This is a genomic window from Sulfuricurvum sp. (assembly GCF_028710345.1).
Classification (GTDB): Bacteria; Campylobacterota; Campylobacteria; order Campylobacterales; family Sulfurimonadaceae; genus Sulfuricurvum.
The window spans coordinates 1-40,494 of the sequence record NZ_JAQTUH010000013.1 but is presented as its reverse complement, the minus strand read 5'-3'; the positions used below and the strand labels follow the sequence as shown (position 1 = coordinate 40,494).

Genomic DNA, 40,494 nt, shown 5'->3' with positions numbered 1-40,494 from the left:
AAAGGCAGTACATGATCGATATCACTTGTCTTAGGAGTGAGAACCTTACCTGACCAAACACATTCCATCCCATCTTCTAAAATGGAACGTATATCACTTGTATCTCGTTCAATCGCTAAATCATCATTTGAGAGGCGATCAATGATATGCATCGCTTCACGGGCTTGATCATTGAGTGTATCGGTTTTTTCTTTCCATTTTAAAGCTATCGTTGATGTACCGTAGAGATTCTGCCCCAGATATCGAAATAGGTTGTAATGGGTTTCGCTGATCGAAAAATAACCAAAATGCTGAGTGAGAAATAGAATCGTACAACTCTCATTAGGTGCCAGTTTTATATATCCATATTTTGTAATATCAGGTTGAAAAATCTCATAATGTTCTTTACCAATAAACTGCATTGGCATCGTAGTTATCGTCTTTGCGAGTTCCTGTGCAAGGGTTAGAAAAGCTTTTGCAATTACGGAAGATTGATTTGTATTTTTGAAAGCCGATTGCATCGCTTTATAGGCTTGTTCCCATGGATCATTGCGATTGAGATGCAGCAGATTGAAGACCTCATCATAAGCTTCTTCGATCGGCTTGTTGAGGATTTTGGAGGTATTGCTATGCTGTTGGCGGATCCCTTTAAAAACGAAAGTGAAATAATCAAACATCCACCGCTCAATGATCAACCCAAGAGGAATATATGCACGGGAATCTTCAACACGTATTAGGTGGTCATACCGCTGTGAAGCGTCAATGACACTTTTGAGCAATACGTATTTGTAAGTACTGGAGGTTTTGTCATTTTCGACAATAAAGCTGATTTGTTTTAGCGCCTCTACATCGATCATCGTTTGAATACCACCGTAGCCCACTCTATAGAATCACGTCCCAATGAATCATTGGTACATATTGATTCGATCACTGTAAATCCTGAATCACTGAATTCCTGAATCACTTCTTGCAGTTCCAGCGGCTCAAAATGGCGTCCATCATCACTTTCACGACAACCAAGTGAAAAGCTTAATATAATCAGTCCGTCCTGTTTCAACAATGATTGGATGAACTCTATTGCCTTTGAACGTTCAGCAGCCTTTAAATGCATCCATACAGCAATAGAGATTACTGCGTCAAATGAGGTTAACCATTCAAATGGAAGATCATTGGATATGAATGAGCCCACTTCAAAATGTTCACGAATATCAGGAAAGCGATGTTGGGCTTGAACAACAAATACTTCTACTGGGTCCATTCCATATATCTCAAATCCTTGAGAGTTCAAAAAAGCCAGATCACGCCCCGATCCAAAACCGATATCGATTATTTTACTTTTGAATGGGATGTGATGAGTTAGCAATTGATGAAGATCTGACATATCTGCAGTGTCGTAACGTTTGATAAGATCATACGAGTTGTTTTCGTAAAATTGCTGCGTCTGAGAACTCATTTGGATCCCCAATCAATTTCATAGCTGGTACTCCGCCCACCAGCACCATGACTGACAATAAATCCTTTTTTCAACAGATCACTAAGATCACGGCTCGCGGTTACTCGACTGCAATCGCACAGTGAAGCATATTTACGAGCATTCATTCCACCTTTAAATCCCTCTTGTCCGGCATCCAAAAGACGATTCAGTACTTTCTTCTGACGTGAATTAAGATCGGTGTGGATATGTACCTGCCAAAAACGGGTCTTTGCAACTATCTTTTCGATAATTTTATGAGCATTCTTTTGTGCGGTAAGAATCATTTCTAAAAACCATCCTATCCACACCGTGATATCCATTGCACCAGTCGTCGTCTGTTCCAAAACATCATAATAGCTTCGTCGATTATCATTTATCGATGCACTCATCGAGTATAGACGCACAGCACTATTTTCTGCTCGACTAAGCATCATATCCGATAATGCACGTGCAATACGTCCGTTACCGTCATCCATAGGGTGAATGATGACGAACCATAGGTGTACTATTGCAGCGCGTACATAGCCATTTTCATCATTTGGGCTATCGATAAAATTAAAAAAATGTTTCATCTCATCTTCGACAATTTCACGCGGCGGTGCTACGTAATGGATTTTTTCTTTTCCGATGCGTCCCGAAACAACTTGCATCGGCTCATCTCCACGATACAAAGCGACGTTGATTTTATGCATACCGGAATAACCGCTTGGAAAAAGTGCAGCGTGCCAGGAAAATAATCGTTCATCATCAAATGGCTGTATAGCATTTCGGGACGCATCGAGGAGGATATCGATTAGTCCATCGGTTTTGACGGTAGAGCGGTCTTGTGTTTCATACGAAATACCAAGCTTTTTAAAGATAGAGGATCGGACAGAATCGCGAGAGAGAATTTCGCCTTCGATCTCAGAAGTATTCACGGCATCGAGTGCAAGTGTTTCGCTTTGCATCTCAAGCAGATGTTCTTCGTTCAATCCTTTGCAAATGCCATCAAGCAGTCCTTGCTGATAGCAAATCTCTTGCAGTAAGGATTGATATAGAGTTAGGTCGTAGGTAAAATGTGGCCAGTCACTATTCTGCCAAATATAAGTTTGATACGCTTGCATGGTTTAATTGTATCATATAATGATATGATTAATACCTTTATTCGTATCATTTTGAAAAGGAATTACAAGTAAACTAGCGCCTACTTACCACTTGATTTGCAGATTTATATTTTTATCGATAAGAATAGATTCGAGATCATCGATTGAATACAATCCCCTTAATGTATCAACAAAGTTATTTAAAGAGATCAGACCAGTTTTTTCAAATCGTGCATAGGTACTGAATTTCATACCGATATGATCAGCGAATTGCTTTTGAGTCATACCTAACTTTTTACGCTTTATTTTGGCACGGGAAGCCAATTCTTTGACTATCTCTTTGGTGCTTGAAAGATCAAATGCCAACATGCTCATCCAATAAACAATATATTAACGATATTCTAGTCTTATTTATTAAAATCGTCAATATATTAACCTAAATAGTGTTCCGTCACTGAACATCTGAAGTGTTTCATTTCCCATGAGACTCCTTGGAGCGCTTCTTCATAGGAATACCCTGCCTTTTGATATTCACGAACCCTACGTTGCGCATAAGTCCAACGAAATCCATGACTAGATTCGCACGAAACTCCATGCTTTTTACATACATTCCGAATTTCTTCCGTATATGCTTTATAATTGATTTTGAATTTACCATCCATTTTGATAATAGCCTCAACTTTTTGATATGTTTCAATATTAACTAAAATATCCCCTATTTTGCCACCTTTTTCTTTTGTTTCTATCACTCCTACTTCTTTTCCGATAATGTTATCAATCCTGTAACCATGTAATTGCTCAGCCTTAATCAGACATATTCCTTCGGCTCTCGAACCGCCCTGGACCTGTATGGATGCCCCTATAGTATGCAAAGGGTTCGTCATTGAAGCAATAAGAGCGTAAGGATTTGTATAAACTCGATTGCGATATCCGTCATATACCCAATTCAATGATTTAGCCATCGTTAAGTGTAACTGCCTGATTTGAAAGTCATAGTGTTTTTCCACACCATATTTTTGAAGTGTATAACGCTTTAAAGCTATTTCAAGTTTTCCAAGGGCAGCTGAAATTTTTGCAAGATACTGTTTTGATGGGTAATATTCGATTTTATAAAGCATATATGCTTCGATATGTTCGGCAGTAATTTGTTCAAAATCTTTAATGCAATAAAATTCTTTCATCCAGTGTCCCGCGTTGTTCAAAACGGATCGATATGTCTCCATGGTCTTAAAACTAGATACACATAGGAAATTTGAGTGAGTTGGATTGACCCGATCTTCTTTTTTAGTTCCTTCAACAAATATAACTTTGACTAGTTCAGCTGTTTGCCAATCCACAGATCCTCTCATAGTGTTATTCCATTTTAAATTCGTTTATTCCCATCTCAAGCATGGGTTCGATGTTGAGTCAATATATCTTTTGATTTTAATCCTAAAAGCGGAAACGGATTTTTGGTAGGTTTTACGAATCTCTTCGACGCATATAGCGCTACACGGTTTTTACTAGTCCGGTAACTTGTTTTGATTTTGAATAGTCCGAAAAGCTCAGTTCAAAAGCTGAAGCGACTCGACGCTTTGGGTTGAAGAGGAAGCTACTCTTGTGTAAATATTGAAAGGAAAAGTTTAACGCTGATTTTGTAAAGTTCAACCCGCAATAATAACAAAAACAGGGTTGTGCTGTATTATTTACCCCCGTTTCCTTCAGCGATTGAAGATTATATAAATTGTCCTAAAATAGGTAGTTAAATATTAAATTTTACACTTATTAATAATCAGAGAGTTTACAGAAAAATTTACAGAAGGTTTCCAAAAGAGTTTACACTCTTCTGAATTGGAATATGATAGCTTTTAGTAAAAATTGTTTTGCTTACTTTTAAAGAGTAGCTTTTTTGCCTGCTTTACTTGTAAATCAGCGACAAGATTAACCGCCTCCCCCGTTAAAGAGGATGGAGCAAAAATCTTTCTATGTTTTTCCCTAATGATCCATCGAATTAAAAAAAGTGGCCACCGATTGTAAAACAGTCGACCAGCTTCATAATACAGATCTTTCGAACTATCAAACAAAATATAAGTTTTAATATCCTCTATCATCTTTGGTGATAAGACTATATTCGGGAATTTTTCAAATTCTTTCAGGATCATGTTAATGATCTTGTCTGGATTTGGTTTTTGTGAAAATTTCATTTTTCATCCTCTTTATTGTTTTTTCGTTCTTGCCGATCCAAAATTGACTTCAATCTTTGAATCTGCTTTTCATTTTTAAAACGTGTATCTGATAATTTTCGTATCTCTATTAACAACGCTTTAATTTCTACCGTTTGGTATACTATCTTATTAAAATCATCGGAATGTTGTTTATAAATATTTGCCATTACATTTTCCAAATTGCTATACATGCTATCGCTCATTCTGTCAAAATGATCGTTGTAGCGATCTAAAAACTCATCTAACAACTTTATCATTGCTTTTTCTAGCATATGATATTTCATAATCAAATAGCCCGTGACAATTATGGCTATACTTAGAATAAATGCTAACCATTCCATTTATTGTCCTTTTTTGATGGTTTGATAAAATTGGCCTATTTTTGTATGAGATACTGAAAAGCGATGATAGGTTTTCAAATATTCAGAAACTTGACGATACGAATACTGCTTCTCTTCAATGAGTGTCTTCACTATGCCCTGCAAATTCAAAAGCTTTTCTAATTTTAAATTTTTTCGTGATTTACGAAGTTGATTAGCACGTGTATCACCAATTTTTCTTAAAAATCCAAAATTTCCTGATCGACTTTTACGATTCGGTATATGCGTTTGAGCTAGCATTTCTTTAACCGCTATATAGAAAGCAATTAATTCAATCAGAAGCGGATCTTCTACCCTTCCTTCCGCCTTGATTTTATAAAAATGATTTTTTTTCATTTTAAACACTTCATATACAATAAGTATGTTCTGTTTTGAAAGCCACCTAATGGCTTTTAACCGGTCGTTTGAGCCCATTACGGTTTCCAGTGCGATGGTATTATCTAATTCATTCAAATCCATAGTTTTTTCTCCAAATCTAAACGCGCTACCGACAACCGACAAATTGTATTCTATTACGATGCTATCAACCTTATAGATGTCGGTAAGGTTGCTTTACGAATTACCGACGAAACTGACACTGTCAGATATTGTCGGTTGCCTATAATTACTTCAAGAATCCATATAAAGCCCGTATTTAAAAGCTTTTATACTTATTTGTCGGTGTCGGTTTTAACCTTAGAATATCTGGTTGGTCCTTCTCTTTGAGCCCATTTTTGCTCAATAAGGTCATCTAAAATAGCTGTGACTTCAGCGGTACTAGCAGGGCTTACATTTCTAACAAGATTTCTCAGACCTAAAGCTTCCCCTTTTAAAAGCTGATTTTTAATACGAGTTTCAAGACCACTCTTTTTTTGCTTATCGTGAGCGTATATCATCACTTCTTTAAAGTGTTTTTGATGTAAATAATTCAACATTTGAACAGCTCGTTCCATCGCATCTTTATTGATTTCAGTTATATTCGGCGAAGCATTTTCAATATTGATACAAACCTGCATAAGCATGGCAATTCGTTGAACTATAGTTAGAAGTCGGATTTCAAAGCCTGCCGTATCATCAAAAATTTCGTATTTTTGACGAAATCGTGTATTAATCGATTTATGAAATTGTTCATATACATTTGTGGCTTCAACACCCAAATAATACGATTTTTCAGATGCGTACTCATGAAAAGTACGTGCGAAATATTCTATGGATTCAGCGTCATATTTTGATAATTCTTGGCGCAAAGGAATATCTTTGATCTCGCCAAAAATGACCAAAAACCGGTTCAACATACCGTCGCTAATCATATCTCTCATATCAGATTGTGTCAGGTTTGAAGGTCCTATTGTACTTGCGGCATATAAACCCATACCTTGCACTATCAAATGCTTCGAACGCTTACTATCTTTGAGTTTTCGAGCGATTAAAACCCCTGAATCAAAGATTTGCATTAGCCCTCTCAGCAAGCTTGCTTTGACCGTATCATTTTTTGAGGCTCTATAAAACTTCCCATATTCATCTAAAAAAAAGTGCGGCGCACTTTTGGCGGAAATGGATTGTTCAAAGCCCTCAGCTGAAGCAGCATCTAAAAATACATCAGGGAAAACAAAATCTTTTGATTTTTTTTCTTCTTGTATATAAAAATCGTCCAACCAAAACAGCATGTATTTTCTTACTGTATTTGCCAATACAGATTTTCCCATACCGGATCTTGCGAAATAAGCAAAGAAAAGAATAATAGGACGGCCTTTAGCATCCTTGGATTGGCTAACAGTTGCGCCGTCGCACAATGAAGGAAGTGCGCATAACGTGCTAACAACGATACTATCCAAGCTTGCTTGGATAATCCCATCAAATTTTTTGACAGTTTCATACAAATCTCTTGTTAAAATATTGCTCCAAAATAAATCATGATATACTTCTTCTGTTTTTTCGACAGAATTTTCATATGAAGAGGTAGCCCCAACTGTCTCTTCATACTTCATGATCTACTCCTCCACTCTCCATTCATTAATGCAATGATTTCACTTTCCTTCCACGCACTTACGCCTGGTGATGGATTAACCTGTTTCGGAAACAACCCTTTTTTCATATTTTCATAAATTGTAGATTTGGAAATGCGTGTAAGATATAGCACTTCCTTTAATCTTAACAATCGTTCTTGCTGACTCATTTGAATACCTTTATAGGAAATTGAATCAAATTGGATTAATATAAACCAATTTGGACAACCAAATTTTTACAAAAAAAACAGTCATTTAAATTCATACTTTTTTGGTTTTAAAACCAAAAATACTTATGTTACAATCATGAGCAGATAGCTTTTAAAAGGAATACAATAATGGCAAAAAAAGAGTTATTAGTAACGTATTTGCAAGAAATTTTTGAATTTTCAGATAAATCGAGAGGCAATATTAAGAAAAAAATTAATGGTAAATTACCTACTAAAAAATATGAAAAGTTTTTTTTGTCACTTAGTGAAAATGATTTAAAAAATATTCTTGACTTTTTGAATCAAAAAAACAATGGTGTCACATTGAAATTGAAAAGAGATCCAGTAGGCAATGTCAACTCAAATACTAAAATCACAGAAACCGTATATGAAAGCAAATCGTATGGCAATTTACAGTTTAATATTACGTATCCTAGAAACAAATTGGCAGAAATTAATAAGCGGATAGCCAGTCAATACAATATAGAAAAAGTTAAAAATATGTTTGAGGAAATTGGACATGATAAATATGATGAAGAGATGACAGGAAAATTTTTACGACAACATCAGTTTAAATGCATAGATGCGTTTAAATCATTTTATAGCGGGAGTACTTCAATCGCATTAAAAAATGAAATTGAATATTTACAAAAAAATAATTTACATAATACAATAGTTATAGATTACGAAAAGGTAGCATTCCACTTATATGGCATTACTCAAATAATCTACGCATGCATGACTGAATTTTTTCCTGATCTTGATACACTATCTCTTACTTCAATAGATGAGGCTTACTTGAGATGCAAAAAATATATTCGGAATCATTATTTTGGATTATTAGACTCACATACAACTTATGCCCCATATACAAGCAATATGCCGGAGCAATACTTTTTTGACTACTACAATAATGAGTTACTAAATGCAATAAAAAAGCGTTCTTGATGGAAGCCTTTATTTTGGCATAATGAGTTTAGATATGATTTTTTGGATTTCTAAGCTAAGTCAGTCTGAAACGTATAAGGATCTTTTACAGTCTCAACTGTTTTTCGTGCTACATAGAATATTTTTAAATTATGAATACACATAATTATTCTTCATATCTATTTATTTTCCATTATTAATTATGTCTTTGCAGTATTTTTGTCTATATTTCAATTTTATGTTATATAATCATGCAAATACAAAATTATTGAGACACCATGGCAAAACGTATCGTCCCTACCTCTCCCCCACCACGCAACGGTCCGATCGATCCAAAACTCTTAGCCCAATTCATTCGTTCCAAACGGACCAATCTTGGACTGACCATACATGAAGCTGCCTTGCTTTGCAATGTCAGTCTCTCGACCATATCAAAAATAGAAACGGCAAGCGGTAGCGTGATGTTTGATAAAGTACTGGAAGTGTGCGACAAACTGGGTATTAAGCTGTATGTACAAATAGGTGATGATGTATGAAGCTCAATCTTTTCTCTGCCCATACCAAGATCGGCGAGCTCTCCTACAATCCAAGCGATGAAACATTTTCGTTTAGCTATGAGGAAGCATGGATAGAAAACGGCTTTGTGCTATCGCCGCACATTCGTTTCGATACCTTCCCCTCCTCCTCTACTCTCAAAAAATTCTTTGCCAATTTGTTGCCGGAGGGGAGAGGTCTGGAAGATCTCAGTCGCTATTTTCAGATCTCAAAATCTAATATCTTCGGGTTGATTGAAAAACTATCTTTCGATACGGCAGGAGCTCTTTTTTTTAGCACATACGATCATATTGATCAGCAGACTAAGCTACGACCAGTTGCGCTAGAGGAATTGCAAGAGAGAATTATCCAGCGCCGAACACAAAGTATCACCGTATGGGATGGCAGACCACGCCTGAGTTTGGCAGGAATACAGGACAAACTCCCTATTCTTTTTCATGAGGGACAATTCGGGTTTGGCGAAGGGGATTTGTGCTCGACACATATTTTAAAATTCGATACCCAAAACGAACACTATACGGTTTTAAATGAATACCTATCGATGCAACTAGCATATGCTTCAGGAATACAGACTGCCGAAGTAGAACTGCTCAGGTTTAATGACGAAGCGGTATTATCGGTCAAACGGTTCGATCGCCGCTATATCTCTAAAACTTCAGTTGAACGGCTCCACATCGTCGATGGGTGTCAAATGCTCGACCTCTCCCCTAGCGAAAAGTATGAACGCCCTTACGGTTCTCAAAGAGACGTTCAGCATTATCGCTCGGAAGCCAATTTTAAAAACCTCTTTGCACTGGCCGATAGATGTTCCGTCCCCGCGCTTGCGATACAACAGATGATTCGATGGACACTTTTCAATCTTATCATCGGCAACTATGATGCTCATGCCAAAAACATCTCCTTTTTCATTACAAAGTCCAAAATCGATCTCGCGCCATTTTATGATTTGCTCAACGTTTCACTCTATCCTCAATTCGCGCAGGATTACTCGATGGCATTTGGAGATACGTTCGAACCGGACAATCTCACCACTTACGATCTCGCAGAGTTTTGTCATAAGTGTACGATTAAACCCAAGCTGCTCGTTCAGGAGTTCCGTAAAATTGCTAAAGCATTAAATTCTACTCTCTCGTCCGATACCTTCCCTTCACTGTCGATCAATGAAGAGGAAAAATCTTTCGTTTTTGCCTATACCGAATCGGTATCAACGTCACTCAAAAGTATCGAACGCATCATCGATGATCTCATCGAGGTGTATCAAAACCATTTTTCATAAGTGTTGATACTCGCCTCTAAAAATCAGAATCGCAACTACAGTACACTAAAAGTGTAAGAGTCTTAAAATCGCACGCATCTGCGTTGAATATTTTCTATAGTTTTTTCAAGGGTCCTTTCCCCTAGCACTTCATACTATTTCATACTGTCATATTTATAAAACATTCCGATAACTTTTGGTTATCATAATATTTCTCGTTTAGTTCCTTTTTTCTCTTTGGAACTTAGCGGTTTTGATCAATAATGATATTTACACATATATGGGGGTATTTGATGGAAGAGATGTTTGCTTTACAAGAACGAATTGAGCAATTAGAGCATAATCATAAATCCTTTGTCGAAATCGGTGCAAGGATCTTTATTGGTATTCTTGCTACCGGAATGATCATCGATTATACCCACAACTATTCTCTCTGGTTCCTCATATTATTGTTGAGTATTGCACTGATCGCTACGATTGTGATTGCTGTCAAACAAGATATGCAAAGAGATCGCTATTGTGAAGAACTTGGACAACTTCAAACCATAGTTCCTAAAGAAGGTATCTAATGGACTTTATGTCACTCTTATTCATCTTCGTGAGTGTCACGCTGTTTTTGACAACAGAGGTATTTTGGTACATACAAAAGCTCTATAAGATTGCTGTTCTTTTTGCTGCATTACAACTTGCATCGGCCTGCCTTGCAATTGAGTATTTTCAAATAAATCTACAGCAGCTTCCATTGGTGATGTTGGGCTATTTTGCCATTGCTGTGTTCAGTGCAAATTACCGTATGCGTAGACGTATCAAAAAAGTGTTATCGAAACAAGAGGTATAAAAGAAGCTATTTATGGGTAAAAAAGACTATCTACTTTGGATTAAGAACCATCAGAAAATCAAACAGATGCATGATCAGTATCTATCACATTTGAAAGAGATTTAAGCATGTTCTGGAATCTATTTATCCGTCCCAAATGTCGAACTTCCAATAAAGTTGATGTCTGCGTTACTGCATTCGAATCCTACGATGAATCCTTTGTCCGGAATCTCTTTTACAAACGCCATGTCGGGCTGGAGATCATAACAACTTCAGAGCATGTCACTCGTGAACTTGCATACAAACAGATTTATGATTTAGGCTCAGTGATTCAAAGTCATTTCGAATTTTATGAATCCTCGATGATGTGTCGTGAATGCAAAATCAATCCAGTTGGATCGATGGGTGATGGAACGCTTTGTTACTTCTGCCATGCAGAAGAGGAATATGAACGCAGTATTAAGCATCAGGACAACAATAAATAGTCATGCCATATCTGTTTGTCTTCTTAATGATTATAATCGCTGTAGGTGCTTTTACGGCTCATGAAATAACAGTAGGTATTTTGGCGTTGGGGTTATTGATGTTCGGTGTGTTTATCTATCGATTTCAAAGCCACCCCGCTATGCAAGAGTGGCTTGAGAAGCATTTTTAAGAGTTATTTTTCGTAAGAACGCATAACAAGTCGTTCTTTTTTAGTCATTGTAACTTCATAAACTGGTTTTAATGTATCCCCTAAACGTTTACAGTCCATGTTATATCCTAAATAACTGCCTATTCCAGTGCCACGAACTTTACACATATCGACTACTCGCCGAAATTCCATCTCCACTTTATAATCGGATGGAAAAATCTTTTCAAACGACTCTCCTAAATATTCCGTCGGTTTTCCCTGACACTGTTTGAAATTCATAATCCATTCCGGTGCATTTGCACTCAGTGTCAAAAAATTATGTGTGTATTGCTGTCCGGAAGATTTGCTTACCGCTACAAGCTGGCAGCCTTGATCATTTTCACCAAGATATATCCCCTCTAGTATATTGCCGCCTTGACGCGAAAGAACCGTATCTTTTATTTTGAAAACTTTTGATGCCAAATCGTTTTCAACAGCGGATGGCTTTTTCGAAATTTTCATCTGTTCATCGGTATTCGAAGGTGCATCATTGTTTTGAGCACTCTCTTGTAGCTTTTTACGTGTCACCATGGTTTTATATGATTCCAATTTATCCAACACTGGAACATCCATAACGTATTCTTTTTTTAATATTGGATAGCCGGTACTGCTAAATGTTGCACTAAGTTCAAACAATGCTTTTCCTTCTTGCCCAGGAACAACACACCAATGATTGCCTTGAGTAAATAAAGAATGTAAAACCTTGTTCATTCTGCCTTCAAGATACGTTTCAGCACTCACTGGCTTCTTATCGGTTTCGATGTTACTGATCACGTATTTTCCATTATTTGTCAAACAATATCCATACGCATTAAAAAAATTACTACTACTTTCTCCGGCTACCAACACATCTGTCAACGGTTTTTTATCGAGTTCATTGATCCGGACGTACCCTTTCATAGCATACCCACCGATCTGAGGAGAGTCGTGTTTGACCAAATAATGTAGATCTCCATGATTACCATTGCTCACCTTCTGTGCAGTAAATCCCTGCTGATTCGGTGCAGAGCATTTCATAGAGAATGCTTCACCTTTTTTCTTCTCCGTGATAGTCCCGCCCATGTTTAAACACGCGTCTTCGAGCACTTTTTCTCTATCGGAATACCCTATCCCAAAAAATCCTCTTGCGTACCAATAGAGCATCGTTTCGTTTTGTGTCTCCGCAACTACAGAAAAGATATGATCTTTCTCGTTTTCGATATAGTCTTTAAACGTAGAAGTACCTGAAGTTTCAGAAGCGAATAGGCACGTTCCTATCGACATCGATAATAGCGTCGTCAATAATACAGATTTCATTTTTATCCTTTTGATTTTTACTGCGGCAAATTATAGATGCTGCCTTCTTTACACTCACTTAATAGTGATTGTTTATGCGTGTGCCATTTGATTAATATGAGCCATCTAAGTTATGGTGGTTTATGTGTCTAAAGAAGAGAGAGCAGATATTAAAGAATATTACGATGATTTGACCGAACACATCAAATTAATACGTAAAGAACGGAACGTCAGCCAACTCAAACTCGCCAATATTCTCGGACATAACTCCACTTCCTTTATCGCTCGAATTGAACTCCGACAGAATCAAGCCAATTACAATTTATCCCATTTAATTCTTCTGGCTAAAGAGTGGAATCTTCCACTAAGCGATATGCTTCCCCCATTAAAAAACTCCTGATTAATCATCCATTACGATACAACTCCTTTCCGCAGTGATTGCAAATAAAGATTCGCTCTGAATCATTTGCACTAGTACGCCCCCAGTTTCGAATACTACGTGAACCGCAGTGCCGACAGCTCTGCCCTCCCCCTTTGAGATGATGAGGGTTGCACGATGCATAGGTGTCACTTGTTGGTATCTGCTGATACCTGCGATTAGCTCTTCTTTGCTCCACATGTCCATAAAATATTAGAATCAAAAACAATCCCACAATGATCCAGGAAACATGATCTCCGGCAAAAGCATAAAGATTATGGGGTAATTCACTCCATTGAATGTATTTGGCTTCTCCTAATAGAAATACAACCCCTTTGAAAATCATAATGACTGAAATAATGGTTAGAAATGAATACATGAGTGTTCCTTTGATTGGTGTGTAAAAGATTCGTACCCTTTTTTCTCTTTTTGTTGTACAAGCATATCGATAGAGCGTTCCGCATCATTCTCATCTAAAAAATAGTTTCGTATGACACCGGTTGGCTTGAGAGCCCTACAGGAGCCAAAGGTTCGAATCACCATCCATTCACCGAACAGGTTTTGATAAAGCTCAATCAGGTAATAGCGGACACGATCGTTCACTCTACGGATCAACATGGTTTTCACAAAGGTGCCTCCATTACCTTAAATAGCGATACACTATTTATATATCGCTTATTTGATTTAATACATTGCGTTTCGCAACATATTAAACAATATTAATACAAACACGCTTAAGCCATTATTATGCAAATCGCAACTTTTTAGATACCATTTCTTTATTAAAGGATGCAAATTGTTACTTTCTGATTTCAAAACCCTTCTCAAGTCTGTCAACCTGAATAAAAAAGAGTTCGCCGAGCTGGTGAAGATGAGTTATGGAACCGTCAATTCATGGGGAGTTGAAGGACGAGCAGAAGTTCCGGATTGGGTAGAGCCATTTATTGCCAATTACATCAAAGCACAAAAACTCGATGCGATTGAGAAAATCATTCAAGATAAAGAGATATAAATGAACTTTTTAACCTTTGAATCGTTTATCTCGATTCCGGTACTGATTACCTTCTATTATCTGGGAGCATTGATGATCCCTGCCCTGCTTTGGATCAAACGATTATGGGTCCTCAAAATAGCCAAAGCTTTGATGCGAACGTTTCCTATTTCAACATCCAGGATTGTTCTTGGTTTCATGGTTTTATTTATCGGATTTGAAATACTGTGGCGGATAATGTTTGAGATGCTGATCGGATATTTCAAGATGATTGAGTATCTTCAGCACATTGCAGGATAGTTATTTTGTAGGGGATAAAATAACTGCTAAAATCCTCTCATCCATTTCAGTACCATAACCCTATACCCTATACCCTATTCTCATTTTCACTGATGAGTCGTGAAGAGTCTTTCGGGAACGTTCTGGCTAAATTAAGTGTATTGGATATTTAGTTAGATTGGAACTCATTTCTTGTTTAAGAATATATCTTTTTATCAATTATTTTATATAGATAATCCAATTTATTCATATTAAATATAAACAAAAATGTAAATTTGCAGTATAAACTTATTCACTCGTATTTTCTGACTTTCAAATCATCTAGGAAATCTGCCCACCATTGCAATAGTTCCCTCATCTGCTCCGTATAATCCGCCATATGCGCATAAGCTCGAACAACTTGACTACCTTCTTGATGATCCAAAACTCTCTCTAATGCTTCAAATACTGCCCCGTGATCTTTATGATGCGTTCGCGCCAAGCTTGCATAAGTACCACGAAAACTATGCAATGTCTGTTTTCGTCCACTCTCTTCATCCGTAAATCCCATTTTTCGTAACGCTTTATTACCGCTCTCTTTGTTAACATGCCATTTGGGATCTTTGATACCATGAAATACCCATTCACCCCAACCAGTCAATTCTTTAGTCTCTTTCAAAACTTCAATAGCTTGACGTGACAAAGGTAAAACGAAATCAGGCAAATTTTTATCTTTAACTTTCATTTCTGAACGTTTGATAATAATTAGACCTTTTTTGAAATAAATATTATTCCATTTTAACGTTGCTAAATTACCAATTCTTAGCATTGTCAAAGCGGCAAGTTTCAAAACATTCCGAATTATGACACCGCCAGAACCTTCATAGCGATCTATCGCTCTAAGCATTTCTCCCAATACTTTTTCATCAGTAATCTTTGGACGATGTTTCACTTCATGTTTTTTAAAAGCATCGGTACTTATTCTATCGGGAGTATTGACGTCTGTATGACCATGATTGATTGCATATCTCCACAAACGTTTACAATCATAAAATCGTCGACTCGCAACAACAGGGGCTTTTTCTTCTTTCTTCAATAATACCTTCAACAATTCTGGATGGGTTATATCTTTGATATGTTTTGAGGAAACAATATTTTTATATTTATCGTACGTGCAGAAGAATGGCAAAATATCCGCTTCGAAAGAATTCACCCTTTTCGTATGTGTACTCTCTGCTTCAGATAAGCTTTCTAGCCACCCATAGGCGACTTTGTGAAATTCTCCTTTTAATAGAGCCTGATTTTCTGCTTCTTTTTCGGCAATAATCTCTTTTGCTTTTTTACGCTCATCGATCGGATCTATACCCTCAAAGGACTTACTTCTATATTCATCACGCATCGCTCTTGCTTTGGCAAGGGTAACGGTTGGATAAGTTCCCAAAGTAGTTTTTTTAGCTTTGCCATTAATTGTGTAACGAATTTCCCAAATTTTACGACCATCTAATTTGATAAGCAGTTGCAAGCCATTGCCATCTGATATCGTGTAGTCCTTATTTTCTTCAAACTTAGGCTTTAATTTTTTAATCTCGGTATCCGTAAGTGATTTTACTTTTTTATTTGCCATCATGCACCCCTGCTAAATGTACTTAAGTTGAAACATACTAAACAGTAGATTAGCACAATGTACTTTGATTGTAAAGTACATTAAAACGTACATTAAGAGTTTGGATTTGGATGGATTGGCTCGGATTGATTTGGACGTGAAAAATAGGTAAAGTGGCTAAACAAGGGGTTTTGATAGGATTTTTTGGATGATATTGGACTAATCTGAATAAGGGGGTGGTACCAGTGGGCGGAACCTTCCCTATAAATTTTCAATATTCCTTTGAAACGCCTATTTTATGTACTTTAGAAGACTTTTTGTACTTTGAATAAAACTTCAATAAACCTTAAAGTTGTTTCTTTTAGGCTTAATTTAAACTTATAAAATTGTAACTTTTTTCACCTTTATTTCAACTTTCACTTTATAAATTCACACTCATAATTACATAGTTGGTTCGGTTCCACTTTGTGGACTCGAACCATAATAATTCACTAATTATTCTCTTGGATTTCAAATTTCTCTGGGGCGGGAAGGTGGGTATCAATTTAAAAAAATTCACCGTAAATATGGAGCTTGATATTTCAAAGCTCCATTCCAAGATTTGAAGCAATAGCTCTTGCTGTTTCTTCAAATGCAAACCATGCTAATAAATTTTGGTTTGTTGTCTCTATGCAAAGCATATCATCACTATCAAATTTATCTCCAAAAAGTTCACTGGCACATTTCAATCCGCACTCAATTAAAGTATCAGATAGCATTTTTCCAATTTCCACTCTGTTATCATCAAAAAATTTCACTGTCTCCGCATAGTAAATCAAACCACTTACCATGCCAGATACACAACCGTGTGACATCAAATCCTCGAAAAAACTTTCCTCATACTCTTCTTCGATATTATTCAAAATAATATGCATTGTTTCTCTTTCGAGTCCTGAAGTGCTTTTGTAATTTTGCAAATCTTGTATTGTCATTTTCTCCGTCCTTCTATCTTTGTTGAAGATTTTCGGTGTGGTTGGATCTTTTCCTTTCTATTTCAGAAAAAGCCATACCTCTTTTGAAAACCTTTCTATCTTCGTCGTTAGTTTCCGTATGTGTTTATGGAATGTAGGAGACAGAAGAAGACTTGGTTTGAAATTAGCATATTGGTAATTTCAAAGTCAGTTTCACTTATGGCAATATAAAATGAATCTAACATTTATGGATATTATGAAGGAGAATAGGTTTTTTCAAAAAGGGCTTTTTCGGTTAAAAAGAGAAAGGCTGATTTTGTGGAAGGGTCAAGGGCGTGGGCTTGGCAAATCGGGGAAGCCCCGATTAGAAGGTGTATTTCATTTTCAACTGTGTTGAATCAAAATCATAATCTCCAACTTTCGTTGTCATAGAGAACGTTTTATATTCAACCGCTGTCGCAAAAGAATTGTTAAATCGGTACTCCATTCCTCCACCGTATCCGAAACCGTAGCCCGTTGTATTTTTATACGATTGAGTCATTGCCGATCCGATTGCATACACTGAGGTATTTTTAATCGGCGAGAACCCCACTCTCATATCTCCGCTGTAGTTATAGGTCGTCTCTTTGGGAGTATTTGCCCCACCGACATTAAACTCAATCCCAAGCATTAAACCGCTGTCAAAACAACCCGATACCCCATAACCGATTTCATAAATAGGCTGCGTTGCATGATCGATTGTTGACGTTCCACCTGAGAGGTGAATATCTTTCACCGCTGCGTTTGCTGCCGTTGCCAAAATAGCCGTTGCAGCTATGATCATAAATTTTTTCATATTGTTTATTCCTCTTTAAAAAATAATTTCAGCCCATTTTTCCATGAGCCATTCGAAATGATCAAATAAACTCATAGCCCAAACTCAGCTTTGAGTTTTGAAAGCGGTTCTTCTACCGCTTTGACGCTTACATAATAATTTTCTCGTAATTCGTTAATTTCTTCGAGTGAAATATAGCCTAATTCGCCTCCTCCTTCAATGATTTGAGCGTATCCAAACGCCAATCCCTTCCCTTTGTCCAGCTCTGTAATCAGCCAAAACGCATTCATGCAAGTGATTTTTAGATACACAATCGGATCGCTAACACTCTCTTGGGCGTAGAGTTCGGGGATACGCTCTTGTTGCTTCTCGGTTATTAATTTCATAACAGTTTCCTCGTGTTGATTTAGTCTTTCAAAAAATACTTTCTCCTTGTGGAGCTTTGTGCAGACCTTTTTCTCCTGTTTGTTTTTAGAAGATAAAAATCTAAGCTCCTCATAGAGATTTGGAGATTTCTTTCTCCCCGTATCGCTCCGATTGACCTTTTATGCGAGAAAAAGGGATAGATTCACTGGGAAAAACCTGATAAGCGGTGCGGTCATGTTTGTGTCAGCGAAAATGTAGAGGTGTATCCAAAACTGAATCGTAAAAAGTCGGATCGGGAAGTGAATGAGCAGAGAACGGATCGTCTCTTTGAGGGTGATTTTTGAGAATCTTCGCCACAAACAAACACCATTCAATCAATAAAAAGCAGTATGCCGTTTTCCGAATGGAAAGCGTATCAATTTTACGTCAATCGCTTTTATGCCACGAATCCACTTTGGGAATTCTGATCTTCTATCAGCGTTTGAAAATACGGTAAATCCTTTCGTATCAGTGGATCACAAATCTTTTTTGGTTCTTGGTATCCAAACTTGATTTTGCTCGCTGGAAAGTTCCCGATTTTGATAAATGCTTCCAATGGCTCAAGGTTTGCAAACTCGCTTTCCAACACAATTTTCTTTATTTTCTCCTCGTCGCTTTCATTCAATCTATCCTGTCCCGCTTGGCTCGCTCTATTGATTCCCTGCTTTTTACGGTCAATTTCCTTTTCTCCAAGGAATTGACTCAATAATTTTTGACCATAAGGTTCACTGTATTGCAGCACAATCTTCGTTCCACACATTTGAAAAAGGCTTTTGATCAGATTATCGCCGACTATTTCGTTTGCCTGACTTAATCCTTGAAACGCTATCAATGCGTTTAGCCCTTTGCTTCTGCTCTCTGCTAATGTATTGATAAGCTCACTAATTAGATACTTTCCTAATGATTTATTACCGCCTGAAGCCAATGACATCAATTCATCAAGAACCATAACGATCCGTCGAGTTTTGCTATTAGGTAAAGTCAAAATATGCTTATAGAGCAATGTAAAAAAGAGACCAAAGTACGTGTTATATGCCCCTGATTGACTAGCTGTATTGACGACAAAAAGCCTAATATCTACGTTTTTATCTTTAAGTGATGCGATAAATTCACGAACACTAAAATCTCCACCCTCATAATAAAATGCACGATTCGAAAGATTCTTAAACACCTTATTACAAGTTGCATACACCGATGTAGCCTGATTATCAAGATTCTCTTGTGAATCAACCGTTAAACTCCCATGCACAGCGTTATCAGCTCCAAATAATATCACGGTAGGATTTGCCAATAAAGCAGCCCTTAACGCCTTTGGTGTTGGATACATTCTCAAAAAATTTATTAATGCCTTATTGCTTGGATTTTCGCTCCCTGCTACTGCCAACAGAACCGCTTTTACGATGCTTTGTGCTTGCTCCTCGAAATGAGCTGCCTTCGAATCACTAACGGGAGCAATGGAATTCACAAAAAAGTTGACCATAGCTTCATCTATGTCGCCGTCTTCGGTTAATAAATCTCGAAAAATATTCCACTTAATGCTATCCCGATCCCGTGGATCAAATAGATAATCTCTCCCTCGTCGATATAGTGGAGCCACAAAATCATCCCCTTTACGTTCGTAACAAATGAGTGGCTCATTGAAATCGACGACCCCGCCTGTCAGCTGTTTCCCTTTATCATTGACGTTGCCAAGCAGAAGGGAATAGAGGCTTTGGCTCTTCCCTGAGCCTGGCATACCAACAAATAAAAAATTCTTGACCTCTTGGGTAAAAGGAATAGGTATTTGTTCGATTCCGAGCGTTAATCTGTGGGTATCGTGGGACTTTTTCAGTACTTTTAAAATATGTTTTCTCAGTTCTTTCGGTGATAAGAGCTGTGACCCCCTTTTGAATATTTCGTCCTCTTTTTGATCATACTTAAAGAGATAAAATAACGCACCAATCCAAACTGGTAAAAAATAGGTTAAAAATACTGATAGGTTCGGAACCAAAAATTCTTTGATTGTCTCCTCATAAAGCCACGGGCTGATTCCTTCCATCGTTTGAGGCATTAAATCAGCTAAGTTGTAAAATGGAAGAGGAGCATCCATTCGAGTAATTGCCAAGCCAAGCCCAAGTCCTACAAAACCTCCAATGATAGAAGCGGTTCGAAGCTTTCGGCTGAATTCTATAAATGTCATATTCTTCCTCCTATGCCACAAACGCATTGTTATGTTTTGTGGCAGTGTCTATTTCCCCATCATATTCTTCTAAAATCGTTTCACTCTCCGTTTCCACTTCTACCCTATTATTTATTTGATAGTTACCATACGCCAGCAATGCTGTAATCACTGAAGTGATATATAATCCCGTAACTGCCATGAATTTTGCAATACTTAAGGGTGCTACCAATGCAATGACGATTAGTGTCATTAATAATCCAATGGTTATGTATAAAAAAAACCGTTGCAATGGCATAGTAATATATTGTGCTGCTAAGTCGTTGATACGTTCTAAAAATGTTTTCATGTCTTTGATCTCCTATAATGATAATGATTGAGTTTTCGTCTGTGTGTAATCGTCTTTATCGTCTAGCACCCCGTCTAGTGCTTTGTCAATTTTTTGATGAAGCGATAAATGACGATCATGATCAAGCACTTTTTCACGTAGAAGTTCTTCTGTCTTATCGGCTGCAATTTCTTTGAAAAGTTGCAAGTGCTCTTTGGTCATGTTAATTTCATGAGTTTTCCCATAACTCAAAACATGAGCGTGTGTGTGATCCGTGTCCGTATGGATAGCATAAGAATATTCGAAACTTTTTCCAGTCTGCTCTTGAAAAGTTTGCATAGACTCACGGACAAGGCGATTTAGATCATCCCTATCAAACTCTTTTTGTCCTGTATCGATAACAGTGCGACGAAATGCACCAATACCACCATTTAACTCTTTTTTCATAGCATCAAGCTCATCTTTACTCATACGCTCACCGTTTTCATCATAGGTATTTGAAAGTCCGTCTTCTTGATCTAAATCTTTTGAACCATGATTGTCCATGTAATCCAATGAAGCTGAAGCATGTGTACCCACAGCTTTAGCATTGGGACGCTTCCCCTGTTGATTTAATCGTCCAGCCATCTCAAAATTACTCTTAATGACAACCGTTTGATTTTTAACCACTACCCCACCTTTTGCAACGGTTTTTTCTGCTGTACGCCATGATCCACCGCCAACACTAAATCCACCGCTCACATAGCTATTATTACCATGTCCAAATGACATTACAAATCCGCCTCCACTATACGAACCAGTGTGAGAATGAAAATTTGAATGACTACTTATTGATTTTAAACTTCTACCACCACCTCCACCAATGAAACTTGATTTCATAAAAATCGGGTGTGAAGAGTTTGGAATATTTTTAAACTGAGTCTCTACAACTTTTGTATTTTGGACATGGTGACGTTTCATCATCTGCTTGAGACATTCTTCAAAACTCATTTCGGCAGGACACTCATCCATTGTCTTGTCCTCCTGATTTTAAATCAGCTATACATTTTTTTATGCCTGAGCCATAAATTTGTTCAAGCTCTTCTTGCTTGATTAATCCTTCTCTGACAGCAGCAGTTATTACAACACCATAGATTTTCCCGATGCTTCTTGTCTGCCCCACTAAAACACTTATTAATCGATCTGTATTTTTACGATCTGAGTCAATAAATCTGTTGATATGTTGTGTCACACGATCCGTTAATTGTTCTGCAATTTGCGTATTTTCTAGCCCCCGCAATATTAGATATTCAACGCCTTGGCTTAGTGAATTGCCACTATTCGCAGCATAAGCTTCAATCGCTTTAACTGTTTCCGTTGAGAGGGTATAACTCTTTACTTGTTTTTTGCTCATGATAATCTCCATAATAGTTTAATAGTTTTTCTTATAGTGTAAGAAATCGCTGATAGCGAATCTTTTTATATTAATATTATATAATATATATTAGAATTAATCTTGTTTATTATGATATTCATAGAAAATATTTTCTAAAAACGGGTACCCTCTGGGGCTAGGCTAAATTTACTAATAGTAAATTCATAGTCCTTATCTGTGCAATAGTTCCCTAAGTTCCCCCCTTCAAGTCTCCTCGTATTTCTCTATTCCATCTCAACTCTTCCAATCTCTTAATCTACATTGTTCACTTATATGCATAGTTCTATGCTTTGCACTTTAAAATTTTCATTCCTATTCAATATCATGGGCGGGTGAATTTGGCGTAGCCAAAGAGGGCTTGCCCTGTAAAAAACTCTATAGCGTCAAATTTCGTGTCAAAACTCGTTTTGCGGCTATAAGTTCTTTTTCTTTATATATAAGAGTATTAAAACAAAAAGCTTTAAGGTGGCTATGATTAAGTGCTAAGGTATTTTCAGCGGATTTAAGATTACATCTTGTGACGTACAAAATGATCAAATGGAAAAATCTAAATTACATTAGGCATTTCATTAAAGTACATTCAGTGACAAAAAATTACAGTGATAAGATTTTTCTAAAAAAATATGCAATAATACTTTCATATTAAAAAATATAAGGATAAAATATGTCAGAAATCATCAGAAAATTCAATAAACGAAACGTTATAAAACTTTCACACGCACTTAATTATGCTCATTATAATGTCGGAATCGTAGCTTTAGATATTATCTATACTCTCATCGCTCAAATTACAAATGAAGATACTTCGTTAAATAGCTATCAAGTTTCTATCGTGCAATTGGAACAACGATTTGGTCGCAAGTTGAATCGCAAGAGTCTAGAAAATGCAAAACAAGAGCTTATAAGTGAACCTATACTATTTGCCAAATCGAACAATGAAGATCCATATCCATGGGTAGAAAAATTTGAACTCAACTCACGTAAGGGTTCAATTGAAATTAAACTTCATCCTAATTTGACCGAACACTTAATTAAACCAAAGTTATATGCTATGGGAAATTTAGAATCGATACTTGCTATTAAAAGTATTTACACAAAACGTATCTATATGCTATGTAGTCAATTTGTTGCTGGTAGAAAATTCTCTATTGGTATGAAACCTTTAAGAAATATGTTGTCAACGCCAAGCTCATTAAACAACGCTTATGGAAACTTTAAAGAACGTGTACTTGTACCTGCAATTAAAACCATTAATGATTCCAGCGACTTGAAAGTAAAGTATGATGAAATCAAAACAGGTCGATACATCACTGATTTAGAAATCATAGTTATAAAAAAAGACTCAAAAGTTATTAGAAGGTTGAAATCAGGTGTAGTAGGAGTCGAAAATTGGCTGAATGGTTATCAGGAGAGAGAAGATTTTATGGATACGGAAGTGGCGTGAGTACAATATTCGATATCTACCCTACTTTTTCATATACGTTATCTCAAACGCCTTACACGTTCTAAACTGCTGAAGACGATTACTAAAATTGAAGGCATCGTTCATATCGTATTGCTGAAAAATATCCAATCCACGATCAAGTGAAATTTTCCAGCCATGATCGGTTTCAATATGTCTTGCATGTATGGTCTGTGTCACATCGTATTCCCATGTAAAATCAATACCAACAGATTGACAAGCATTTTTTACTTGCTGTAAAAATTCTCCTTGCTGATCACCTTTAAACTCATCTTCTATCGTTATAAGATGGAATTTAACGATGTCGCCTTCTGGCTTATACTTCGCAATGGTTTCCATAAACTCCATCAAATTGCGGGCTTGATAAAAAATACGGACGTATGGATCGGTTAGAGTGATCTCTTTGGCATTTGTGAGGTACTTACCGAACAATGAGTCAAACGTGACTCCACGTTGATTCTCTTTAAATGTAAGATGCTTCTCTGATAAATCATCAGACAGTGTCATTACAATTTCAGCGCTTACATCGTTTAGACTATCAGACTTTGTTTGGATAGATGTAACATTATCAACAATGGTCTCATCTGATCCACTTCCAATGGTTTTATGATAATAGTTTGGATATTCGTCCTCTTCAAGAGTGGTAACAAAATACTTTCTTCCACTATTATCTTCATAGTAAAATTTTGCCTCTACATACGTAGAATCAATACGCATTAACTGATCTTTAACACGCTTGCGACCTTCAATTGCAAACTTTAGTATTTCTTCGATCTCTTCTACTGTGGCTTCATCATGTGGAAAAATAATTTTCATCAGACCAGAAAAAGTTTTATTGATAGCATCCCTATCACGAGTAGAGATTTCATTAGAAAGTGTAAAATGTTTTTTATATCGATCAGAATAATCGTCATTTCGTAATGAACGCAATATCTCAGCGATATAGTCAACAACAAACCCGTATCCGCTTGAAAACATTTCACCACGAATGATGTCTATTTCCCATCCTGGAAGATAGAAATGTAAACGATCTAAAAATGCAGAATCATGATATTTGCCAGGAACCTCTTCGAAAAGATCCGTGTGTTTGAGCATATAAGGTACGGAATGAGCTGTATTTCCAACGAATACCATTGATGCTTCTGCACCTAATGTCTCAATACCACGTGAGAATGTCTTATTCGCCATGTAGTTTTTCATAATATCCACGAGCGCTTTATCAACTTTTTTATCTTGTCCAGCAAATTCATCAAAAGCAACAACATTCCAATAGCCTACGAGACCAAGCTTGCCATTTGAATTATTCACAAAAAGTTTTGGTACTGAAACCTCTCCCCCTGATATCAAAATACCATGCGGTGAAAATTCAGAATAAATATGCGATTTACCTGTCCCTTTTGGACCTAGCTCGATGATATTATAGTTACGTTCGCAGTAAGGGATAAGACGGGCTAACTGAAGCATCTTACTACGCTTACCAAACATTTCTGGTTCAAATCCCATGCTTTGCATAAGCAGATCTATCCATTCATCCGTATCAAATTTTTTTCGAGCTTCTAAATAACCATCATAATCAAAATGTGAAAGTTGAATCGGTTTTATGGAACCTAAAATCCAAGGAGTGGCACCGTTATCTTCAGTATGCTCATATTCCAAATCACAAATACACCAAACACTACCTACTAAAAGTTTAGGATGTGTCTTGATTGTTCCAGAGTCGATGAGTACTTTTTTGATACCTAAGTTAGAAAATTCAGCCTCATAGGTATCAGATTTTTCATTCAACGAAACACTTACTTTATCTATAACCTTGTGACGACCTTTTTCTTTGATTGTTGAACGAATAAGTCCAGCTTCATTCCGATGAACATAATGCTTAGATAGGATCTCTTTGACTGTTTGAATTCCTGAATTAATACTATCATTATCATTAGTGGCACAGTACTGACCCAACAGATATTCCAATACATAAGATGGAACTATCGCATTTCCTTTAACGGTTTTCACTAAGTCTTTGCGAACAACTAAGCCAGCATAATAATCATTTATCTTATCGTCTAATTTGCTCATGATAAACTCCTAAAAATCAAAGTCACTGCTAAAAGACCGTCTCATCTGATATCGCATTGAACCGTACTCTCTATAATGAGATGTTTTATCTACTTGTTCTTCGAGTCTGAGCACCACTTCTTGTCCATTAAAATCATCTGTATTTTGTGAAAGCAAGAATCTAACTTTCAATTCTCTTTCCCTAGCATTATCAGAGGTAAGATCAAATTCAAGTGTATGAGTATCTGAAATAAGAGAACCTTCTAAAGTATAAATGCCAGCCTTTAAAACTCTTGGCAATAGTTTATCCGTTACCGCTTCTTTTTGATAAAATGTGACAGCAAGCTGACCTGAAGAGATGACTGGGCTTGAACCTCTGATAATATCAACATCCACTTGAGCTGTATCACTCTTACGTTTTTTATTAATCTGGATTACTGGGATTACTATTTCTTGCAGAGTGGCTCCACCATGTACAAACTTGCTACTAGAGCCACTTTTTTTAAGTCTATTAATTGATTTTGGAATCAATGCCTCTATGTCACCGACTAAACCCAACTGTTCTGAAGTGAATTTTTTGAAACTTTTTTCTTCATGTAGTTTTCTGCCCAAAACAAAGCGTCTATCATCATAAAGGATCTCTTCACCACTCGCAGCAACACCTAGGTAATCGCTCTCATCAATCACATTGTTTTGATAAATAAATCCATGGTCAGCAGTTACGATAATATTGGTTGCATTAGCGCTAGTTAACTTCCTAATAATTTGCTTTAGTTCTGCAAGACAATCTTCGGCTGCCTTGCACACAGTATCTTCTGTTTTAAGCTTACCAGCATTATCGATAACGTCATGATAAACATAAACGACATCATTATCTCTAACCAAAGCCCTCGTGCCATCTTCTCCGTCTTTTACCATACTCATGAGCGTCTTAGCTTTAATGGTTACACTCTTAGGTACATAAGAAGTCAAGAGCTTTTCACGACTTGTACTTCTAGCGTTAATATTATCTACGATAACTGTAGCTTGATCATCACCGCTGAATGACAATACTTTATTTGGAAGAAGCGATGCCATTCCTAATTGTGTATAACTTGGCAACATTGATATTGCAGGTTCGATAGTTGCCTCAAACATATCTTCTTGACGGATTAAACCGACAAGTTCGTCACCAACTTCATAGCGCAATGCATCAGAGATAATGACATAAATTTTTCCATTTTTATTCAGAGTAGGCTCGACATATTTTGAATAGAAATCTCTTTGCATCGGGTACGTCGGAATAGTCCATTTATCGAGTTTATCGATGTGATTCTGCCATGCATCACTTAAAATCAATAAATAATTGTTAGTGTACAAATTTTCTATAGTCTGAGTCAGCTTATCCAGTAGTGTTGGCTGTTTTGATGCTCGCATATGATAAATATATTTTCGATAGAGCTTATCGATATTAAACCAGTTATTACTGTAAAGTTGAACTCCATTTTCAAGACTATCGATATGCAAGACTGTTTTATCCAGAGTAGAGATAAATTTAGCAGCATAATCAATAGCATCATAGATATCGCTGTATGATTCATACCAATGGCTCTGTCTTCTAGCTCTTACCCAAAGGGTTACAGCCCCAGAACTAACCTTTCGCTCACTCACTGCTTTGACCAAATCACTGATAATTTTTTTATCGATGATATTGAAAAAATCCAATGCCATCAGATCCCTAAAGTCTCTATGAAATAAATCTCCTTCAATGTTTAGCATCTCTTCGCACTCTGCTGCATGAGCCTCAAAAGAGTCTTGATTTTTTCTACTATCTTTCCAGCGATTCATGAAGACTAAAGAGTCTCCATTCAATATTTTTGTATCCTCAAAATTACTATAGTAGGTGTCTTTAAATAGAGTAATCACAAAGTCTTTAACACTTACATTCTTGGAGCTATAACCGTAGTGACGCTGTATACTTTCCCATAAGAAACCATCAAGATTGCAGCGTAATAAAAGTTTGTACTTATCATCTTTTTTCTTCGCTTCTTCCGCTAGTAAGCTTTCAAGTATAGTATCAACTCTCGTATCACTGCCACATATAATACTCATCATCTTGGATCGTAATGATCGTGGTGTATCTTCTTTTAGAATAATTTTTTTAAGCTTATCGATACGCTCTTTGGAATTAAAAAACTCTATATGCCCTTGTATCACATCACCAAACTCAAAACCAAGCTCTAGTTCACTAAGCCAAATTGCTACTTGATCTGTTCTAAATTCACCACTATAAAGTTCGACATCCAAGAGCCAATTAGAAAGATTATCCTTAGGTCTTGCTTCTCGCTTGTAAAGTAAAAAATTTGTATCTTTTTGATCACGCAATATTTGATATTTTAGTTGAAACTCATTATTCTTGATTTCAAGTTTAGTGACATTATCAAATTCAAGATGCTCAAAGTCATCTCCAAACTCCTGATTCTCATCGTACCAAAAAATGATACGGTGCTTTTGGAATAAGTTATCTAGTGCTTGCTTAATTTGTGAATTCATCAACTCAGCCCAACAATTTTTTTAAGTGCCTTACCAAATTTAGGATAATTAACTTTTACGCCATCATCCAAATCTATCTCTATCTTCTGAGTAGCGAGAGGATAGAGGATCTCTTTCTCGTACTCCAAACACTCTGCGATCATTTTTTTAATATTTTCTATATCTTTTAGTGCTTTTACTTTTTCACTTTTTGGAGCATCTGCTTTTATCCCTATGGCTTCCAGATTTTCTTTTGTTGCTTCTAGCTTAGTAATGTAGTTTCTTAGATAATCATTGAGTATGACACTCACTGTATCACTTTTGTATCGGTGCATATAAATGAGAGCTTGAAAACTACCTTTTGAACTACTAAACATCCAGTAAATAGGACGTGATTTATATCGTTGAACATGATCCGTGTAAAAATCTTTTAGAAAGTATTTTCTGATACTTTTACCAATAGCATCTTCAATAAATTGGACGTTTTCTGCATAATGCTCATCGCCAAAAGTGACTTTTACAAACTGTAAAAATCGTTCACTGATATCATCGGTAAACCAGTCGCCATCTAAAATTGGGATGACGTTGTCATCATCGGCTTCAAAGGTTGGGTTTTGAATATTGAATTTTGCATTGGCTTCATCTATGGACTCGTTTTGATTGGCTATATGTAAGCCATCATGATCTAAGGAATATCTGCCTAACATAACACCAACTGCATAAGAGATGTACTCTTTTATGGTATCTGCACGTTGCAGAGCATCTAACTCTTCTTTGCTTTTTTTAGCATCATAGCGATAGTATGGGTTACATGTAAGAGTTATCTCTTTTATTGGAACATTTTGAGGTATCTCATCCTCCAATCCATATGCTTCAATGAATATTTTATTGTTTTCTTCTTCAAGCTTTTTCATCTCATCTACCTGAGACTGCCAAATAGCGCTTAAAGAATCGTAACTCTCTTGAATCGTACTTTTGTGCTGCACACTAACTACAATTGGAAGAGATTTAAAATCCCATGAAGCTTCGTATGAATCCCAATCTTTTTGTGAAATTGAAATTAACATTTTTGTATTTACTTTTAAAATGTCATTTTTCCATACAGGAAATTTTCTGATATCACCAGTTGTAAAATTTAATGTCGGACATAGCATTTTAGAGATTTCTTTGTCAATTGAACTATTTAGACTTCCAATTATTTCTTCTACACTAAGATGATCGTCTTCTTCAAGAAAAATACCTGATCCTCCTTGATCAAAAAGAAAACCTCTAGGCAAAAATCTAACAGCGAATCCACCACTTGAAACAACAGTCCATGTAGCGCCTATTTCAAAATAATGGTTTGCATTTCTTAGATTAGCTTTATTTTTTTTCAAAGCTGAACCATTATCTTTGTAATTTATTACAAAATCATGGTTACCATACCATCGTCTAAATTCTCCACCTTTTGCTATTGGATACCAGGCATCAGAATTTTCATTCAATAAAGAAATTTTATTTTGGCTAACTTCATGCCACCTTTTTAAAAACAAGTCTATATTGCCACCCGTATCAAGTCCTTTTACAGCCCTTGTAGTTAAAATTTTTGATGATTCCATTAATTTTATAAAATTATCACTTGCCCAATATGATATAGCCATTCCAGGTATTTTTTTAAAGTTACTTTGAATGAAATTGTAGAACCAACCACAATCATTATTTTTTATCGCTTCAAGAGTTCTGGGAGATTGGTTATCACTACCTTTAAAATTAGATAGTTTTATATATCCACCTAAATATTCTGGATGAAATGTATTCTGTAGAGTAAAAGTACATATTGGTACAGTTGCACCATCAAACCCTGAATATTCAAGCTGAATTAGTGATGTCAAAGTCTTATTATTTATTATAAATTCTCTTAGTTTCTCATAACTTGTGATAAACATCCATGTGAATGGAGTCATAAATCCAAGTTGACCTTTTGGTAATGCCAATATAGTATTTCTTATTATAAAAGCTGAAAAAAGGTCAGACTTACCATCTTCAAAATTATCACTTAAAAATACTTTTAGACTTTCACTCATACCCTTTCCACCCATATAAGGAGGATTCGCCACAACCACATGATATTTTTGACTCAAGTAATCTGCTTGCTCTAAAACCTGTAAAACCTTTTCATGAGTAGGAGCCAAAAAGAGGTCATGGCTAACATTTTTCTCTTTGAGTGTTTGTAAAACTACTGTTACATCTTTCACTGCTGGCTGAATAAGTGAACCAAAATTATCTGCTTCTTCAAACTGTTTCAGTGTCGTTTGTAAATCACTCGTAAAGAGATCTCTGCCGATAGCATTCATATAACTACCTATCTCCTCATCACTAAAACTGATAGTTTCAAGCTTGCAGATATTTACTTCTATAGGGTTTCTAAAAAATCTTCTTTTACTTTCACTGCGTGAAGCTGCTTTCATAGCCAGCGCAAAGGCTGCTAGTTCTGCAGCTCGCTCATCTATCTCGATGCCAAAAAGGTTATATTTTAAGATAAGCTCGGCGATGCTTGACTCATCGATTCCCTCTTCTTTGTAAATCTCATAAAGTAAGTCAAACGCATACACCAAGATATGACCACTTCCACATGCAGGATCACACACCTTTAGCTCTTGAGGCGATGCTATTTTGAGATAGTCACTCTCAGGCGTTTTAGGCTTGACGTAGTAGTCCATTTTCTCTATAAGCTTTGAACTAGGGTTATTGAGCATCCAAAGTCGTCCGAGAGAATTTTCTACCATATACTGCACTATCCAGTGGGGAGTAAAGAGCTGTGTCGCAGCGGGGATGTTTTCGGGAGTTACTTTTTTATTGTTTTTAATACCCTCAAAAACTTGATCTTTTTTCTCGGAGATATAAAACTGATACAACCATCCAATCACTTCAACATCTTTACAAACATCAGGAGTCATCGCTTCTCGTACATAACTAAGTATAGAAGTACCAGAGAGCAGATCATCAGGCATCAAAAGTTCAGTATAGTCAGCAATATGCTCAAATAGAAACGGCATTGCATGAGAGTAGTAGTTACAGGTAGAAACAATCAATAACTTATAGGCTTCACCTTGCGGATCTTTGCTTGGAGTTCTATTATCAAGTAGAGCTAGGACTTTCTCTTTAATAGTATCACTAACCAAACTTTCATCCACATGCCCCATCTTCGCATCGGAAAGAATAGTTGGTTGAAACTGCCCAGGTTCAGGAGATACGATGTTCAACTTAGTGTAGCGATTAACATCCATAAAACGCAGAGCGATAAAACGATTAAACCAGATATAGGCTACTTTATCAATCACTTGATCTTTTGAACTCTTCACTATCTCTTGTTGAAGTTTTTCAATCGCTTGTGGATGCTCTCGTCTGGCATTACTGCTTTCATGCAATACAAGCTCAAGTTTGGTTTTAACCGTATCAATCAGTGTAATTCTGGCATGTTGTGCGAATCGTTTTAGTTTGGTTGTCTCCATTTAGTCGGTTCCTGCTTCATGTTGTTGACTTATTCTAGTTACTTGCCAATTTGGAAAATTTTCATTCCAAGTATTAATATTGAAGACCTGACAGTTTTCAAAAAGTTGTTTTTTCCAACGAGGTGCAGCTACACCTAATGGAGGTAGTTTTCTAACAATTTCGTCAGATAGTTGGATAACTTGTGCATTATCCAAAGTAACAAGACTTAAATAATATACAGGTTTTATTAATTTATCTTCTGCCCATCGATATAAAAAAGTATCTATAAATTTCGATGCAAAAATATTACCTAATTTACCATTTTCCAGTTTTGTAAGAAATCTTTCTAAAATCTCTAGCGTAGAGTCTGGGTGATCTGGATCTTTAACTTCAACAAACAAAATAGCATTATCTAATTCAACAATAAAGTCTACACGAGACATATTATTTACCCCATGATAATTTGGCAATGAAGGGTTCATTTGATCAAAAACAAAAGCATCTATTGCATTAGTAAAATCAAATCTTAAGTCATTTTCTTCCAATATCATTGACCTAATCCAGCCATTTTCAATTTTACTTGTTCTTTTGTAATATCGTTAAATGTATCTGAAATGGCATTCGGTTCTATTTGAATATAACTGTCTGTGCTTTGTAGTTTAATTACTGAATCAAGATTGTCTTTGTACAAAACATGGAATCTAATATGATCATCTTTTGCTTCATTTTTTAGTAAATCAAACCATTTTAAAAATACATAATCATGAGTTGCTATGACTATTTGCTGACCATTTCTTGAAAGCTCTAAAAGTATTTCAACAAATAATCTCATTAATTTTGGGTTCATATTCGTTTCTGGTTCATCCCAAAAAAGTGTTCCAGTGATTCCTGGTGCGATAGCTCCAGTCTCCAAAAGTCTTGAAATCATTCCAGCTTTTCTAAAGCCTTCAGCCATGGAGTTTGCTGAATACTCATCATCACCAACAATAAATGTAACTTTACCTCCACCATAAAACTTGAATTTACCACCGCATATAACTTCAATCTCATTCATAGCCCATCTAGATTTTACATGTAATTTATCTTCATGTATCTCAGGTAAATCCAAAAGAGAACAAATATCAAAGTATGTTTGATCAAATGATAACTTGTAGTTTTCATAAAGACTCGTAAAGCCCTTCATAAAGGAAAGAACTTCTTTTGTAGGAATATAAGTTGATTGACTTATGTATGCAAAATAGTCATTATTTTCTTGAACAGCAATGTTTCTGGAGTTGTGATTAAAACTACATTCAAAACTTTTTTCACTATCAAAAGTAATTTTCATTTTTGCAATTTCATCCGTTCCATATTTTTTCATTTTACCAATTTTGTCATCCATTGGCATATACAATTTAAGCAGTCTAGATGTCAAGCTAGTTTCAATATCACTGTCAGATATTTTATTGTTAGTAGATAAAGCATATCCAGCTTTCAACAGCTGCGTTTTACCTGTGCCATTTTCACCTATAATAATATTAATTTTAGGAGAAAAATCTATATTAAGTTCATCAAAGACAGTAAAATTTGTAAGTTTTAATTTTGTGATCATATTTGAATCCTTTTTCCATCTCTGATTTCTCTAAGCAGTGCTATTCTCATTTTTTCCAAATAACTGTCCACATCATCTTCATTTGCAAGCCAAGGCTTATTAAAATTTAGATTCAGTTCTCTACTTTTAACATATTCAATTTTTGGCTCTGTAGTTGATATTGTTGTACTTGTAAGTTCGCCTACTACAGTCTGCGTAGGTTTTGGTGTAACAAGTGAGGATATCTCTATAAGCATACTCTGATACTCACGATCTTCAAAACGTCGTAGATTATCGCTAATCACCGCTATAAGTGTTTGAGAACTCATACTATTTATAAAATCATCGAATTTTTGCAAATAAGCAGCTTGTTGATCTCCCGTAAGTTTCGTAAAATCCTCAGAAGATTCGAGTCGATTTTTGAATATATTAACAGCCGATGTTACGCTAGTAAGCTCTTTTTGCAATGCGTCTTGAATTTTTTGCGTCAATATTCCCATTAATGTTTTCGCAGTATTTAGCTTGTTATCTTTATAGCATTCAGTATCTACTAAAATATCAGCTATCAATTTCACTTCACTATCATCGATGTAAGCAAAATTAGCTTTTTGCTTATCAAGAAATTGTACAGCCTCTTGATAGATAGTTTTGAGCGAACCATTACTCATAAATGAAATAATAGGAGCGATTATTTTAGTTTTATAACTAAAAAGCTTGTCTTCATAGTTTGTTAACTCGCTTAAGTACCACGTGTAAGGCTTATTCGCAATGTCATGCAGCATTAAAATAACTTCATTTAGCGTAACTAAAAATGGAAATTGTGATTTTTGAACTACCATTTTTTCCAGCTCTGATAACTTATCTTTAAAGCTTTGTGATGTTTCAATGGCTAGCTCTTTTGCTTCTCCATTACGAGGAGGTGCATCAAAAACCTCTCCATAAATTTCTTTTAGGTTTCTTACTTGAGCTTGAGTAAAATCAAGCTGTGGCTCTATGACAATATTAGGATGCATGCTCGTGTTTAGTAGTGCTTTTTCCAATGCTTTGTCTTCAAGAGTATTACTGTCATCTTTTAGTTCTATTTTACCTCTACCTATCAGGTGAGCTATATTACAAGCTATTGCAGCAAAATACCATCCATAAGGCTTTGATTCAAATCTTTCCACAACACTTTTGATAGTGCTTCGGACGCCACCACGTTTGTTGCTCTGAATAAATGCAAGGATCTCCTGTTCTGAATCAGCTAACGAAGTAGCGTCATTACTAAAAAGACCATCTTTTGAACGTTTTAGACACTGAGAGACATCCTTCTCAGTGTATTCAATTCCTCTTAGCATTACAAGATTTGGGTAAGCTCTTAGTATCAAAACTTGAAATGCTTTATTGATACGAATCTGCGGATCTTCACTGCTAATATCCTGCTCGTTTTCACCCACATATAGTTTTGCTTTAGAAAGTGCTGCTTTAATATTATTTTGCAAATCAGCATGTCGTTCTCTGTTTTGGTAACCCTTATCAGTAAGAATTCTTTTGATGGCTTCTTGCTGTGTTACGGATATATTTTGACGAATGTATTTTTCTGTTCGCTTATACATCAAAATATCACGAACCAATCTATCGTCTTCAGGCATAATCACAAGCAGTTCATCTTTACCCATATTATGCATACGAAGAATGGACTCATTCGCTGCATTTTCATTTAATGGTGTAATGACATGGATCGAAAGATCATAGTCTCTTCCTTGCAATTTATCATCCAACTTTCGTGCATATACATAATCTTGCGAGTTTTCGCTAAAACGTATTTTTCTATTTTTTATGATCTGGTCAAAGATAATTTTTTGAAGTTCTTCAGCTACATCAGATGCTTCTACGTCAGTATTTTTAATTTCTTGTTCAACATCTTTCTCTTCATCAGTGAGAAACTCATAAAGATCACCGTTTCGTTGTATATATGTTTGTTGCTCAAGTAAGTTTAGTGCCTCTTCTATGTTTCTACGAAGCGCAGCTTGATCCTGATTAAAATCTTCTAACATCAGCACAGAGAGATTTCGCATTGTAGGTTTAAACTCTTTGACATATTTAACCAAAAACAATGCCTTGAGCAGTCTTATCGCAAATTTATTATCAAGATGCTTCTCTGCAACAGTGATAGCTCGCTGTATTTGTGATTTCAACGCAGTACGAATACCTTCAAACATTAAGTCAAAAGTAGCAAGCTGTCCGATGTTATGGTTGCTGATTTGAATTGCTACTTCTCTAAAAACACCCAACATGGAGCGTTCGCCCACTGCAGTATGTTCACCTTCAAAAGCACCATGCTTGGAAAGATCCTGAATAGCTGATTGAAATAGAACAAATTGATAGGGGATAAAAGGATAGCTATGAATGAAATGATCTCTATCTTGAAAATTTTTATATTGCTGTGATCCATCCGTAAAATCAAACATTGTTTTAAAATTATTGACTTGTTCGTGATAAACCTTACTGAGAACATCAATCCCTTCATCATTTTTAAGCAGTAGCCTTTTTTGAATAACTTCAGCCACATCAGCACTCGTAAGCTTCATCCGATTTAAAAAACGGGCTTGAATTTTACTAAAGTCATTTCCCATTTTCTGATTCATTTCACCGATGACACTGTTCATGTCTTCTTGGGCAGTCACAATAACCCAAGCCTGACCACGACATTTAGTTGCTAGTGACTCTGCCACAGTTTGTAAATTCGTCATAAGCTTGGTATTCTCTGCAATATATTGACCAACCTCATCAACAAAAAAATTCAATCTGAAATCTTTCCCTTTTGAATCTATATAGCCAGCGACATGTTCAGCAAAATCTTCAATAGACAAACTGTAGTCGCTTCGATACTTATCCAAAATATCGGTGACTTTTTGAGATGAAACTTTATTGTATGCCTCGTCAACATAAGATGCAACTCTTTTAGCACGCATCCGTCCCCAAGCCCAATCGTTTGATGCAAGCTGTTCAAATTCAGCTTTAAACTCATCCAGCAAGCCATCAGTATCTAAATCTCTTTCAAATTGTGCAATATATGGCTGTTTACCATAATATCCACATGCTTCGTCAAATACTTTTACAAATACAGAGAGAAGAGCATCGATCTCTGTTTTACTAATAACATCAGCTTTTTGGTCAATATTAAAAAGGATACTTTGAGATGGTACCGATACAGCTTTCTTAATATCTCCTCTAAGGATCTCATTATCACCACATTTTTCAAGAAATGAGTCTAAGACAGATTTATCATCAAGTACTCTATTTTCTAAAAGAAGCGCCACCATTTTAAGCAAGTGAGATTTACCAGAACCGAAAAATCCAGAAATCCAAACGCCATTCGCTCCTTCGTAGTGATTGTAGGCATCCAAAAATTTCTCAAGTCTTTTTTCCACTTCATTGGTTAAAACGTACTCCCGAACCTCTAGTGCTAAACTAGCATCGTCATCGGCTTTAATTACGCCTTCGATTGGTCTATCTACAGGTTGCTTAAATATAGTGGCTAATTTCATGCTATCCTCTTTCATACTTCATAGTGGAATATATTAAATGCTCTATAATATTTGTCATCTCTAAGCTTTTCAAACAGTTCCAACGATGCACCTGTTTCCAAAGAGTGTCTATAGTCGCCTGGAAAAAACATCACAGTTGGCTTGTCTTTTGCAATTTTTTGTAAATTGTTTAAAATATTGTGTGATCTTATGTATGGAAAGACTTCACCAACACCTGTAATAAACATAATATCAAATGTAGCATTTTTCATTTTTTTAGCTATTTCAGGTGTAAAAACAGTTTCTATGTCTAAGATCGACTGTAATTCTTCTTTGAATCGGTCTTTAGTCATCTCTACTTCTTGTTCTAAATAATAATCCCAATCGTCATTTTCTTTTAAAATCTCTATAGCTAAATCATAAAGATTTATTTCCAAAACTGGTACACCAGACTGTGTCAATTTATTTGCCAATTGACGCTGAAGCTTTTCAATCTCTACCGTCTCTTTTGTCTTGAATGGACAAATAAAAAATGGTACTTCATTACCTAGTCCCTCTTTTTTTTTGAATCGTTCACTACTCATTACACTTAACAGATGTTCATATCTATCACCAATAGACTTGTATTGAATATCACTCATCTATCTGCCTTTTGTAAGTCGATATCAGAAATTGGAAAAATCAATAAATCATTAATGTTGTGTTTGGCGATACAGCCTATCAAGTCATTTGTCAACATAGCAGGTAAAATGAGTTTATTTGCATCGATGATCTCTGCTTCTCTGAGAATCTTAAATAAGACATTACGTAATTTACTTTTCGTTGATTCTGCTATTTTTTCCAACTCTTCATACCACTGCTCTTTTGAATTATAAAAAGTATCAAATTCTTCATTCGGAAGATCATGCTTTAGCGTCAAATAACGTTCACGAATCACTTCAACTGCAAAATCATGTATAAACACATATCTTCTGCACGTACTTAGCCATAAAAGATATTTTTGATCATGAACTGAGCCATTTGAAAGTAGATCTAACTCATCCATAGTAAGTGTTTTGAGACGTGCAATAATTTCTCTCAATGCTCTCTTAGAAGTGCTAACGGTTCTGCTCTGCAATATGTTGGATTCAAGTGCTCTTTGAGAAACTTCATTCCAATTATGGAAAATATTAAATAATTCTAGTATCTTTATGGATTCCGAATGAAATAATCCTCCCATTGTAAATGACAAGCAGTAATTATCATTTTTGCTCAAAAAAACTCCATAAATACTATCGAAATGTAAAAAGATAGATTATATCGCTTCTATATTAGATAGGGCTTTAAACAGCTATTTGCTGATTAAGATTTGTTTTTCTGAGTTTAGAATATAGTAAAAATTCTCTTCAGAAGTGCGTTATTAGAACTCCAAACAATTATTTTATTTTAAATAAATCAGTTTGTTTTTTTGAATTTTACTTTCGAAAATCCAACTGTCATTAAATCCATCTCAGTTTTAAAAACCTTAATCGTCAATTTGTTTAACGACTTATTCAATGCTACAACATCACGCTTTAAATAAGTAACACTTTCATTGTTTGCCATTTTATGTCCCAATAAAGCTGATATATGACTCAACTTCACTTCTGTGTTATTTAAATTTGTTCCAAAGTAGTGCCTAAACGAATGAAAACTGATCAAATCTTCCTCTATTCTCTTTTTTGAAACAAATGCAACCCTGAAATCACCAAAGATTCCTGAGTATTTTTTAGAATATTTAATCTTCCCATTGACCTTTGTTAAAGGTAGATCAAATAAAAGATCTTTTCTTGTTTTCACATATTCTAAAAAACGCAAATTTTTCAAAATAAAAGGATGGATAGGGACTTTTCGTATTGAGTCAACAGTTTTTACAGGAGGTTTAATATCATAACAGTAGACACCGTTCTCTTTTATGATATGCTCTACTTTCAGCTTACAAATCTCTTCGATCCGCATCCCAGAGAATAATGATATCATCGGTATATAGAAATAAGATAGGTTCTCATTTTGAAAAAAATCTTGTTCTATAAAGGTTCTAAGCATATTTGATATTTCTTCGTTTGAAAATGGGTTTCTCGTTTTTACGGCATTTCCTACATCTTTGATTAATTGCATCCATTTATAATCATTTTCAGAACCAAATGGAGTCTTTTTAACAAAGTTTTTATCGACAACACACCACTCAAAAAACTTCTTTAAAATTGTGTATTTATTTAAAAGAGTTGTGTTGCTTTGTACATCTAACTTGCCAAATTCTTCTAAAAGTTCTTCGCTGTTAAAAATTTCGTCGCTATAAGGATAGTCTTTATCGATTTTAAAAGGGAGATCTTCTTCATCATCATCTAAATTATCAATATAAAACTTCTTGAAGTATTTAGCCAGCATGAAATCATCATTCCCAAATATGGTAGCAATAAAGTTTTTTCTACCACCCTGAAATGCTGGAATCCAGACAAACGTTTCCATAAAATAATCAAAATCCTTATCGTCATAATCATTCAAAAAACGTTTATCAGAAACCTTTAAGAGCAAAGAAAACGTATTGACAAACATATACGCTTCACTCTTCATTCTTTTTGTAATTTTTGGGGTATCTTTATAGCTTTGTATTGCATCATCTTTATCAATCTCTATAACAGAATTACCCATATCAAGCTTCTCATCAAATACTTTTCGAATTAGGAATTCTATATCTTCAGCCATCAATGAATTACTTTGATTTCGTTTGACCGTAAAATATCTCATTGCTCTTTCATCATCAATTTGTAGAAGATCAGCTTCTGATTTTATTAAACACTGCAAAAAAGTTAATTTCTCTTCTTCCGTAACTAGTGATGCTCTAAACTGCTTTAACTCTGGAGTCGATCTTGCTAGTATCTTTCTAGCGAACTCGATTGATTGACGTTCTGTTCTTCGACCACCTATATATTCTTGCATCTCTTTAAGCCAAAATTCTATTGATTCTGGATGAGAACCATCTGCTCCGTTGTATTTAAAATGTTCTTGTCTTGTCTTTTCGTAAATAGAATATTCTTGCTTGGCAGCTTCTTTGTATTGATTTAACGCATCGTCTATTTCGGCGTATCGGACCATAATTTCTTCTTTTGACATATTTTGTAGCATTTTATAATACAAAGCTGATTTTAGCAAAAATGAGTTTGTGATTTTTTTTGCGATTTTCAGATTTTTTGTTTGAAGAGAAAAAATGAATTGAATATTTGTGTTTGGAATTTTACGAGCGAATTTGTAATAACCTAAATTTGTACGAAAAACATACTTCATATTGACCCCTAAAGTTGTCGAAAAAGTTGTTTAATTCAAACCAAAAAGTTGTCTCTTTTAAGAAAGGTTGTAAAAATTAAGGAAAAATGAAGTTTTAAGTCCCTAAAAACAGGGCTTTTGAAGAATTCGTGGTACCAGTGGGCGGACTCGAACCGCCACGACTCGCGCCACCGGATTTTGAATCCGGCGTGTCTACCATTTCACCACACTGGCATGTCTTGTGAAGAGGACGGAATTATAGGGACTCTTTGCTTAAAAATATGTAAAAGTGATTTTACTAATAGAAATTTCACTTTTGCCGATATTGCAGACATGGAACTTTTATTGCTTAACGATGCTTAAGCTTACACAAAAGGATTTGACGTGAGAATTACATCTGGTTCATATTACAATGATATTTATGGTGAAAACAATAAAATAAATCAACAATTATTTGATGTAAACAAGCAAATATCATCTGGTCTT

Annotated in this window: 41 protein-coding genes and 1 tRNA gene; 11 read left to right on the top strand and 31 right to left on the bottom strand. The window is 35.7% G+C overall.

Annotated elements, in window-relative coordinates; genetic code table 11:
• From PHC76_RS12970 to PHC76_RS12925, 10 genes are all read right to left on the bottom strand, one after another.
• Positions 1-836 (bottom strand): hypothetical protein (locus PHC76_RS12970; protein ID WP_300210384.1); only part of this gene is annotated, 836 nt, incomplete at its 3' end.
• On the bottom strand, positions 833-1,432 hold the full coding sequence (locus tag PHC76_RS12965; RefSeq protein ID WP_300210383.1) for a bifunctional 2-polyprenyl-6-hydroxyphenol methylase/3-demethylubiquinol 3-O-methyltransferase UbiG: 600 nt from the start codon (positions 1,430-1,432) through the stop codon (positions 833-835). The genes PHC76_RS12970 and PHC76_RS12965, both read right to left, overlap by 4 nt.
• Positions 1,429-2,556, bottom strand: a complete 1,128-nt coding sequence (locus PHC76_RS12960; protein WP_300210382.1) for a Fic family protein — start codon at positions 2,554-2,556, stop codon at positions 1,429-1,431. Before PHC76_RS12960 ends, PHC76_RS12965 begins: the two co-directional genes overlap by 4 nt.
• A gap of 84 nt (positions 2,557-2,640) precedes the next feature.
• Positions 2,641-2,904 (bottom strand): helix-turn-helix transcriptional regulator, encoded by a 264-nt coding sequence (locus PHC76_RS12955; RefSeq protein ID WP_300210379.1) that lies wholly within the window; start codon positions 2,902-2,904, stop codon positions 2,641-2,643.
• 62 nt (positions 2,905-2,966) lie between these two features.
• Positions 2,967-3,884 (bottom strand): PRC-barrel domain-containing protein, encoded by a 918-nt coding sequence (locus tag PHC76_RS12950; RefSeq protein ID WP_300210377.1) that lies wholly within the window; start codon positions 3,882-3,884, stop codon positions 2,967-2,969.
• A gap of 498 nt (positions 3,885-4,382) precedes the next feature.
• Positions 4,383-4,718, bottom strand: a complete 336-nt coding sequence (locus PHC76_RS12945; protein ID WP_300210375.1) for a hypothetical protein — start codon at positions 4,716-4,718, stop codon at positions 4,383-4,385.
• On the bottom strand, positions 4,715-5,080 hold the full coding sequence (locus tag PHC76_RS12940; RefSeq protein WP_300210372.1) for a hypothetical protein: 366 nt from the start codon (positions 5,078-5,080) through the stop codon (positions 4,715-4,717). Before PHC76_RS12940 ends, PHC76_RS12945 begins: the two co-directional genes overlap by 4 nt.
• On the bottom strand, positions 5,081-5,620 hold the full coding sequence (locus PHC76_RS12935) for a hypothetical protein (protein WP_300210370.1): 540 nt from the start codon (positions 5,618-5,620) through the stop codon (positions 5,081-5,083). It abuts the gene before it with no gap.
• A gap of 149 nt (positions 5,621-5,769) precedes the next feature.
• The gene (locus PHC76_RS12930) at positions 5,770-7,086 is read right to left on the bottom strand and encodes a hypothetical protein (RefSeq protein WP_300210368.1); all 1,317 of its coding nucleotides are present in this window, start codon (positions 7,084-7,086) and stop codon (positions 5,770-5,772) included.
• A complete protein-coding gene (locus tag PHC76_RS12925) occupies positions 7,083-7,274 on the bottom strand; it encodes an AlpA family transcriptional regulator (protein WP_300210367.1) in 192 nt (63 codons plus the stop codon). The genes PHC76_RS12930 and PHC76_RS12925 overlap by 4 nt, the downstream gene beginning before the upstream one ends.
• 168 nt (positions 7,275-7,442) lie before the next feature.
• Between PHC76_RS12925 and PHC76_RS12920 the strand changes: the two genes are divergently transcribed.
• The 7 genes from PHC76_RS12920 to PHC76_RS12890 all read left to right on the top strand — a co-directional run bounded on the left by PHC76_RS12920 (position 7,443) and on the right by PHC76_RS12890 (position 11,522).
• Positions 7,443-8,261, top strand: coding sequence for a hypothetical protein (locus PHC76_RS12920; protein ID WP_300210365.1), 819 nt, complete (start codon positions 7,443-7,445; stop codon positions 8,259-8,261).
• A 257-nt stretch (positions 8,262-8,518) separates the two neighbouring features.
• Positions 8,519-8,776, top strand: a complete 258-nt coding sequence (locus PHC76_RS12915; RefSeq protein WP_300210363.1) for a helix-turn-helix transcriptional regulator — start codon at positions 8,519-8,521, stop codon at positions 8,774-8,776.
• Complete coding sequence (locus tag PHC76_RS12910) at positions 8,773-10,071, top strand: HipA domain-containing protein (RefSeq protein WP_300210362.1); 1,299 nt, start codon at positions 8,773-8,775, stop codon at positions 10,069-10,071. Before PHC76_RS12915 ends, PHC76_RS12910 begins: the two co-directional genes overlap by 4 nt.
• 272 nt (positions 10,072-10,343) lie before the next feature.
• Positions 10,344-10,619, top strand: coding sequence for a hypothetical protein (locus PHC76_RS12905; protein WP_300210360.1), 276 nt, complete (start codon positions 10,344-10,346; stop codon positions 10,617-10,619).
• On the top strand, positions 10,619-10,888 hold the full coding sequence (locus PHC76_RS12900) for a hypothetical protein (protein WP_300210358.1): 270 nt from the start codon (positions 10,619-10,621) through the stop codon (positions 10,886-10,888). The genes PHC76_RS12905 and PHC76_RS12900 overlap by 1 nt, the downstream gene beginning before the upstream one ends.
• Before the next feature lie 107 nt (positions 10,889-10,995).
• Entirely contained in the window at positions 10,996-11,352 is a 357-nt protein-coding gene (locus tag PHC76_RS12895; protein WP_300210356.1) for a hypothetical protein, read from the top strand.
• A 2-nt stretch (positions 11,353-11,354) separates the two neighbouring features.
• Positions 11,355-11,522 (top strand): hypothetical protein, encoded by a 168-nt coding sequence (locus tag PHC76_RS12890; RefSeq protein WP_300210354.1) that lies wholly within the window; start codon positions 11,355-11,357, stop codon positions 11,520-11,522.
• Between the two features lie 3 nt (positions 11,523-11,525).
• Here the strand turns inward: PHC76_RS12890 and PHC76_RS12885 are convergent, their stop codons facing one another.
• On the bottom strand, positions 11,526-12,836 hold the full coding sequence (locus PHC76_RS12885) for a hypothetical protein (RefSeq protein ID WP_300210353.1): 1,311 nt from the start codon (positions 12,834-12,836) through the stop codon (positions 11,526-11,528).
• A 124-nt stretch (positions 12,837-12,960) separates the two neighbouring features.
• Here PHC76_RS12885 and PHC76_RS12880 point away from each other — a divergent pair, with 124 nt between their 5' ends.
• Positions 12,961-13,215 (top strand): helix-turn-helix transcriptional regulator, encoded by a 255-nt coding sequence (locus PHC76_RS12880; protein ID WP_300210351.1) that lies wholly within the window; start codon positions 12,961-12,963, stop codon positions 13,213-13,215.
• Between the two features lie 4 nt (positions 13,216-13,219).
• On the opposite strand, the gene PHC76_RS12875 is transcribed toward PHC76_RS12880, so the two are convergent.
• Positions 13,220-13,612: a hypothetical protein gene (locus PHC76_RS12875; RefSeq protein ID WP_300210348.1), complete on the bottom strand. Its 393-nt coding sequence runs from the start codon at positions 13,610-13,612 to the stop codon at positions 13,220-13,222.
• Positions 13,597-13,851: a WGR domain-containing protein gene (locus tag PHC76_RS12870; RefSeq protein ID WP_300210385.1), complete on the bottom strand. Its 255-nt coding sequence runs from the start codon at positions 13,849-13,851 to the stop codon at positions 13,597-13,599. The genes PHC76_RS12875 and PHC76_RS12870 overlap by 16 nt, the downstream gene beginning before the upstream one ends.
• A 178-nt stretch (positions 13,852-14,029) precedes the next feature.
• Here PHC76_RS12870 and PHC76_RS12865 point away from each other — a divergent pair, with 178 nt between their 5' ends.
• Both PHC76_RS12865 and PHC76_RS12860 read left to right on the top strand, forming a co-directional pair.
• Entirely contained in the window at positions 14,030-14,245 is a 216-nt protein-coding gene (locus PHC76_RS12865) for a hypothetical protein (protein ID WP_300210347.1), read from the top strand.
• Entirely contained in the window at positions 14,246-14,524 is a 279-nt protein-coding gene (locus PHC76_RS12860; protein ID WP_300210346.1) for a DUF4282 domain-containing protein, read from the top strand.
• A 271-nt stretch (positions 14,525-14,795) separates the two neighbouring features.
• Here PHC76_RS12860 and PHC76_RS12855 read toward each other — a convergent pair whose 3' ends face one another.
• The 8 genes from PHC76_RS12855 to PHC76_RS12820 all read right to left on the bottom strand — a co-directional run bounded on the left by PHC76_RS12855 (position 14,796) and on the right by PHC76_RS12820 (position 22,133).
• Positions 14,796-16,106 (bottom strand): integrase arm-type DNA-binding domain-containing protein, encoded by a 1,311-nt coding sequence (locus PHC76_RS12855; RefSeq protein ID WP_300210344.1) that lies wholly within the window; start codon positions 16,104-16,106, stop codon positions 14,796-14,798.
• A 560-nt stretch (positions 16,107-16,666) separates the two neighbouring features.
• On the bottom strand, positions 16,667-17,056 hold the full coding sequence (locus tag PHC76_RS12850; RefSeq protein WP_300210342.1) for a hypothetical protein: 390 nt from the start codon (positions 17,054-17,056) through the stop codon (positions 16,667-16,669).
• A 343-nt stretch (positions 17,057-17,399) separates the two neighbouring features.
• Positions 17,400-17,870 carry an outer membrane beta-barrel protein gene (locus PHC76_RS12845; protein ID WP_300210341.1) on the bottom strand — a complete coding sequence of 157 codons (471 nt, stop codon included), beginning with the start codon at positions 17,868-17,870 and terminating at the stop codon, positions 17,400-17,402.
• A gap of 71 nt (positions 17,871-17,941) precedes the next feature.
• Complete coding sequence (locus PHC76_RS12840) at positions 17,942-18,235, bottom strand: DUF2958 domain-containing protein (RefSeq protein ID WP_300210338.1); 294 nt, start codon at positions 18,233-18,235, stop codon at positions 17,942-17,944.
• 416 nt (positions 18,236-18,651) lie between these two features.
• Positions 18,652-20,433, bottom strand: coding sequence for a type IV secretion system DNA-binding domain-containing protein (locus PHC76_RS12835; protein ID WP_300210336.1), 1,782 nt, complete (start codon positions 20,431-20,433; stop codon positions 18,652-18,654).
• A 10-nt stretch (positions 20,434-20,443) separates the two neighbouring features.
• Complete coding sequence (locus tag PHC76_RS12830) at positions 20,444-20,761, bottom strand: hypothetical protein (protein ID WP_300210334.1); 318 nt, start codon at positions 20,759-20,761, stop codon at positions 20,444-20,446.
• A gap of 12 nt (positions 20,762-20,773) precedes the next feature.
• Positions 20,774-21,751: a hypothetical protein gene (locus tag PHC76_RS12825; RefSeq protein ID WP_300210332.1), complete on the bottom strand. Its 978-nt coding sequence runs from the start codon at positions 21,749-21,751 to the stop codon at positions 20,774-20,776.
• Complete coding sequence (locus PHC76_RS12820; protein WP_300210330.1) at positions 21,744-22,133, bottom strand: hypothetical protein; 390 nt, start codon at positions 22,131-22,133, stop codon at positions 21,744-21,746. The genes PHC76_RS12825 and PHC76_RS12820 overlap by 8 nt, the downstream gene beginning before the upstream one ends.
• A 685-nt stretch (positions 22,134-22,818) precedes the next feature.
• Here PHC76_RS12820 and PHC76_RS12815 point away from each other — a divergent pair.
• Positions 22,819-23,598 (top strand): replication initiation protein, encoded by a 780-nt coding sequence (locus tag PHC76_RS12815; protein ID WP_300210327.1) that lies wholly within the window; start codon positions 22,819-22,821, stop codon positions 23,596-23,598.
• A 21-nt stretch (positions 23,599-23,619) separates the two neighbouring features.
• On the opposite strand, the gene brxL is transcribed toward PHC76_RS12815, so the two are convergent.
• The 10 genes from brxL to PHC76_RS12765 all read right to left on the bottom strand — a co-directional run bounded on the left by brxL (position 23,620) and on the right by PHC76_RS12765 (position 40,242).
• The gene (gene brxL, locus PHC76_RS12810) at positions 23,620-25,686 is read right to left on the bottom strand and encodes a BREX system Lon protease-like protein BrxL (protein WP_300210325.1); all 2,067 of its coding nucleotides are present in this window, start codon (positions 25,684-25,686) and stop codon (positions 23,620-23,622) included.
• 9 nt (positions 25,687-25,695) lie between these two features.
• Positions 25,696-28,197, bottom strand: coding sequence for a BREX-1 system phosphatase PglZ type A (pglZ, locus tag PHC76_RS12805; protein ID WP_300210322.1), 2,502 nt, complete (start codon positions 28,195-28,197; stop codon positions 25,696-25,698).
• Positions 28,197-31,667 (bottom strand): BREX-1 system adenine-specific DNA-methyltransferase PglX, encoded by a 3,471-nt coding sequence (gene pglX / locus PHC76_RS12800; RefSeq protein WP_300210320.1) that lies wholly within the window; start codon positions 31,665-31,667, stop codon positions 28,197-28,199. Before pglX ends, pglZ begins: the two co-directional genes overlap by 1 nt.
• Positions 31,668-32,198, bottom strand: a complete 531-nt coding sequence (locus tag PHC76_RS12795) for a hypothetical protein (protein ID WP_300210318.1) — start codon at positions 32,196-32,198, stop codon at positions 31,668-31,670.
• Positions 32,195-33,238, bottom strand: a complete 1,044-nt coding sequence (locus tag PHC76_RS12790; RefSeq protein ID WP_300210316.1) for an AAA family ATPase — start codon at positions 33,236-33,238, stop codon at positions 32,195-32,197. The genes PHC76_RS12795 and PHC76_RS12790 overlap by 4 nt, the downstream gene beginning before the upstream one ends.
• Positions 33,235-36,747 (bottom strand): BREX system P-loop protein BrxC, encoded by a 3,513-nt coding sequence (gene brxC, locus PHC76_RS12785; protein WP_300210314.1) that lies wholly within the window; start codon positions 36,745-36,747, stop codon positions 33,235-33,237. The genes PHC76_RS12790 and brxC overlap by 4 nt, the downstream gene beginning before the upstream one ends.
• 11 nt (positions 36,748-36,758) lie before the next feature.
• A complete protein-coding gene (locus PHC76_RS12780) occupies positions 36,759-37,367 on the bottom strand; it encodes a DUF1788 domain-containing protein (protein WP_300210312.1) in 609 nt (202 codons plus the stop codon).
• Positions 37,364-37,981 (bottom strand): DUF1819 family protein, encoded by a 618-nt coding sequence (locus tag PHC76_RS12775; RefSeq protein ID WP_300210310.1) that lies wholly within the window; start codon positions 37,979-37,981, stop codon positions 37,364-37,366. The genes PHC76_RS12780 and PHC76_RS12775 overlap by 4 nt, the downstream gene beginning before the upstream one ends.
• Before the next feature lie 179 nt (positions 37,982-38,160).
• On the bottom strand, positions 38,161-40,029 hold the full coding sequence (locus PHC76_RS12770; RefSeq protein WP_300210309.1) for a site-specific integrase: 1,869 nt from the start codon (positions 40,027-40,029) through the stop codon (positions 38,161-38,163).
• Positions 40,030-40,158: 129 nt separating this feature from the next.
• Positions 40,159-40,242: transfer RNA gene (locus PHC76_RS12765), tRNA-Leu, on the bottom strand.
• Between the last annotated feature and the right edge of the window lie 252 nt (positions 40,243-40,494).

Excerpts from the sequence above, each read along its gene's own strand:
- PHC76_RS12965 (WP_300210383.1), bottom strand. The coding sequence starts at position 1,432 with ATGAGTTCTCAGACGCAGCAATTTTACGAAAACAACTCGTATGATCTT.
- PHC76_RS12960 (WP_300210382.1), bottom strand. The coding sequence starts at position 2,556 with ATGCAAGCGTATCAAACTTATATTTGGCAGAATAGTGACTGGCCACAT.
- PHC76_RS12955 (WP_300210379.1), bottom strand. The coding sequence starts at position 2,904 with ATGTTGGCATTTGATCTTTCAAGCACCAAAGAGATAGTCAAAGAATTG.
- PHC76_RS12950 (WP_300210377.1), bottom strand. The coding sequence starts at position 3,884 with ATGAGAGGATCTGTGGATTGGCAAACAGCTGAACTAGTCAAAGTTATA.
- PHC76_RS12945 (WP_300210375.1), bottom strand. The coding sequence starts at position 4,718 with ATGAAATTTTCACAAAAACCAAATCCAGACAAGATCATTAACATGATC.
- PHC76_RS12940 (WP_300210372.1), bottom strand. The coding sequence starts at position 5,080 with ATGGAATGGTTAGCATTTATTCTAAGTATAGCCATAATTGTCACGGGC.
- PHC76_RS12930 (WP_300210368.1), bottom strand. The coding sequence starts at position 7,086 with ATGAAGTATGAAGAGACAGTTGGGGCTACCTCTTCATATGAAAATTCT.
- PHC76_RS12925 (WP_300210367.1), bottom strand. The coding sequence starts at position 7,274 with ATGAGTCAGCAAGAACGATTGTTAAGATTAAAGGAAGTGCTATATCTT.
- PHC76_RS12920 (WP_300210365.1), top strand. The coding sequence starts at position 7,443 with ATGGCAAAAAAAGAGTTATTAGTAACGTATTTGCAAGAAATTTTTGAA.
- PHC76_RS12915 (WP_300210363.1), top strand. The coding sequence starts at position 8,519 with ATGGCAAAACGTATCGTCCCTACCTCTCCCCCACCACGCAACGGTCCG.
- PHC76_RS12910 (WP_300210362.1), top strand. The coding sequence starts at position 8,773 with ATGAAGCTCAATCTTTTCTCTGCCCATACCAAGATCGGCGAGCTCTCC.
- PHC76_RS12905 (WP_300210360.1), top strand. The coding sequence starts at position 10,344 with ATGGAAGAGATGTTTGCTTTACAAGAACGAATTGAGCAATTAGAGCAT.
- PHC76_RS12900 (WP_300210358.1), top strand. The coding sequence starts at position 10,619 with ATGGACTTTATGTCACTCTTATTCATCTTCGTGAGTGTCACGCTGTTT.
- PHC76_RS12895 (WP_300210356.1), top strand. The coding sequence starts at position 10,996 with ATGTTCTGGAATCTATTTATCCGTCCCAAATGTCGAACTTCCAATAAA.
- PHC76_RS12890 (WP_300210354.1), top strand. The coding sequence starts at position 11,355 with ATGCCATATCTGTTTGTCTTCTTAATGATTATAATCGCTGTAGGTGCT.
- PHC76_RS12885 (WP_300210353.1), bottom strand. The coding sequence starts at position 12,836 with ATGAAATCTGTATTATTGACGACGCTATTATCGATGTCGATAGGAACG.
- PHC76_RS12875 (WP_300210348.1), bottom strand. The coding sequence starts at position 13,612 with ATGTATTCATTTCTAACCATTATTTCAGTCATTATGATTTTCAAAGGG.
- PHC76_RS12870 (WP_300210385.1), bottom strand. The coding sequence starts at position 13,851 with ATGTTGATCCGTAGAGTGAACGATCGTGTCCGCTATTACCTGATTGAG.
- PHC76_RS12860 (WP_300210346.1), top strand. The coding sequence starts at position 14,246 with ATGAACTTTTTAACCTTTGAATCGTTTATCTCGATTCCGGTACTGATT.
- PHC76_RS12855 (WP_300210344.1), bottom strand. The coding sequence starts at position 16,106 with ATGGCAAATAAAAAAGTAAAATCACTTACGGATACCGAGATTAAAAAA.
- PHC76_RS12850 (WP_300210342.1), bottom strand. The coding sequence starts at position 17,056 with ATGACAATACAAGATTTGCAAAATTACAAAAGCACTTCAGGACTCGAA.
- PHC76_RS12845 (WP_300210341.1), bottom strand. The coding sequence starts at position 17,870 with ATGAAAAAATTTATGATCATAGCTGCAACGGCTATTTTGGCAACGGCA.
- PHC76_RS12840 (WP_300210338.1), bottom strand. The coding sequence starts at position 18,235 with ATGAAATTAATAACCGAGAAGCAACAAGAGCGTATCCCCGAACTCTAC.
- PHC76_RS12835 (WP_300210336.1), bottom strand. The coding sequence starts at position 20,433 with ATGACATTTATAGAATTCAGCCGAAAGCTTCGAACCGCTTCTATCATT.
- PHC76_RS12830 (WP_300210334.1), bottom strand. The coding sequence starts at position 20,761 with ATGAAAACATTTTTAGAACGTATCAACGACTTAGCAGCACAATATATT.
- PHC76_RS12825 (WP_300210332.1), bottom strand. The coding sequence starts at position 21,751 with ATGGATGAGTGTCCTGCCGAAATGAGTTTTGAAGAATGTCTCAAGCAG.
- PHC76_RS12820 (WP_300210330.1), bottom strand. The coding sequence starts at position 22,133 with ATGAGCAAAAAACAAGTAAAGAGTTATACCCTCTCAACGGAAACAGTT.
- PHC76_RS12815 (WP_300210327.1), top strand. The coding sequence starts at position 22,819 with ATGTCAGAAATCATCAGAAAATTCAATAAACGAAACGTTATAAAACTT.
- brxL (WP_300210325.1), bottom strand. The coding sequence starts at position 25,686 with ATGAGCAAATTAGACGATAAGATAAATGATTATTATGCTGGCTTAGTT.
- pglZ (WP_300210322.1), bottom strand. The coding sequence starts at position 28,197 with ATGAATTCACAAATTAAGCAAGCACTAGATAACTTATTCCAAAAGCAC.
- pglX (WP_300210320.1), bottom strand. The coding sequence starts at position 31,667 with ATGGAGACAACCAAACTAAAACGATTCGCACAACATGCCAGAATTACA.
- PHC76_RS12795 (WP_300210318.1), bottom strand. The coding sequence starts at position 32,198 with ATGATATTGGAAGAAAATGACTTAAGATTTGATTTTACTAATGCAATA.
- PHC76_RS12790 (WP_300210316.1), bottom strand. The coding sequence starts at position 33,238 with ATGATCACAAAATTAAAACTTACAAATTTTACTGTCTTTGATGAACTT.
- brxC (WP_300210314.1), bottom strand. The coding sequence starts at position 36,747 with ATGAAATTAGCCACTATATTTAAGCAACCTGTAGATAGACCAATCGAA.
- PHC76_RS12780 (WP_300210312.1), bottom strand. The coding sequence starts at position 37,367 with ATGAGTGATATTCAATACAAGTCTATTGGTGATAGATATGAACATCTG.
- PHC76_RS12770 (WP_300210309.1), bottom strand. The coding sequence starts at position 40,029 with ATGAAGTATGTTTTTCGTACAAATTTAGGTTATTACAAATTCGCTCGT.